General features: G+C 44.6%; 58 protein-coding genes and 2 pseudogenes (1 of these 60 running past the window's edge). 15 read left to right on the forward strand and 45 right to left on the reverse strand.

The annotated features are described in order from the left end of the window. Positions 1–198 precede the first annotated feature (198 nt). A complete protein-coding gene (gene lacD, locus ACERC5_RS01800) occupies positions 199–1179 on the reverse strand; it encodes a tagatose-bisphosphate aldolase (protein ID WP_373659433.1) in 981 nt (326 codons plus the stop codon). Between the two features lies 1 nt (position 1180). Beyond that, the gene (locus ACERC5_RS01805) at positions 1181–2113 is read right to left on the reverse strand and encodes a tagatose-6-phosphate kinase (protein WP_373659432.1); all 933 of its coding nucleotides are present in this window, start codon (positions 2111–2113) and stop codon (positions 1181–1183) included. A 172-nt stretch (positions 2114–2285) separates the two neighbouring features. Between ACERC5_RS01805 and ACERC5_RS01810 the strand changes: the two genes are divergently transcribed. Continuing rightward, on the forward strand, positions 2286–3062 hold the full coding sequence (locus ACERC5_RS01810; protein WP_018368478.1) for a DeoR/GlpR family DNA-binding transcription regulator: 777 nt from the start codon (positions 2286–2288) through the stop codon (positions 3060–3062). Between the two features lie 35 nt (positions 3063–3097). Here the strand turns inward: ACERC5_RS01810 and miaA are convergent, their stop codons facing one another. Together miaA and ACERC5_RS01820 are read right to left on the reverse strand one after the other, a co-directional pair. Further along, positions 3098–3997, reverse strand: coding sequence for a tRNA (adenosine(37)-N6)-dimethylallyltransferase MiaA (miaA, locus tag ACERC5_RS01815; protein WP_373659430.1), 900 nt, complete (start codon positions 3995–3997; stop codon positions 3098–3100). Further along, positions 3987–4250 (reverse strand): hypothetical protein, encoded by a 264-nt coding sequence (locus ACERC5_RS01820; protein WP_373659429.1) that lies wholly within the window; start codon positions 4248–4250, stop codon positions 3987–3989. Before ACERC5_RS01820 ends, miaA begins: the two co-directional genes overlap by 11 nt. 83 nt (positions 4251–4333) lie before the next feature. On the opposite strand from ACERC5_RS01820, the gene ACERC5_RS01825 reads away from it, so the two are divergent. Continuing rightward, entirely contained in the window at positions 4334–4510 is a 177-nt protein-coding gene (locus tag ACERC5_RS01825; protein ID WP_018368475.1) for a DUF3042 family protein, read from the forward strand. Between the two features lie 40 nt (positions 4511–4550). Here ACERC5_RS01825 and ACERC5_RS01830 read toward each other — a convergent pair whose 3' ends face one another. The 16 genes and pseudogenes from ACERC5_RS01830 to ACERC5_RS01905 form a co-directional block, all read right to left on the reverse strand. After that, a complete protein-coding gene (locus ACERC5_RS01830) occupies positions 4551–5240 on the reverse strand; it encodes a YjjG family noncanonical pyrimidine nucleotidase (protein ID WP_373659428.1) in 690 nt (229 codons plus the stop codon). Further along, positions 5240–5614, reverse strand: a complete 375-nt coding sequence (locus ACERC5_RS01835; RefSeq protein ID WP_373659427.1) for a CvfD/Ygs/GSP13 family RNA-binding post-transcriptional regulator — start codon at positions 5612–5614, stop codon at positions 5240–5242. The genes ACERC5_RS01830 and ACERC5_RS01835 overlap by 1 nt, the downstream gene beginning before the upstream one ends. Next, a complete protein-coding gene (locus tag ACERC5_RS01840; RefSeq protein WP_373659426.1) occupies positions 5614–7014 on the reverse strand; it encodes a Cof-type HAD-IIB family hydrolase in 1401 nt (466 codons plus the stop codon). Before ACERC5_RS01840 ends, ACERC5_RS01835 begins: the two co-directional genes overlap by 1 nt. Positions 7015–7143: 129 nt before the next feature. Further along, entirely contained in the window at positions 7144–7785 is a 642-nt protein-coding gene (locus ACERC5_RS01845; RefSeq protein WP_373659425.1) for a response regulator, read from the reverse strand. Then, positions 7769–8779, reverse strand: a complete 1011-nt coding sequence (locus ACERC5_RS01850) for a sensor histidine kinase (RefSeq protein ID WP_373659424.1) — start codon at positions 8777–8779, stop codon at positions 7769–7771. The genes ACERC5_RS01845 and ACERC5_RS01850 overlap by 17 nt, the downstream gene beginning before the upstream one ends. Then, complete coding sequence (liaF, locus tag ACERC5_RS01855; protein WP_018368469.1) at positions 8776–9474, reverse strand: cell wall-active antibiotics response protein LiaF; 699 nt, start codon at positions 9472–9474, stop codon at positions 8776–8778. The genes ACERC5_RS01850 and liaF overlap by 4 nt, the downstream gene beginning before the upstream one ends. A gap of 139 nt (positions 9475–9613) precedes the next feature. After that, positions 9614–11521 carry a Stk1 family PASTA domain-containing Ser/Thr kinase gene (gene pknB / locus ACERC5_RS01860; protein ID WP_373659423.1) on the reverse strand — a complete coding sequence of 636 codons (1908 nt, stop codon included), beginning with the start codon at positions 11519–11521 and terminating at the stop codon, positions 9614–9616. Beyond that, the gene (locus ACERC5_RS01865) at positions 11521–12264 is read right to left on the reverse strand and encodes a Stp1/IreP family PP2C-type Ser/Thr phosphatase (protein ID WP_018368467.1); all 744 of its coding nucleotides are present in this window, start codon (positions 12262–12264) and stop codon (positions 11521–11523) included. Before ACERC5_RS01865 ends, pknB begins: the two co-directional genes overlap by 1 nt. A gap of 52 nt (positions 12265–12316) precedes the next feature. Next, a complete protein-coding gene (gene rsmB / locus ACERC5_RS01870; RefSeq protein ID WP_373659434.1) occupies positions 12317–13624 on the reverse strand; it encodes a 16S rRNA (cytosine(967)-C(5))-methyltransferase RsmB in 1308 nt (435 codons plus the stop codon). Between the two features lie 4 nt (positions 13625–13628). Beyond that, entirely contained in the window at positions 13629–14561 is a 933-nt protein-coding gene (gene fmt, locus ACERC5_RS01875) for a methionyl-tRNA formyltransferase (RefSeq protein ID WP_373659421.1), read from the reverse strand. A 270-nt stretch (positions 14562–14831) separates the two neighbouring features. Continuing rightward, on the reverse strand, positions 14832–17216 hold the full coding sequence (locus ACERC5_RS01880) for a primosomal protein N' (RefSeq protein WP_373659419.1): 2385 nt from the start codon (positions 17214–17216) through the stop codon (positions 14832–14834). A gap of 36 nt (positions 17217–17252) precedes the next feature. After that, a complete protein-coding gene (gene rpoZ / locus ACERC5_RS01885) occupies positions 17253–17570 on the reverse strand; it encodes a DNA-directed RNA polymerase subunit omega (RefSeq protein ID WP_373659418.1) in 318 nt (105 codons plus the stop codon). A gap of 191 nt (positions 17571–17761) precedes the next feature. Beyond that, entirely contained in the window at positions 17762–18376 is a 615-nt protein-coding gene (gene gmk / locus ACERC5_RS01890) for a guanylate kinase (RefSeq protein WP_373659417.1), read from the reverse strand. A gap of 131 nt (positions 18377–18507) precedes the next feature. Beyond that, positions 18508–19623 (reverse strand): annotated as a pseudogene (locus ACERC5_RS01895) (ISAs1 family transposase). Positions 19624–19844: 221 nt separating this feature from the next. Further along, entirely contained in the window at positions 19845–20525 is a 681-nt protein-coding gene (locus tag ACERC5_RS01900; RefSeq protein ID WP_373660030.1) for a type I 3-dehydroquinate dehydratase, read from the reverse strand. Continuing rightward, on the reverse strand, positions 20522–21685 hold the full coding sequence (locus ACERC5_RS01905) for a class I SAM-dependent rRNA methyltransferase (RefSeq protein WP_373660031.1): 1164 nt from the start codon (positions 21683–21685) through the stop codon (positions 20522–20524). Before ACERC5_RS01905 ends, ACERC5_RS01900 begins: the two co-directional genes overlap by 4 nt. A 181-nt stretch (positions 21686–21866) precedes the next feature. On the opposite strand from ACERC5_RS01905, the gene ACERC5_RS01910 reads away from it, so the two are divergent. Together ACERC5_RS01910 and tkt are read left to right on the forward strand one after the other, a co-directional pair. Beyond that, complete coding sequence (locus tag ACERC5_RS01910; RefSeq protein ID WP_373660033.1) at positions 21867–24047, forward strand: LTA synthase family protein; 2181 nt, start codon at positions 21867–21869, stop codon at positions 24045–24047. Positions 24048–24172: 125 nt separating this feature from the next. Continuing rightward, the gene (gene tkt / locus ACERC5_RS01915; RefSeq protein ID WP_373658661.1) at positions 24173–26149 is read left to right on the forward strand and encodes a transketolase; all 1977 of its coding nucleotides are present in this window, start codon (positions 24173–24175) and stop codon (positions 26147–26149) included. A 2-nt stretch (positions 26150–26151) separates the two neighbouring features. Here tkt and comGG read toward each other — a convergent pair whose 3' ends face one another. The 11 genes from comGG to ACERC5_RS01970 all read right to left on the reverse strand — a co-directional run bounded on the left by comGG (position 26152) and on the right by ACERC5_RS01970 (position 33300). Then, positions 26152–26601: a competence type IV pilus minor pilin ComGG gene (gene comGG, locus ACERC5_RS01920; RefSeq protein WP_373658660.1), complete on the reverse strand. Its 450-nt coding sequence runs from the start codon at positions 26599–26601 to the stop codon at positions 26152–26154. Then, positions 26579–27013, reverse strand: coding sequence for a competence type IV pilus minor pilin ComGF (gene comGF / locus ACERC5_RS01925; protein WP_373658659.1), 435 nt, complete (start codon positions 27011–27013; stop codon positions 26579–26581). The genes comGG and comGF overlap by 23 nt, the downstream gene beginning before the upstream one ends. After that, entirely contained in the window at positions 27000–27290 is a 291-nt protein-coding gene (comGE, locus tag ACERC5_RS01930; protein ID WP_373658658.1) for a competence type IV pilus minor pilin ComGE, read from the reverse strand. Before comGE ends, comGF begins: the two co-directional genes overlap by 14 nt. After that, entirely contained in the window at positions 27247–27612 is a 366-nt protein-coding gene (comGD, locus tag ACERC5_RS01935; RefSeq protein ID WP_373658657.1) for a competence type IV pilus minor pilin ComGD, read from the reverse strand. The genes comGE and comGD overlap by 44 nt, the downstream gene beginning before the upstream one ends. Before the next feature lie 37 nt (positions 27613–27649). Then, entirely contained in the window at positions 27650–27961 is a 312-nt protein-coding gene (gene comGC, locus ACERC5_RS01940; RefSeq protein ID WP_373658670.1) for a competence type IV pilus major pilin ComGC, read from the reverse strand. Positions 27962–27985: 24 nt separating this feature from the next. Next, positions 27986–29014: a competence type IV pilus assembly protein ComGB gene (comGB, locus tag ACERC5_RS01945; protein ID WP_373658669.1), complete on the reverse strand. Its 1029-nt coding sequence runs from the start codon at positions 29012–29014 to the stop codon at positions 27986–27988. After that, on the reverse strand, positions 28950–29891 hold the full coding sequence (gene comGA / locus ACERC5_RS01950) for a competence type IV pilus ATPase ComGA (protein ID WP_373658656.1): 942 nt from the start codon (positions 29889–29891) through the stop codon (positions 28950–28952). Before comGA ends, comGB begins: the two co-directional genes overlap by 65 nt. Positions 29892–29938: 47 nt before the next feature. Continuing rightward, on the reverse strand, positions 29939–30310 hold the full coding sequence (locus ACERC5_RS01955; protein WP_373658655.1) for a DUF1033 family protein: 372 nt from the start codon (positions 30308–30310) through the stop codon (positions 29939–29941). A gap of 101 nt (positions 30311–30411) precedes the next feature. Next, positions 30412–31653: a tetratricopeptide repeat protein gene (locus ACERC5_RS01960; RefSeq protein WP_373660034.1), complete on the reverse strand. Its 1242-nt coding sequence runs from the start codon at positions 31651–31653 to the stop codon at positions 30412–30414. Continuing rightward, positions 31643–32800 carry an AI-2E family transporter gene (locus ACERC5_RS01965; protein WP_373658653.1) on the reverse strand — a complete coding sequence of 386 codons (1158 nt, stop codon included), beginning with the start codon at positions 32798–32800 and terminating at the stop codon, positions 31643–31645. The genes ACERC5_RS01960 and ACERC5_RS01965 overlap by 11 nt, the downstream gene beginning before the upstream one ends. Positions 32801–32814: 14 nt before the next feature. Then, positions 32815–33300, reverse strand: a complete 486-nt coding sequence (locus tag ACERC5_RS01970) for an NUDIX domain-containing protein (protein ID WP_373658652.1) — start codon at positions 33298–33300, stop codon at positions 32815–32817. A 223-nt stretch (positions 33301–33523) separates the two neighbouring features. Here ACERC5_RS01970 and ACERC5_RS01975 point away from each other — a divergent pair, with 223 nt between their 5' ends. From ACERC5_RS01975 to yidA, 6 genes are all read left to right on the forward strand, one after another. After that, positions 33524–34387 (forward strand): beta-propeller fold lactonase family protein, encoded by an 864-nt coding sequence (locus tag ACERC5_RS01975; protein ID WP_373660035.1) that lies wholly within the window; start codon positions 33524–33526, stop codon positions 34385–34387. Positions 34388–34416: 29 nt separating this feature from the next. Continuing rightward, the gene (locus ACERC5_RS01980) at positions 34417–34668 is read left to right on the forward strand and encodes a hypothetical protein (RefSeq protein ID WP_373658650.1); all 252 of its coding nucleotides are present in this window, start codon (positions 34417–34419) and stop codon (positions 34666–34668) included. A gap of 198 nt (positions 34669–34866) precedes the next feature. Continuing rightward, positions 34867–37122 (forward strand): AAA family ATPase, encoded by a 2256-nt coding sequence (locus tag ACERC5_RS01985; RefSeq protein ID WP_373658649.1) that lies wholly within the window; start codon positions 34867–34869, stop codon positions 37120–37122. A 102-nt stretch (positions 37123–37224) separates the two neighbouring features. Continuing rightward, a complete protein-coding gene (locus ACERC5_RS01990) occupies positions 37225–37671 on the forward strand; it encodes an NUDIX domain-containing protein (protein ID WP_373658648.1) in 447 nt (148 codons plus the stop codon). Between the two features lie 79 nt (positions 37672–37750). Further along, positions 37751–38056: a DUF1827 family protein gene (locus ACERC5_RS01995; RefSeq protein ID WP_018367997.1), complete on the forward strand. Its 306-nt coding sequence runs from the start codon at positions 37751–37753 to the stop codon at positions 38054–38056. 41 nt (positions 38057–38097) lie between these two features. Continuing rightward, positions 38098–38910: a sugar-phosphatase gene (gene yidA / locus ACERC5_RS02000; RefSeq protein ID WP_373658647.1), complete on the forward strand. Its 813-nt coding sequence runs from the start codon at positions 38098–38100 to the stop codon at positions 38908–38910. A 55-nt stretch (positions 38911–38965) separates the two neighbouring features. Here yidA and tpiA read toward each other — a convergent pair whose 3' ends face one another. The 9 genes from tpiA to ACERC5_RS02045 all read right to left on the reverse strand — a co-directional run bounded on the left by tpiA (position 38966) and on the right by ACERC5_RS02045 (position 47267). Beyond that, positions 38966–39730 (reverse strand): triose-phosphate isomerase, encoded by a 765-nt coding sequence (tpiA, locus tag ACERC5_RS02005; protein WP_373660036.1) that lies wholly within the window; start codon positions 39728–39730, stop codon positions 38966–38968. Positions 39731–39912: 182 nt separating this feature from the next. Next, entirely contained in the window at positions 39913–41109 is a 1197-nt protein-coding gene (gene tuf, locus ACERC5_RS02010; protein WP_018367994.1) for an elongation factor Tu, read from the reverse strand. Positions 41110–41233: 124 nt separating this feature from the next. Continuing rightward, complete coding sequence (locus tag ACERC5_RS02015; protein ID WP_373660037.1) at positions 41234–42022, reverse strand: anti sigma factor C-terminal domain-containing protein; 789 nt, start codon at positions 42020–42022, stop codon at positions 41234–41236. Beyond that, entirely contained in the window at positions 41946–42308 is a 363-nt protein-coding gene (locus ACERC5_RS02020) for a sigma factor regulator N-terminal domain-containing protein (RefSeq protein WP_373660038.1), read from the reverse strand. Before ACERC5_RS02020 ends, ACERC5_RS02015 begins: the two co-directional genes overlap by 77 nt. Before the next feature lie 14 nt (positions 42309–42322). Further along, positions 42323–42832: an RNA polymerase sigma factor gene (locus ACERC5_RS02025; RefSeq protein WP_373658668.1), complete on the reverse strand. Its 510-nt coding sequence runs from the start codon at positions 42830–42832 to the stop codon at positions 42323–42325. Between the two features lie 193 nt (positions 42833–43025). Further along, the gene (gene ftsW / locus ACERC5_RS02030) at positions 43026–44234 is read right to left on the reverse strand and encodes a cell division peptidoglycan polymerase FtsW (RefSeq protein WP_373658644.1); all 1209 of its coding nucleotides are present in this window, start codon (positions 44232–44234) and stop codon (positions 43026–43028) included. Between the two features lie 449 nt (positions 44235–44683). Further along, the gene (gene hpf, locus ACERC5_RS02035) at positions 44684–45232 is read right to left on the reverse strand and encodes a ribosome hibernation-promoting factor, HPF/YfiA family (protein WP_373658643.1); all 549 of its coding nucleotides are present in this window, start codon (positions 45230–45232) and stop codon (positions 44684–44686) included. A gap of 80 nt (positions 45233–45312) precedes the next feature. Next, positions 45313–45975, reverse strand: coding sequence for a ComF family protein (locus tag ACERC5_RS02040; RefSeq protein ID WP_373658642.1), 663 nt, complete (start codon positions 45973–45975; stop codon positions 45313–45315). Further along, on the reverse strand, positions 45972–47267 hold the full coding sequence (locus ACERC5_RS02045) for a DEAD/DEAH box helicase (protein ID WP_373658641.1): 1296 nt from the start codon (positions 47265–47267) through the stop codon (positions 45972–45974). The genes ACERC5_RS02040 and ACERC5_RS02045 overlap by 4 nt, the downstream gene beginning before the upstream one ends. Positions 47268–47323: 56 nt before the next feature. Here ACERC5_RS02045 and ACERC5_RS02050 point away from each other — a divergent pair, with 56 nt between their 5' ends. Then, positions 47324–47953, forward strand: coding sequence for a YigZ family protein (locus ACERC5_RS02050; protein ID WP_373658640.1), 630 nt, complete (start codon positions 47324–47326; stop codon positions 47951–47953). Positions 47954–48040: 87 nt separating this feature from the next. Here the strand turns inward: ACERC5_RS02050 and ACERC5_RS02055 are convergent, their stop codons facing one another. Then, positions 48041–48655, reverse strand: coding sequence for a hypothetical protein (locus ACERC5_RS02055; protein ID WP_373658639.1), 615 nt, complete (start codon positions 48653–48655; stop codon positions 48041–48043). Between the two features lie 560 nt (positions 48656–49215). Here ACERC5_RS02055 and cysK point away from each other — a divergent pair. Next, the gene (gene cysK / locus ACERC5_RS02060) at positions 49216–50145 is read left to right on the forward strand and encodes a cysteine synthase A (protein WP_373658638.1); all 930 of its coding nucleotides are present in this window, start codon (positions 49216–49218) and stop codon (positions 50143–50145) included. Positions 50146–50216: 71 nt separating this feature from the next. Then, positions 50217–50734, forward strand: a pseudogene (locus tag ACERC5_RS02065) (ECF transporter S component). Positions 50735–50791: 57 nt separating this feature from the next. Here ACERC5_RS02065 and ACERC5_RS02070 read toward each other — a convergent pair. Both ACERC5_RS02070 and ACERC5_RS02075 read right to left on the reverse strand, forming a co-directional pair. Then, positions 50792–51643 carry an undecaprenyl-diphosphate phosphatase gene (locus ACERC5_RS02070; protein ID WP_373658667.1) on the reverse strand — a complete coding sequence of 284 codons (852 nt, stop codon included), beginning with the start codon at positions 51641–51643 and terminating at the stop codon, positions 50792–50794. 34 nt (positions 51644–51677) lie between these two features. Then, positions 51678–53582 carry a DUF2207 domain-containing protein gene (locus ACERC5_RS02075; RefSeq protein ID WP_373660039.1) on the reverse strand — a complete coding sequence of 635 codons (1905 nt, stop codon included), beginning with the start codon at positions 53580–53582 and terminating at the stop codon, positions 51678–51680. Positions 53583–53741: 159 nt separating this feature from the next. Between ACERC5_RS02075 and ACERC5_RS02080 the strand changes: the two genes are divergently transcribed. Next, complete coding sequence (locus tag ACERC5_RS02080; RefSeq protein WP_373658635.1) at positions 53742–55490, forward strand: glycerophosphoryl diester phosphodiesterase membrane domain-containing protein; 1749 nt, start codon at positions 53742–53744, stop codon at positions 55488–55490. A 267-nt stretch (positions 55491–55757) separates the two neighbouring features. Here the strand turns inward: ACERC5_RS02080 and ACERC5_RS02085 are convergent, their stop codons facing one another. Continuing rightward, positions 55758–56240, reverse strand: a complete 483-nt coding sequence (locus ACERC5_RS02085; protein ID WP_373658634.1) for a hypothetical protein — start codon at positions 56238–56240, stop codon at positions 55758–55760. A gap of 10 nt (positions 56241–56250) precedes the next feature. Further along, entirely contained in the window at positions 56251–56382 is a 132-nt protein-coding gene (locus ACERC5_RS02090; protein WP_373658633.1) for a hypothetical protein, read from the reverse strand. A gap of 275 nt (positions 56383–56657) precedes the next feature. On the opposite strand from ACERC5_RS02090, the gene ACERC5_RS02095 reads away from it, so the two are divergent. Beyond that, a protein-coding gene (locus ACERC5_RS02095) for a pyridoxal phosphate-dependent aminotransferase (RefSeq protein ID WP_373658632.1) crosses the window boundary here: on the forward strand, positions 56658–57431 show its 5' portion. It continues 441 nt past the right edge of the window; 774 of the gene's 1215 nt are visible here — the first part of the coding sequence; its start codon is at positions 56658–56660; its stop codon lies off the right edge, out of view.

The raw sequence follows: 57431 nt of genomic DNA on the forward strand, positions 1-57431 counted from the left end.
GTTAAGTAGTTTTCTTCCTTAAATCCTCTTTTCAATAGCCCATTCCTGGCGATATTGAGTAAATCAAGACTGAATTTGCGAATTTTATTTTTTTCTTCAGCTGATAATGTTTTTTGGGAAAATTGTGTAAGATATGATTATTGTACTGAAAAAAAAACTAAAAACAAGGCATGTCCCTTGTTTTTAGTCTTTATTGATTTAGGCTTTTTCTGTCCAAGGTGTTGCAGTTGTTTCCAATACCTTGTTGAGGTCATCAATGTTTTTGAAGCCTTCTGTGCGCAACCACTCGCGAGCTGCTTCTTTACCTTCTTTAATGTAAACTTCAACTGAACCAGCCCAAGTCGCACGTCCGCAAAGCACGCCGTTGAATTTAGCACCTGCTTCAGCGGCAAAAACCAAAGTATCTTGGAAGAGTTTGCTGGAAACACCTGCTGACAGGTAGATATATGGCAGATCGGTTGCTGCTTCTTGTTGACGGAAGAACTCGGCTGCTTCTTCTTTAGTGTAAACTACTTCGCCAGTTGCAAAACCTTCAACATAATTCATGTTAACAGGAACTTCAACCTTCAAGACATCCACGCCAAAACGCTCATCTGAGAAGACTTTCATAGCTTCAATCACTTTACGAGGCTTGACTTTAGCAAATTCTGGGCTAGCGTTGTCTTCGATAGTTTCATCGTAGCTGAGGATTTCTAGATAGAATGGGATATCCTCTGCCCTACACTCAGAACCGATACGCTCCATGTAGGCTTGTTTTTGTAAGTTGATGTACTCATCACCATCCACATCATAGTATAGGAGGAATTTTACAGCATCAGCCCCTTGCTCTTTGAGGCGTTTTGCAGACCATTCTACCAAACAGTCAGGCAAACGACCTGGCGTGCTGGCATCGTAGCCAGTCTTTTCATAGGCTAACAGAAGACCTGCATTTTCATCTTTGACTTGCACCGCTGGCAAGCCGTACTCAGGATCAAGCAAGATAGATGAAGCATACTTGGTCAATTCTTCTGATACTAAGCTTTTGAGTTCTTCAATTTGCGCCACAGTTGGCTCTTCTGTTTGATGCTTAGCCATCATTTTTTTAAGAGCTCCGCGTTGGTCAAAAGCAAGCGCCGAAATGACGCCCTTGCTATCTGACAGTTTTTCCATAAATGCACGTTTGTTTGCTGTTAATGTCATGTTACACCTCTTCTACTTTTAATTGTTGATACAGTTTATCATAGTTGGCCATATTGACATGACCGGTCATTTCTTCTTGGGCATTGAGCATGCCCAGGACATTGGCTTTTTTAAGTAAGTCTTGGTCACTTTCCTGATGGAAAATAGCTGACGCAATACCCGCAACAGTGGAGTCGCCTGAACCGACAGGATTGACCACATCGATTTTGGGGATAGTTACTCGGTAGAACTTGTCACCATGCTTAGCAAAGGCACCACCTGCTCCCAGAGACACCACAATCCACTCAATCCCTGCAAAGAGGTCATCCTGCAAAACAGTCTTGAGTTGGTCAATGTCTTTAGTCACTTCGATGCCCAGCAAATCAGATAACTCATCGTTATTCGGCTTAATGACTGTCGGTTTATGTTCTGACCATAAGACAGCCTCTAGGCTTGCCCCTGAACAGTCTAGGACAACTGGTTTACCCGCCTGTTGTGCCAAGTTCACTAAGCGAACATAATAGTCTGTTGGCAAACCTGCTGGAAGACTACCTGAGAGCACCACTACTGCGGTCTTATCCAGAAGTTGTTCAAAGTAACGGAGAAAGTCCTGAGTCTCTTGCTCAGATAAGGTCGGTCCTGCTTCCAATATCTCGGTTTGTTGACCGTCATCATGTAAGATGGCAACACAGTTCCGTGTCTCGCCAGCAATTCTAAAGAAAGCTGACTCAACATTTTCTGGTAAGTTATCTTCTATATAATCGCCCAGTCGTCCGCCCAAGCAACCACTAGCCAAAACCTGGTCGCCAACTTCTGCGAGTACTCGTGTGACATTCAACCCCTTGCCTCCTGCCGTTTTACGGGCATTAGGGACTCGATTGACCTTGTCAAGAACCAGTCTCTCTAAGAGATAAGCAACATCTACCGAAGGGTTCATGGTAATGGTTAAAATCATCTCGTTCTCCTTTCTATAAAAATTTTACACTATTATTTTACAATAGTTTTCAGAAAATGTCAATAGTTTTTGTTTGTTTTTGTTTGTTTTTAGAGGGTTGCGTTCTGGTTTGATTTTTTCGTCTGTCTGTGTTATGCTAAGAGTAAAAAAACAAGAGAGAAAGAGGTGCTACATGTTAAAAAACGAGCGTCTGCAACGTATTTTGGAATGGGTTAATAAACGAGGCTTGATTACCGTTCATGAAATTGTTGCTGAGTTGGATGTTTCTGATATGACTGTTCGCCGTGATTTGGATGAATTAGAAAAAGCCGGCAAATTAATTCGCGTTCATGGTGGGGCTCAGAGCATCGAAAACAATCAGAACTACGAAAAGTCTAACACTGAAAAGCTCACTCAACAAATGGCTGAAAAGGAAGAAATTGCCGATTTAGCTCTGCCATTGATCCAAGACAATGAAACCATCTTTTTCGGCCCAGGGACGACACTAGAGTGTTTGGCGAGAAAGGTACTTGACCGTAATCTTCGGATTATTACAAACAGTTTGCCGGTGTTTAATATCTTGATGACTAGTCCTACCATTGATGTTATTTTAATTGGTGGCAAATACCGCGATATTACGGGTTCCTTTATCGGTAGTTTGGCCGATCAGAGCATTAAGAGCATCAAATGCTCTAAGGTCTTTGTCAGTGCTAATGCTATTTATAAGGACTTGATTTCTACCTATAGCGAGACAGAAGGAAAGACCCAACAGCTCTCCATCGATAGTGCTATTGACAAATACCTGTTGGCGGATCACACAAAGTTTGGTAAATATGACTTTTATCCATTCTATAGCACCAGCCGTTTTGACAAGATTTTATCAGATTCTGGGCTCCCTGATGACGTCAAGGAAATGTACAGCAACTACACTGAAATTGTGACACCTCAAACTCCAACAGATGACGACTAGTTGTTATCTTTATAAAAACCAAGATTAGGCGATGCCTAATCTTGGTTTTTTGCTGTATCTGTCAAAAATTGAGTGACATCTGCTAGGATATCATCTGATTTAACCTGGCTAATGTTATAAAAATGGACAGACATGCGGTTACGAAACCAGGTTAGCTGTCGTTTTGCAAAACGGCGTGTCTGCTGTTTTAGCTTGTCAATGGCGGTATCTAGGTGACATTCTCCTGCAAAATAGGGGAATAGCTCTTTGTAGCCAATTCCACGGCTTGCTTGGGCATCACGGTGATGATCATACAACCATCTAGCTTCTTCTAAAAGACCTTGCGTTACCATCTTATCAACGCGTTGGTTGATGCGGTCATAGAGAATGACGCGGTCATCGGTCAAACCGATGATGTAAGCATCGTAATCAGTTGGTTGGTTGGTTAGTTCTTGCCCAAATTTGGCTAACTCGAGTGCTCTGATCGCTCGACGTCTGTTGGGCTGTGAGAGGGTGAGCTTCTGCTCGGCTATTTTTTCAAAGAGAGCTTCATCAGATAGTTGCTCGAGTGATTGGCGATAAGTAAGAACTGCCGCCTGATCCAGGTCACCGCCTAAGTGATAGCCCTCTAGCAAGCTCTGAATATAGAGGCCTGTCCCTCCTACAATAATCGGCAATTTGCCACGGCTAAGAATATCATCTATAGCAGCCCTTGCTTCTGTCACAAAATCATAAGCCGAATAGGTCTGTGTCACCTCTCGGACATCAATCAAGTGGTGGACTGCTGCCGCTTGCTCTAATGGACTGGCCTTAGCGGTCCCAATATCCAAACCACGATAGACCTGCTGGCTATCCCCTGAGATAATCTCTCCATCAAGGGCCTGAGCGAGCTGAATGCCTAGAGCTGTTTTACCAACAGCTGTTGGACCGACGATAACAAGTAATTTAGTTGGCATCATTCACCTGCCTTTCAAACGAATGGAGTGCTTTCTTTGGGGGCATTTTACCATGAACAACCACTGCCCAAAAATCGAGAAAAGGACGAGCTAATTCAAGGTAATCGTCAAAGACTGGTATCAGACCTTGTTTTATGTGAGAGTCATCCATCCGCCTCATCATCTGACTAAAACTGTTACTAGATTTGGGACCACTTTTAATGATAGCTTTCTTAGTCTTCTGAACTAGGTCTTCAGACTGAAATTGTCGCATCTGCCCTTCCTTTCACACTTTTTTCTTGAATTTTAACAGTTTTTTCGTTACACTTATTATAACACAAGAAAAGGAGAATACCTATGGCTAAAAAAGGTTCATTTACAAAAGGTTTACTAACAGGCATCGTCAGCACAGCAGCTGCTGTGGCAGGAGCTGTTTTTGCGGTTAAAAAAACCATTATTGATCCTGAAGAGGAAAAAGCAGCATTCATCGAAGAAAACCGTAAAAAAGCAGCTCGTCGTCGGACAGCTCGCTAAGGCTTATCCAGCCTGTAAAAAAGAGCGTCACGCTCTTTTTTTAGCGCTCTAAAAGTTTTAACAACTCTTCATAATCGGCTACGGTATAAGTCGGATAACTATCGTCATCAAGTTCACGGTGATGTGGGTTATAAAACACCGTATCCATCCCAAATTCACGTGCTCCCTTGATATCTGCCAGTTGGTTGTCCCCTATCATCAAGCTCGTTGACAGGGAAAAACCATCTACTTGCTCTGCTATTTTCTCAAAAAAGCGCCTATCTGGTTTCGGAAAACCGATTTGCTCGGAGATAAAAACCGCCTCAAAGTAGCCAACTAACCCAGAGCAATTGAGTCGCCCCTCTTGGATAGTAGCGACGCCATTGGTCGCGGCATAGAGTTTGTAGCCTTTGGCTTTTAGGGTCAATAGCAGAGCTTCTGCACCAGGATAGGTTTGACCTTGCTGGCTAAGATAAGTTTCGTAGATGTTGGCCAGTTGTCGCCCATCTACAGCCTGCCCAAAATGGGCAAACAAGCGAGCAAATCGACTGTCGATTAACTCCTGCTTGCTGACTTTACCAGCTTCCAAGTCTCTCCAAAGTTGACGATTAATGGTCTGATAGGCAGTGTGATAGGCAGGTAAGTCAACAACATTAAAATCTCTCAGCAACCGGTGCAATGCCACCCCTTCTGCTGCATCAAAATCCAGTAACGTATGGTCCAGGTCGAAGAATAAATTTGTATAAGGCATCAGCTTTCTTGCCCCTTTTGTTGTTCAGATAGCCGCTTTATCCCTTCCGCAATCCATTTAGGAAGCTGGTCGCGTAGAGGTGCGAAGCCTGTACGATAGCGGTGACGGGAAAACCGATGAAAGTTTGCCAGCGGTTGACCTTTTGAAGCAAGGCTGCGCATGGAAAAACTCACTTTTTTACTGTACTCATCAATGTCGATAATCTGTACGATCACTTCTTGACCTATCGCGACTTGCTGATAAATGTTATCAACATATCCTGACTTTAGTTCCGAAATATGAACCAGACCAACCAGATTATTTGGAAGTTCAACAAAAATACCGTAAGGCTTGATGCCAATTACCGTGCCTGTTAAGGTATCGCCAACTTTCATCAGTCAATCACCTCAACATGCTCAATGACAACGTCTTCCAAAGGTCGGTCAGCATAATCCGTTTCAAGAGCAGCAATCTTGTCTAGCACCTCAAAGGAAGTAGCGTCAGCAATTTGCCCGAAAACGGTATGGCGACGATCCAAATGCGGGGTGCCGCCCTCCTTTGCATAAACCTCTGTAATGGCTTCTGGCCACCCACCGCGGGTCAACTCCTTTTTGCTAAAGGCTAACTTGCTATTTTGCACAATGAAGAACTGGCTACCATTGGTATTTGGACCGGCGTTAGCCATAGACAGAGCTCCTCGAATGTGGTAGAGCTCCGCAGAGAACTCGTCCTCAAAGCGATCACCGTAGATAGACTCGCCACCCATACCGGTGCCTGTTGGGTCACCGCCTTGAATCATAAATTCCTTGATAATACGGTGGAAAATCACACCGTCATAGTAACCTGACTTAGCAAGGGCAATGAGGTTGGCCACCGTTTTTGGCGCTTGCTCTGAGAAAAGTTTGAGGGTCATGTCCCCTTGGTTGGTATGGAAGGTGACGATTGGTCCTTGATGTTGGTCCAAATGTAGCTGAGGCAGGGTTAATTTTTCATCAATCAGACCCAGTTTTACTAATGCCTTGTAAATGCCATCTTCTTCAACAGAATCAGTCACCAAATCGGCTTTTTCTTTAATGGCTTCAATCGCACCACCCATAGCGACTGACAGACCTGCGTAATCAAAAACTTCCAAGTCATTTCTCTCATCGCCAAAGACTAAAATATTTTCAGGTTTGAGGTCAAGGGCTTTGGCAACTTGTTCTACCCCGAGGGCCTTGCTAACATGGGTCAAAACGACATCAGATGAGTTCTTATGCCAACGCACCAAACGAAGGTCTTTGGCTAGAGCTTCTGGTAGTTGCAGGTCATCACCGATTTCCTCAATCGTCCACATCTGGTAAACCGCATGGTCTTTGTGAAAGTCTGGCTCAACGGCTAGTTCCCCATAGACTGGATCGAGGGCAAGTTCAACAATAGCGGTGCGTTTAGAGACGACAGCCTTTTGGCTACCTACAAAACCGTAGTCAATCCCAACTTCATCACACCAAGCAACAAACTGCTCAACCAGCTCCTGTGGAATTGGCTCTGAAAACAATTCCTTACCTTTTTTGTCCTCAACATATGACCCATTGATGGTAACAAAATAGTCCGGATTGAGTGCTCGAATTTCTGGCACAACACCGTAAATCGCTCGACCAGAAGCAATGCCTGTCACAATCCCTTTCGCTCGTAGTTGGTCGAAGACATAGCTGATGGTTTCTGGCATGTAGCTGGTCGCCTTGACACGTAAGGTATCATCGATATCAAAGAAAACAGCCTTGATTTTTTTTGCTTTATAACGTAATTTTACCTGCATATCATTTCCTCACTTTTAACAATTTCTCTCTATTATACCATAAAGCTAAAAACCAGTCGTTCCAAAAGAACGACCAGTTGATTTGTTTTATTTTTTTCATCAGCAACTAGCTTGGTGGTACGCACTAAGCTAGTTATCTTTTTCCACCAAATTATGCTGAAATGCATAGACAACTGCTTGTGTACGGTCTGATACGCCTAACTTAGCTAAAATGTTAGACACATGGGTTTTCACTGTTTTGAGCGAGATGAAGGACACATCAGCGATGGTCTGATTATCATAACCTTTGGCTAGCAATCCCAGAACTTCACGCTCACGGGCAGTCAACTCATCATGAGGCGCAGGCGTGTTTTTGTGGTATCGGAATTTACGATCAACTTCAGTTTGGATAGCTAGCTCCCCTTTGGCCACTTTTCGAATCGCATGGAGAATTTCTGCAGCGCTGGAGGTTTTTAGCATGTAGCCTTTTGCGCCTGCTTGAATAACAGGGTAAATTTTTTCATTATCTAGGTAAGATGTCAACACCAAAATGTTGACATCAGACCAGCTCTTGAGAAGTGTCAACGTGGCTTCAACGCCATCTATCTCAGGCATAACCAAATCCATCACCACGACATCAGGTCGCAACTCTAACGCCATCTCAACACCAGCTCTGCCATTATCAGCTTCCCCAATAACATCAATATCAGCCTGCATGTTTAAAAAACTGCTAAGCCCCAGGCGCACCATCTCGTGGTCATCCACTAAGATCACATTAATCTTGTTCATCATCGTTTTCCTCCAAAATAGGGACGCGAATATCCATAGATACTCCCTTACCTTTAGCGCTTATGAGTTGTACACTGCCAGCCAAATCCTCAATACGGTCTTCGATATTTTTCAAACCGTAGCTCAAACTCCTCACTTCATCAACATCAAAACCAACACCGTTGTCAATCATTTTTAACTGGACTTCGTTAACTGTCTGCTTGAGATAAACATCTAGCTGACTGGCCTTAGCATGTTTGAGGGTGTTGCTGATAAATTCTTGAGCAATACGGAAAAGCTGTTCTTCAATCACTTTAGGCAGGCCTTGGATATCCTCATGATAGCTAATCGCCATATCGCTTTTGTCCCTTAACTCTGTCAAAATCATGGCAAAGCCTTCTGACAAGGTTTTGCCTTCCAACTCCGTCGGACGCAGATGCAAAAGTAAAATCCTTAAATCTTTTTGAGCATTTTGCAAAATATCTTCCACCGTAACCAGCTGGTGTTTGATTTGCTCTATATCTAAATCTCCCACTACCTGAGATAACCCAGATACAATCATCGTTGCTGCAAACAGCTCCTGACTGACCGTATCGTGCAGGTCACGCGCGATACGCTTTCGCTCACGCTGGACAATCTCTTGACCATTGTGAATGTAGGCATTTTCTGTTTTTTGCAGACTAGCTGTCAACTGCTGGATTTTGTTAGACAATCGTGTGATATTTGTTCCCAGCTCTGTATTTGGCTGTTTGGAGATGGTTTGATTAGTCAACATTCGCTTGAGGTTTTTATTGAGGTGGCGTTTTGCCACTTCATCTGACCAATACCAGACCATCAAAAATAGCAAGGTTAAGGAGAGACTCAAAGAGACAATCGCAAACAAGAGACGCCATACCCCAAAAGGATTGGCAGTCAAGTCCGGAAAACCTAAGCCAAAGCTGGTCATAATGATATAGGCAACTGCTGAGATGATGACGACCGCATACAAAAACATGACTAAAATGGTTTGTTTTTTCATCGTCGAACCACCTCAACTTGACCCGCAATAAGATTAACCATTATCTTGACTGACCGATGAGCCGAGGCATAAGATTCCTCCTCAAGTTTCAGTGACTCGTTACGTAAATCATACTCAGGAAAATCAAAAAACGTCACTGTCCCATACACTGCACTAACATTGAGGCTAACAGCCACATCAACCGGTACACGAATGACTGTCGGACCATACACCTTACGGATGATGATGACATTATCACACCCTGCCAGAATGACCTTTGACAAGTCCAGTGTATCTGAACCGCTCACACGAATAATATTCACATCATCAAAAGCGTAACTTTCCGTTAACACAGGTTCGCTAGAGCCAACCCAGTCATTTGGTCTGGGCGTTACCGACAGGTCTTGAGACTTAAATTCAATCAAAGCGAGCTGATTTTTTTCTTTGACCTGTGAAAAAGAGTTGATAATGGTATAAACAACCCCGAGTACCACAGCTGCAATCACGAAAGGATTCAGCATAAAGATCAAGAATAGTAATAATAAGCCCGCGGTCAAAAGAAAATTACTTTGATTGCCTTGGTTATAAAAGCGAAGTGCCAACAAGACAACGACTAAAATTAACAAAAAACTGTAGAGGCTCTCGGATAAAATCGTCATCAGCGCCAAGGCTAGGAGAACCGCTTCGACCAGTAAAAAGAATTGAAATTTTTTCATGTCTCCCTCCTTTCTTGCATTTTACCAGAAATTAGGCATTTTTGCAGAAATAAAACAACTTATCCGCAAAAAAAAAAGAGGGAAATCATAAACCGTTCAGGTTTGATAACTCCCTCTTCTATTCAAACTAACGTTAGCATTAACTGCCTTCCGTTTGAGTTGATGTTGTCGTTCCAGTTTCAGAAGTTGACGATGTGCTTGTGTCGCTAGTTGTCGATGAGGGCACATAAGCTTCACTTGATGACGAGCTTGATGAACTGCTAGCTTCTGCTGGGTCATCTTCCAAATAAAGCTCGATATAGCCTGCTTCTGATAAATTAAACAGTTCCCCTGAGTAAGGTGTCTGACCAGCAACTAATCGTCCTGCCGCTGGAGTTTTAACTTCTAAGCCAGCCAGCGTGTAGTATTTAATCTTAGAGGAGTTGACACCTAGGTTCTTCAGTAGAGCCGTCGCCTGCTCCTGCGTTGTGCCGATGAGATTAGGCATAGTGATATAGCTACTTACAGCCACTTCAAAGGTTATCTTACCTGACTTACCAATGGTGTAGGTTGAACCTGCTTTTGGACTCTGACTGAGAATCGTCCCTGCTTCTTCCTCTGTCGTCTTCACATTCTTCACAACAATTTGTTCAGATGTTATCCCATAATCTGACAACAAACGAGAAGCAACACTCTCGTACGTCTCCCCAACATAATCTGGCATTTCAAAGCTCAGCCGGCCTGCGGAAACATAGAGATTGACCTTGGCACCTTTTTTGCGGTTGGTGCCTGCGACAGGATCGGTTTTAACCACATGACCTTTTTCAACCGTTTCGCTTTCAACCTCGACCACCTGACCTAGAGCAAGCCCTTCATCAGTCAACCTCTGGATGGCTTGTTCTTGGGGCACACCGATGAGTTCTGGGACTTTAATTGTTGCAGGGCTGCTCAATACTAAATAAGCAAAACCTGTCATCACAAGAAACATCAGTGCAACTAGAATTTTAGCAAGCGTTGAAAAGAGCGATGGTTTAGATCGTTTAGTGGTGTGCGCTGCCTTTTCCTCAACGGGTTTATAACTACTGGTCTGCTCCACGCGTGGCGACCGACCTGGAATGGTTTGTGTCATCTGGCTGACACGGGTTTGCTGACGAGGCGGTGGCACTGGCGTTGGTTCAACCTTCGGCAGAGGTTTTGTTACCGTTGTCTCTTCAAAGCTCAGTCGCCGTTCGTTGCGACGACTAGGATAAAGGGCTGTAGCAAGGTCACGACTCATTTGGAAGGTTGAAATATAGCGGTCAGTCAGTTTTTTGGCTGTCGCTCGAATCACGATATTTTCCAAGGATTGAGGAACCTGAGGATTTTCAGCTAAAATAGACGGTAGTGGCTTTTGAAAATGCTGAAGCGCAATGGTCACCGCACTATCTCCGTCAAATGGAATGTGACCTGTCAGCATCTCATAAAGCATGATCCCCATAGCGTAAATGTCACTCTGTACAGTCGCTTTTGACCCACGCGCCTGCTCAGGTGACAGGTAATGAACCGACCCCAGCATCGAATTGGTCTGTGTCAGGCTGGTTTCTGCAAAAGCAACAGCTATCCCAAAATCCGTTACCTTAGCACGACCTGATTTGGTCAGTATGACATTTTGTGGTTTTAAATCTCGGTGAACAATGCCTTGTTGATGCGCTAGGGTCATCGCAGACAAGACTTCTGTCATGATGCGACTAGCTTCCTCGCTAGTGAGAGGACCTTTTTCTTGGATATATTTTTTCAAGTCCCAACCATCAATGTATTCCATGACAATGAATTGCTGTCCTTCGTCTTCACCAATGTCACGGATACCAACAATATTGGGATGATTGAGTTCAGCCATGGCTCTAGCCTCACGTTGAAAACGTGCAACAGCGACTTGGTCCGTCTGGTAGTTGGTTCGGAGGATTTTGATAGCGACTTCTTCATCATCTAAAATCAGGTCACGTCCGAGATAAACATCCGCCATGCCACCTCGTCCGATTGATTTAACAATGCGGTAACGACCTGCAAATAGTTTTCCTGTAGCAAGCATCAGGCCACCTCCCCTCCGACTTGAACCAAGGCAACCGTGATATTATCCAAGCCTCCTGCAAAATTAGCTTCATTAACCAGCAATTCCGCTTTGCCTTCAAGGCTCAACTCATCTGTGATAATACGGGTAATGACTTCGTTAGAAACAAGGTTTGTCAGCCCATCACTATTGACCAAAAGATAATCGCCTGGGAACAGTTCTTGAATGGCTAAATCAATGTCTAATGGCTGCGATTGACCAACAGATTGCGTAATGATATTGCGTTGAGGGTGAGTCTGTGCTTCCTCAGCAGTGAGCTGACCTGCCTTAACGAGCGCATTAACCAAGGAATGGTCACTCGTCAGCTGATGGTAAATACCTTCTCGGACTAAGCCAACACGAGAGTCACCAACATGGGCAAAAATGGCATAATTGCCGACCAGAGCTAACGCTTCGATGGTTGTCCCCATGCCTTGGTAGTCTTCCGTTTGCCCCATCTCAAAAATCTTTTGATTTTCAACTTGGATGGTCTCTAAAAGCCAAGAACGAATAGGCTCCCAGTCGCCCTCTGTAAACTCTGTACTAACCCAGGCACGCCCCAAATCTGTCACAGTCACCTGACTAGCAATGTGACCAGCCTTGTGACCACCCATACCATCAGCTAAAACAATTAAAGTCTGCCCACCTTTGTTTACAAACTTGTTGACATAGTCTTGGTTGTTCGACCGTTTTTGACCAATGTCCGTTTTTAAAGCTATTTTCATTTGTCATCTTTCCTTTCATTCAGATACGAGAAGTACCAGCACTATATGGCCCTTAATAACGGCGACACAACTGGGCAATAAAGAAACCATCTGTCCCAAACTGCTCAGGGGTAATGACTAAACAGCCCTCTGAGACGATGCTCTCCTGCTCGTGGCTAAGAGGCACCTGTTCAAAATTGGGATGGCTGGCCAAAAAGGCTGCGATCACCTGCTGATTTTCCTCCGCCACAATCGTGCAAGTACTATAGGTCATTATACCACCAACCCGTAGGGTTTGACAAACACTAGCTAGAATCTCTAGCTGAATGGTCTGCAAGGCCATGAAATCCCCTGCTTCCTTGCGGTATTTGAGGTCTGGCTTGCGGCGCATGAGCCCAATCCCTGAACAAGGCGCATCCACCAAGATTTTATCAAAGTGATCTTTGGGAAAATAGCGGTGCACCTGACTGGCATCCAGTTTGAGTAGCTTGACACGGTCAGTCACTCCGAGACGCTCAGCATTCTCCGTAATCAAGTCCAGTTTGTGGTCATAGAGGTCCAGAGCTGTCACCTGACCTGTGGTCAAATAGCTGGCGATGTGAACTGTCTTGCCACCTGGAGCTGCACAAGCATCCAGCACCTGCTCCTGCCCTTGCAGGTTTAAGGTCGGTGCAACCAGCTGGCTAGTCTCGTCCTGAATAGTCACTAAGCCTTTAGCAAAATCAGCCGTCCCAGCAAAATGCCCGCTATGCTTGGTCAAGCCGACAGGTGACAGGAGCGACTGGTCAGCCCCTGTTTCAGCCTTAATCCGCTCCAACTGATTAGGATCTGTCACTCGGATACTGGCCTTGTTACGGACGTAGAGGCTTGCCATGATGGCTACGGCGCGCTCCTCCCCAAACTGGTCTATCAGCTTTTTGACCAGCCAGACTGGCAGACTGTATTGCACAGCATAGCGCTTATTGACCCGCTTGATCTGAGCAGGGTTTGGGCGCTCTTCACGCAAGAAACGGCGCAGAACCGCATTGACTAGCTTGTCCGCCCCTGAGTTTTTGTGCCGTGCTTTCGCAAGGTCAACTGCGGCATTAACCACCGCATGGTCTGGAATTTTATCCAAATAGAAGATTTGGTAAAGGCTGGTCATGAGCAGGTAGTAGACCCAGCTGTCTAGCTTGTCTCGGTCGGCGATGTAGTGCGCCAAGTACCACTCCAGTGTGATTTTCCGAGCGACGGTGCCATAAACCAGCTCGGTGACCAAACCCTTATCAGCTGGTGAGAGCGAGGTCTTAGTCAGGTGCTGGTTGAGGACGATGTTGCTGTAAGCCTCTTGGTCAAAGATTTCCTCGAGAATCTGCAGGGCAAGTCCCCTTGCGGTATCCATCTGCCTAGCCAAAGTAGTCACCTACCTGCAAGTCACGCCCAGCCCCATTGAGAAAGTCTGCAATCGGCATTTTTGGCTTGCCAGCAGGCTGAACACTCAGGAGGCGAACAGCGCCAGTTCCTGCCGCCACAATCAGGTCTTTCTTGGTTTTTGCGATGATTTGACCAGGTTGGCCTTGACCGTCTACTGCGGCAACCTCGTAGAGTTTGAACCGTTCCCCAGCTAGGAAGGTATGGGCAACTGGTAAGGGATTAAGCCCTCTGACCTTGTTGAAAACCTGACGGTTGGTCAGCTGCCAGTCGATAACTTCCTCCTCTGGTCGAATGTTGGGAGAAAAGGTGACTTGGCTAGGGTCTTGGGGTTCAGGGGTAATCTCACCTGCCAGATACTTGGGCAGGCAATCCAGTAGTAAATCACGTCCCAGCTCTGCCATTTTTCCAAAAAGCGTGCCGACGTTGTCACTCTCCAAAATCGGGGTTACGCGCTTGGCGACCATATCCCCAGCATCCATCTCCTTGACCATCTCCATAATGGTCACGCCGACCTCCTCGTCACCGTTGATGAGGGCGTAGTGGATAGGCGCCCCGCCACGGTATTTGGGCAAAAGGGAGGCATGAACGTTGAGGGCAAAACTCATTGACTTGAGCAGGCGTTCAGGCAAAAACTGCCCAAAGGCTGCCGTGATGATGCCGTCTGCGCCCAGGGCAATCAGGTCTTCTAGCTCCTGACTGCCAGAGAGTTTCTCAGGCTGGTAGACAGGGAGCTTGTTGGCAAGAGCCAGCTCCTTAACCGGTGTCATGGTTAAGGTTTTCTTACGCCCGACAGCACGGTCAGGCTGGGTCACTACAGCCATAATCTCGTAGCGGTCGTCGTTGAGCAAGCCTTGGAGAACAGTCGCGGAAAAGGCAGGTGTCCCCATAAAAATCAGTTTAGTCATCTCTTCTCTTTTCTATTTCTAATGGTAATCTTACCGGCCCTTGCAAGGCCGTCTTGTCTCTACTATTATATCATATTTGACAAGGAAACCCTCACCAGTTGGTTTGCTGACAGGACAAGCACTTCAAGAAAAGCACTCTGACGACTTAATTGTAGTACCACAAGTGCTTTACTGAAATTTTTCAAAACATCTATAACGATTGATAGACTACTTAGCAACATCATCTCATCAGCAAGAGAGCTGCTGGTGGAGGACTATAACAAGAGATACTCACATGATATTCTGCGGTTCATAGTCAATGCTCACCCTCAAATCCTTATTGGTCTTGTCTTGAGTCAGGTCAAGGAGTTGATTAAGAGCGTCTTGGAGCTTGGGTTCTTGTTTGAAGGTCAGTAGCAACTGGTAATGGTAAAGGTTGTGGGTTCTGGAGACAGCTTTTGGGACAGGACCCAGATACCTGACTTGATCAGACAGGTGAGTTTTGAGCAGGTCCAGAAAAGCATAGCTGGCCTTAATGACTGCCTGCTCGTCCTTGTGGGAAATGGTCAGGGCAACGGTGTAAAAATAAGGTGGGTAGCCCAGCGCCCGTCGTATACCCATCTCGTAACGGTAAAATCCCTCGTAATCGTGATGTTTGGCAAAGGTAATGGCATAGTGATCGGGGTTGTAGGTCTGGATGATGACCTCCCCAGCCTTGTCCGCCCGACCAGCCCGACCAGCCACCTGGGTCAAGAGTTGGAAGGTCCGCTCGGATGCCCTGAAATCAGGCAGGTTGAGCGAGGTATCTGCATTTAAGACCCCGACCAAGGTCACATTCGGGAAATCCAGTCCCTTAGCAATCATCTGGGTCCCCAATAAAATGTCTGCTTTCCCATTGCCAAAAGCTTCTAACAGTTTCTGGTGACTACCTTTTTTCTTGGTTGTGTCCACATCCATCCTGAGAACTTTGGTTTCTGGAAAGAGCTGTTCCAGCTCATCAGCAGCCTTTTGCGTGCCTGTCCCGTAGTAGGAGATGGAGGCACTCTGACAGTTCGGACAGGTTCTGGGAATACCCTTGGTAAAGCCACAGTAGTGGCAGTTCATGGTGCGAGTGGTCATGTGTAGGGTCAGGGAGATGTCACAGTTGACACAATTATCCACATAAGAACAATCCCGACACATGACAAAGCTGGAGTATCCCCTGCGGTTGAGGAGAAGCACCACCTGCTCACCCTTGTTCAAGCGGTCACGGATCTTTTCGACCAAAGGCGGCGTAAAATTGCCCATCTCCTGCTGACCGATATAATCCCTAAAATCAACGACCTCCACCGTCGGAATGACCGCTAAGGGGTTAGCACGTTCGGTCAAGGTCAAGAGCTGATAAACCCCTTTGCTAGCACGAGCTCGTGATTCGATGGCGGGTGTCGCTGATCCGAGCACCAGAGCAGCCTTATGGTATTTGGCACGTAGCACCGCCACGTCTCTAGCGTGGTAGCGAGGGTTGGATTCTTGCTTATAGGTCGCCTCATGCTCCTCATCGATGATGATGGCTCCAATATTCTCTAAGGGAGCAAAAATAGCAGATCGGGCACCGACGACGACCTTAGCCTGTCCACGGCGGATTTTCAGCCATTCGTCGTACTTTTCCCCATCCGATAGCCCGGAGTGCATGATGGCCACCTGTCGACCAAAACGCGAGATAAAGCGACTGGTCATCTGTGGGGTCAGGACAATTTCAGGCACAAGGACAATAGCAGTTTTGCCCATCTTCAAGGTCTGGTCGATGATGTGGAGATAGACCTCGGTCTTACCAGACCCAGTCACCCCCTCTAGCAAAAAGGGTGAGCTCTCTTGACCGATGGCAGCAGTTACTGCGGTAACTGTCTCTTGTTGCTGGCTGTTGAGCTGGATAAACTCGGTCTGTTTGACCCCTTCAAAATAGACCCGACTACGACTCTCCTCGCGCTCAGTCACTAGCAGCACCCCTTGCTCTATAAACCAGTTAACCACAGCAGGCGAGAAGGTCTTATTGAGGTCACTGACCTTACCGTCATCTGGGTGTTTAGTTAGAAACTCAGCCAGCTCCAACCGTTTTGTTGCTCTTGAGGAAATAGCTGAGCGGTCGAGCTGGTCAAGATTGACCTGATAGTAGCGGACCGTTTTGATCTGCTTTTTATCTGTTGCCAGATAGACAACTTCAGCTTGACCAGTCTTAACCAGGTCTTTGACCTGAACCTGCTGGTCAGCAGTCAACTCTGCCAGCCTCATCTCTTTTTTCCCAGTTGGGAAAAGGTCTGAAACAAGATCAATCGAGGTAAGCTTGACCACCTTGTTATAAGCTGAATTGAGAAGGCTGGGCAGCATGGCTTTAAGCAGACTGATTTTATAAGAAAAGACTGTCCGACGCAAAGCGTCAGCCAAATCCAACTGTTCCTGATTGAGGACAGGCTCTAAATCCAAGACTGCTAGAACAGGCTTTAACGTCATGTCCTGATTAGCTATTTCTTCAAAACCAACCACAAAGCCTTGCAAGGGACGGTTTGTCGCTCCAAAGGGAACATGAACCCGTGAGCCAACTGCAATCAGAGCCACCAGCTCGTCAGGAACCAAGTAAGAGTAAGGCTGGTCGGTCTGTTTAAGTGGCAAATCGATGATAATCTGGGCAATTTTTGGCATGATGTGATACGGAAAAATCTAAGATTGGGGACAACCTTAGATTTTTTCTCCTTCTTCTTTTTCTTTTGCGATTTGTTCCTTGATTTTACGCTCTTCCTCTTCACGTTTGAGGCGTTCTGCTTCGATACGCGCCAGCACAGCTGCCCGTTTAGCATCTGGCTCTGGGTGAATGGTCACGAGACCCGCTTCAATTTCTTCCAAAGCACGCAGGGTTGATTTGACAGAGCTGAAACTTTTAGTCGTTGGCCTGGCACCCGCTTCAAGTTCGTGCGCTCGCTTGGCTTGGAGAACGCAAAGGGAGTATTTTGATGGCACCTTGTCCAGCAAGGTATCGATAGAAGGTTTTAACATCATATATCATAATCTCTTTTCTGTAAATATCGGAAAAATAGCAGAGCTAAACAAGTCTGAATCGACGATTAGCACTTATTCAGTATCTTTGCTGTTGTCTCACTTTGACCAAGGGCCTACTAGAGACAGCAGTTAGTTAGGCGAGGAGAGGTGGCGTATTCCTTTGACCAATTCCAGCAATGAGCAAAAACAACTTAAATGTCATTGATCATGTCATTGTAGTGACCGATGCAACGCTCTACGCGGAAATGCTCAACTTCAATAATTTTCTTAACCCGTTCAGCAGCCAGATGAACTTCATCGTTAACCACTGCGTAATCGTATTCTCGCATGAGGGCAATTTCCTCTTTGGCTCGTGCGATACGTTGGGCGATGACGTCTTCTGAGTCAGTCCCTCGACCGACCAGACGGTCTTGTAATTCTTCTAAATCAGGCGGTGTCAAAAAGATAAAGACCCCATCTGGCACCTTTTTCTGAACTTGAAGCGCCCCTTGGACCTCGATTTCGAGAAAAACGTCTATGCCCTTGTCCAAGGTTTCATTGACGTAGGTCAAGGGTGTGCCGTAGTAATTACCGACGTACTCTGCATACTCCAACATTTGACCGTTACGAATGAGCTCCTCAAACTCTTCGCGCGTGCGGAAGAAATAATCAACACCGTCAACCTCCCCAGGTCGTTGGGGACGAGTCGTCATCGAAACAGAGTAGGCAAATTTATTATCTGGGCTTGAAAAAATGGCTTCCCTTACTGTGCCTTTCCCGACACCGGATGGACCAGAAAAGACAATCAGCAATCCACGTTCAGACATGATAGGCTCCTTTTATGTTCTTCCCTCTAGTTTAACAGATAGAGGCTAAATTGGCAAGTAGGTTACTCTTTTCACACGACAAACGCATGAACCTCTGTTTGGTGTTTTATCCTTCCTCCTCCCTTTTTTGACTAGATGAGTTTTCTCAAATATTGATCAAAAGCCAAACTAAGGTGAAATTTCTTACGTCTGAGGCTCATCTTTTTGCCCACATCCAGTTGTTTTAAGACGGCTAGGCAGAACTTATCCATGACATTTCGGTTAAAAGCGAGTTGTTTGTTTAAGGTTTTATTGGCATCTTCTCTAAAAACGACATCTAATTGCCAATGAAGACTTTTAATAGCCCAATGCCCACGAACACAAGCAGCCAATTCTCGACCACTCACTTGAGTGCTCAAGATAAAATAACGTGTTTCAACTGTTTCCTTACTGCCCTTCTGGTAACGACAAGTCACCCGTCCCAAACTCTGAATGTGAGCCCAATCCGAGTGTTCCCTTCTCAACCAAGCAGCATCTGTAACAACCTCATAGAGGCGTTGTTCAACCTGTCCGTGTGCCTTTTCAATGGTTTCATAGGTATCCGAAATGGCCTCCTTATCCTCAAAGAAGGGGATAATATCTTCTAGCAGGTTCTTTTGATTTTCCTTGACCGCTAGGCAATAGTTGCCCTGCTTTTGGATAATCTTATTAGCGATGGCCTTTTGGGTTCCCATAGCATCTATACTAATCAGACAACCTTTAACAGAAATGTTGTCTAATAGGGCTGGAATAGCTGTGATTTCATTACTTTTTTCATCGGTTGCGACTTGACCGTAACAGATGCCCTGATCTGTCGCATAGGCAGACACCATGTGAAAGGCTTTTTGAGCGGCACTACCATTGCCCCTGATTGTTTTCCCATCAATAGCCAGAAGATTTTTGGCAAAGGTCGGAAAAGTGGTCGCAGACAGTCTAGCCTCTTCAAGTAGGTTTGACCACATCAACGTGACGGTTACCAAGACTTGAGGATCCAAGGTTGCGAAAACACGCTGCATGGTGTCATGAGAGGGAATCCCATTATCCAGTTTAAGAAGGGCACGCAAGGAAGACTCATAGGCCTTACCGAAATCTTCGATTTCCTCCTAGTATTCTGCTCCAGCTAGACGGGCAAAGAAAATGAGCAGGATAATATCAGACAACAGGTGATGGACTTTGCGATGGTCACGCAGGTCGTGAACAGACATTAAGAACTTGACAATCTCTGGCATAAAAACTCCTCCTCTAACTATTATAGCTAAAAAGAGGGAAAGTAGTCTGTGAAAGATGTTGAAAACGATGGTTTCTTCATGCGTTTGTCCTGCTCTTTTCACCAGAGAGACCCGCCAAATTGGTTTAAGTAAGGTGGACGCGGTACCTACACCCGGTGCGACATCCTCAAGTTTTCATGACTTTTCAGAAAATTATCAGGCGAGATATTTCACCTGCCTAGCTATCCACTGGTTTTTTCTAAAAGACTCAATATTTGCTTCATATCAGACAAGATGAGTTGACTTGATGATTCTTCACCAACAGTGGCGATTGTCCAGTCACTGCCAAATAAGTCACCAAAAAAACGCGTGACCTGACCCAGCTTTCCTGAGGCAATGGTCATGTAAGTCTGGTCTGGGTGAAGAGATTTAAAGCCTCGAGTGTAATTCATCATGTCAAGCACATCTTGCTCTGTCTGTGGGGTTAATACCAGTTTAACCACGCGAGGTGATAGGGCAGTTAGTTCTGAATAAATTTCCATGATATTGTCAGGAACTTTTTCAGTATCGTAATGAGAGAGAATAAGATTTGAAAAGGTCAGCAACTGATCAAAAATAGCTTGTCGCTCCTTGTAAGGCACTTCAATATAGTCAGGCTGATAGAGCTCTTGGACTTGCTTAATCAAATCCACATACACCTCATCAGGTAACCATTGCTGGCTATCTTTTTTCTGATGGCCTAAACTGAAGATTATTTCATAGCCTGAAAATCGTTCAAATATAACTGGAGCAACTGTTAAAATCTCTTCTGGAGGCAACATGTCTGCTCGCCACTCAATAAGCGTTGTTCCCTCATAATGACTGAGCTCAAGCGCCATTGCTTCTTCAAAGGATTTGGGCATAATCGGCACAAGAATATTCACTTAATGACCTCCATGATGATAACTTTTAGGTAGTTGCTACGAGCATCTACTGGATTAACCGTAAAATCACTTGGCAGTTGATAACGACTGATTTCACGATAAGCCAGTCTCCCCATACCTTGGTGAATCTGCTGGCGGAACTGGCGGAGACTTAGGTTGCTGGCATTTGTCGAAGCAATAATAAGACCGCCATCTGCTAAAAGCTCAACCGCCTGAGCCATCAATTTATGATAATCTTTAGCTACTGAAAAGGTTTGTTTTTTATTTCGAGCAAAACTCGGCGGGTCAAGAATGATCATATCATAGCTCAGCCCTTTTTTCTTAGCATAACGACAGTAGTCAAAAACATCCATCACAATAAAGCGGTGTGGACTGAGTGCTAAGCCATTCGCCGTAAAATGAGCCGCCGATAGCTCGCGACTACGTTTGGCTAAATCAACAGACGTCGTTTCACTAGCCCCGCCAATCGCTGCCGCAACAGAAAAAGCAGCCGTATAGGAAAACATATTGATCACTGATTTGCCCGCTGCCAAGCCATCTACAAGAGCTCCTTGAACCTCATGCTGGTCGAGAAAAATCCCCGTCATCAAACCATCGTTTAAAAACACGTTATAGCTGACACCATTTTCCAGTATCGTAAATTGTTCTGGTGCTTCCTGACCGTAGATATGTGCTGAAATGTGGCTTGCCCCTTGGAAGCGACATTTTTCGTAGCCTCCAATCATGTCTGGAAAGACCTCAAGAAAAGCCGACACAATCACATTTTTTAAGCTATAAACAAAGGAATTGTACCAAGAAAAAAGAGCATAGTCACCGTAACGATCAATCGTTAGACCCCCAAAGCAATCTCCATCTTGGTTAAACAAACGATAGGCTGTTGTCAAGTTAGAATGCTCAAGGACTTGTCGTTTAACCTTTGCTGCCTCAAACAGGGACACAAAATAAGCTTTATCAAGCTGAACAGGCGCTTGTGGCAATACCCAGCCAATCCCCCGCTGTTGTGGTGACAGATAAGCGCTTGCTAACTTTTTCTCGCGATTACTGTAGAGAGTCACTAGACCCTCTGGCAAATCTGCGGTCAACAAATCTTGTCCCTCTAAGACTTGTACACCTGACAATATTTTCTTTTCAGCACTAGGGCTGACAAACAGTTTAAACATAAAACCATTGTACCAGAAAAGCGACATTTTTACCAATGGCATTGACCACGACAAGCAGACAAGGTTTTTTTATGGTATAATTGGGTAAGATTGAAAAACTTTAGTAAGGACAGACCAAATGTGCTCATTTGCAGTCCTTGTGGTTCTGACTCATGATTATGTTAAGTAAGGGGGCTCTTATTTGAAAACATTACGTCAAAAGTTCTATCATACCTTGAGCTTTCGTCTGGGATTTCTGGCGGTACTGATTGGGTTTTATTGGCTAAAAAGCATGTGGGCTTATCATATTGACTTTCATTTGGGTTTAGAAAATCCCTATCAGCTTTTTTTAACCCTCATCAACCCTATTCCTTTGTCATTGCTAATTCTTGGAATAGCACTCTATGTTAAACAGACCAAGGCATTCTACGGAACCCTGTTAGGGCTTTATGGTTTGCTCAATCTGTTACTGGTCGCAAACGCTATTTATTTCAGGGAATTCTCAGACTTTATCACGATTACAACGATGCTAGCAACCAGCAAGGTATCTGCAGGGCTGGGCGATGCCGCACTTAATCTATTTAGGCCTTGGGACATTATCTATTTGCTTGATGTATTTTTCCTCGTTTACGCTTGGCGCAAGAAAATATTTCCACTAGATTCTAGACCCTTGACCAATCGTCTGGCCATAGCAGTGACCTCTTTTTCTGCTCTGCTATTTTCCATCAATCTCTTTTTAGCGGAAATCGACCGACCAGAACTGCTCAGTCGTGGCTTTTCCAACACCTATGTGGTTAGGGCCTTAGGACTGCCTGCCTTCCTCGGTTACGATGGGAATCAAACCTACAAGACGCAAAAAATCCGCTCAGAAGCTGATTCAGCAGACATGGCTATAGTGGCTGACTATGTGGCACAGCATCAGGTAAAACCAAACCCTGACTACTTTGGGCTGGCTAAAGGCAAAAATGTCATCGTCCTTCATCTGGAGAGTTTCCAGCAGTTTTTGATTGATTACAAACTACCTATTGACGGTGTTGAACACGAAGTTGCTCCCTTTCTCAACAGCCTCTATCATGACCAGCAAACCTTCTCCTTTGCTAATTTTTTCCATCAGGTTAAGGCTGGTAAAACCTCTGATTCTGAGACCCTAATGGAGTTATCTCTGTTCGGGCTAAATCAGGGTTCTTACTTTGTCCAATACGGTGGCGACAATACCCAGCAGGCTGCCCCTCATATTTTAGGGGAACTGGGCAATTATACCAGCGCCGTGTTTCATGGTAATATCGGTACATTTTGGAACCGCAACAGTGTGTATAAACAGTGGGGTTACGATTATTGGTTTGACCAATCCTACATGTCCAAGGCAACCCAGGAAAATTCCTTCCAATACGGTCTCAATGACAAGGTCATGTTTGCGGATTCCATTAAATACTTAGAACGGCTTCAACAACCGTTCTACACCAAATTTATTACTGTATCCAATCATTACCCTTATCAAAACCTCTCAGGAGATGAGCTTGGATTTCCTTTAGCCAAAACAAAAGACGACACCATCAATGGTTATTTTGCGACAGCTAACTACCTCGATGCGTCAATCAAGGCCTTCTTTGATTACCTCAAGGCTTCAGGGCTCTATGACAACTCGATTATCGTGATGTACGGGGATCACTACGGTATTTCAAATTCACGCAACACAGAACTAGCTAGCCTCATTGGTAAGAACCCTGAGACCTGGACAGATTATGATAACGCCATGCTGCAACGTGTCCCATTCATGATTCACATTCCTGGCATGGATAAGGGCTTTATTAGCCAGACTTTCGGTGGGGAAGTTGACGCATTGCCGACCTTGATGCACCTGATGGGCATTGATAACCAAGCCTTTATCCAGCTTGGACAAGACCTGCTCTCTAAAGACAACCAGCAGATTGTTGCCTTCAGGACATCTAACCATGTGATTGCACCTGATTACACGAGCTACGCTGGGAAAATTTATAAAACAGAGACCGGTGAAGAAATCACCAATCCTGACGACACTACTTCCGTGCGCGTTCAGGAGATTCGCGATGCGGCTAAGCAACAATTAAGCATGAGTGATAAGGTACAGACAGGTGATTTGTTGCGTTTTTATACGGGAAACGACTTACCAAAAGTGGATATTTCCGCTATTTCTTACATCGACAGTTTTGAGCGCTTGATTGCTATCGAGCAAGAGCTGGGGAAACAATCGAAGAGCCTCTACAGCCAGTTAGGCCAGAAATCAACGCAAAGCCTCTTCCAAGCTCCAACTTATTTGGAATTAAATCCACCACCTCCGTCAGAACCAACCACTAAAGCCAGTGACGCCGAAATGTCAGAAAGCAGTTCAACACCTTCTGATTAGATGACTTGCAGACGAATAGTTTCTACCCGCCCATGTCGCACCATGTGCGGGTATTTTCCCTAAAATCCACTTTTGTGGTATAATGAAGAGAAACTGTTTTCAATTAAGAAAAAATGGAGGAATCTATGTCAATTCAATCAGTCAATGCGATTCGTTTTTTAGGTATTGATGCCATTAACAAGGCCAACTCTGGTCACCCTGGAGTAGTGATGGGGGCAGCACCGATGGCTTACAGCCTCTTTACCCAGCACTTGCGCATCACACCAAACCAGCCAAACTGGATCAACCGTGACCGCTTTGTTTTATCAGCTGGTCATGGCTCTATGCTGTTGTATGCGCTCTTGCATTTGTCAGGCTATGCAGACTTGTCTATCGAAGAGCTGCAAAACTTCCGTCAGTGGGGTTCAAAGACCCCTGGTCACCCAGAAGTCACTCATACCGCAGGTGTGGATGCCACCTCTGGACCTCTTGGTCAAGGAATTTCGACAGCGGTTGGTTTTGCTCAAGCGGAGCGTTTCCTTGCTGCTAAGTACAACAAAGACGGCTTCCCACTCTTTGACCACTATACCTATGTCATCGCAGGTGATGGCGACTTCATGGAAGGGGTGTCGGCTGAGGCAGCGTCTTATGCTGGTCACCAAGGCTTGGACAAGCTGATTGTCCTCTATGATTCAAACGACATCTGCTTGGACGGTGAGACCAAGGATGCCTTCTCTGAAAATATCCGTGCCCGCTATGAGGCTTATGGCTGGCATACAACTCTCGTCGAAGACGGTACAGACCTCAAAGCGATTAGCTCTGCTATTGACCAAGCAAAAACAGCAGGCAAGCCATCTTTGATCGAGGTGAAGACCATTATCGGTCATGGTGCGCCAACCAAGGGTGGCTCCAATGCTGTCCATGGCGCACCTCTAGGGGCAGATGAAACGGCTGCGACCCGTGCCAACCTCGGCTGGGACTATGCACCATTTGAAGTGCCAGCAGATGTCTATGCGGACTTCAAGACCAATGTCGCTGAGCGTGGTCAAGCGGCTTATGACGCTTGGGAAAAATTGGTCGCAGACTACAAGGCAGCCTACCCAGAAGTAGCAGCAGAGATTGATGCGATGGTCGCAGGTCAAGCGCCTGTGACCATCACAGAAAAAGACTTCCCTGTCTATGAGAACGGCTTCTCTCAAGCCACTCGTAACTCATCACAAGATGCTCTCAACGCCGCAGCTGCGGTCTTGCCAACCTTCCTCGGTGGTTCAGCTGACTTGGCACATTCCAACATGACCTATATCAAAGCAGATGGCTTGCAGGATAAGAACCATCCGCTCAACCGCAACATTCAGTTTGGGGTGCGTGAGTTTGCTATGGGGACAATCTTGAACGGTATGGCGCTTCATGGCGGTCTGCGGGTCTACGGTGGCACCTTCTTTGTCTTCTCTGACTATGTCAAGGCTGCTATCCGCCTGTCTGCTATCCAAGAATTGCCAGTGACCTATGTCTTTACGCACGATTCGATTGCTGTCGGCGAAGATGGTCCAACCCATGAGCCGATTGAGCACTTGGCAGGTCTGCGTGCCATTCCAAACCTGACTGTGCTTCGCCCAGCAGATGCCCGTGAGACGCAGGCAGCTTGGCACCATGCCCTGACCAGCACCAAGACACCGACTGCCCTTGTCTTGACCCGTCAAAACTTGACTGTGGAAGAGGGCACAGACTTTGGCAAAGTGTCTAAAGGAGCGTATGTGGTTTATGAGACAGGCAGTGACTTTGATACGATCTTGATAGCTTCTGGTTCAGAGGTCAATCTGGCGGTCAAAGCGGCCAAGGTCTTGGCAGAAGAAGGTGGCAAGGTGCGTGTGGTATCCGTACCATCGACTGAACTCTTTGACGCTCAAGATGCCGCCTATAAAGAATCTGTTCTGCCAAACGCCATTCGCCGCCGTGTGGCGATCGAGATGGCAGCTACCCAAGGCTGGTACAAGTATGTCGGCTTAGATGGCGCAGTCATCGGTATCGACAAATTTGGTGCCTCAGCGCCAGCTCAAACAGTTATCGACAACTACGGCTTTACCGTCGAGCATGTCCTTAAAACCATTGCAGAGCTAAAATAGACTTAAACAGAAGTTGACGCGTCAACTTCTGTTTCTTTTATTGATTCTACTTTGTCAATACTTTGGTCTGAGTCGTTGAGAACAGCTGTTATTTCTTTATCATTTTCTTTAGGGGTTTCTTTGCTATCTTTTTTGTCTGGCAACTCTAGTTTGAAAAATCGGTAATGATAGGTATTCCCTTGAGATAAATTGACACTAACAACGAGGTAATTACTCTGATGAGTGTAGCTGGTACTCCCTTGAGCAAACTGATAAGAGCCCGAGGCTCTATCTGCCAATTCCTTAGTCAGCTCTGCCATTAAGCTGGCTTGTGCTTGCTGGTATTGCTGGGACTGCAGTTGAGCAGTGACCTGCACACGGTTGATGTAAAACTGTAACAACAAGGCAAAGACAGCAGCCATAAAGAGAGCGTAAAGCAAAATGCCAGCTTTAAGGCGTTTTGTCAAAAGCATAAACAAAGATCCTTTCTAAGCCCTTATCAAAAGTCACCTGCAAAGTGACGACTTCTCCTGACTGGCTGAAGTCTGCCGAGCTGACACCAAAAAGCATAGGCTGATAACCCCGACCGTCGGCGTTGCTTTTCCGAAAGTCGTCTGAGCGAAATTTTCCAAAACTAAGCGCTTGCCCCTCCTTAGTCAGATAAAGTCGGTTGCCTTCCAGCTTATCAAAAGTTGCACCTTGCCATTCTACACGCAAGTGCTGGCAAAAGAGAAGCCAATTGTCCTGATGATTGACGGTTAAGTAGCTGGTGTGACTGCTTAGCAATTTGGTCAATCCCTGATAAACGGATAAACTCCCTGCAATCACTAATAAAGCGATTAAACACTCTAAAAGCGTAAACCCTTTAACCCTAGTTTTTAGCAAGACTCATCACCTCCTTGCCCTCACTATAAACGGTAATACTACTGCTCGTTCGTGACACCTGTACACTGATGCCATTCAAGCTTAAACTGGATTGTCCTGTCTGGACAGCCATAGTAGCGACATTTAGTACCTCTTGTTGGTGTAGACGTTGGGCAACCGCAGCCTGATGCTGCCCCAGCTGACCGACAATAAGACTAGCGATTGTAACCAACACCCCGAGTGCTATTAAGCTCTCAAGGAGAATGTAAGCTTGTAATTGTTTTTTTATATTTACCACTCCCTATATACAGTTGATAGGTCACCTGCTGCTGTTTTGTTTGAAAAACTATTTTCGCTAGAGACGAGTTTCCACCCGCTGTCGAAAATTCAATTTGCCGCTCCGTGACCAAGGTCACTTCCTCAGGTAACGATAAGGTTTGATAGCCATTGGTGATTTGTCGACCACTTAAGTTTAACTGAACCGTAGCTTGCTGACTCAGGCTCAGCTGTTGGCTATCCTGATAAAGATGCTCAAAATGCATAAAAAATAATTTTGTCTGCACTGCTTGAAAGGTCTGATTGACCGCGCCTGATAGGCTAAGCACCAATAAACTAATCATAAACAGGACCAGTAAACTTTCAAGAAGAGTAAATCCTTTAGTTCGGCACGTTTTGAGCCACTTGATGTTCTGACACATATTTAACATAGTTGTCCGCCTGATCCTGAGTGATAAATTCTTCTGCGACTAAAGCTGATAAGCTAGCCTTATTAGCAGAGCCCATTTCATACATTTCAGCCTGACTTTCAACAACCTTAACGAGCGCACGTCCCCCAGATGCTTCGATTTTTTCTTTTTGCTTGCTGAGGTTAGGCACAAAAAGAAGCAGTAATACGCTCACAATAAGCAAAACAATAAGCATTTCAACTAATGTAAATCCTTTAACGGATTTTTTATGAATGGTTTTCAATAATTTTTTCATGGTATATTCTCCTTAAAAATTTGGCATATTTTGATAAATCGGTAAGAGCATGGCCGCATAAATCATGACAATCATTAGGGCAACAAATAGAAAGACCAGAGGTTGAATCAGCTGACTAGCTTGATTGAGTTTGTGAAAAAAAGTCTTCCAAGTTTCCTTAGCATAAAGTTCAAGTTCTTGACCCAAGCGCGATTTTACCTCACCGTAGGCTATCATCAAGCTCAATTCTCGCTTAAAAAAGGGATAGCTTAAAACCTTGTCATGAAAGGCTTGTCCAGCTAATAAAGCCCGCTGCATATCCAGACCAATCTCTTGAAAAAGCTGAGATTTTTGATCTTGCATGATCTGAACCACCTGCGCCAAATCCAATCCTTGTCCGATAAGGTTCCCCCATTCCCTGGCGTAGTAGGCGGTCAGGTAAAGGCTGATAAACTGCCCCAGATAGGGTATCTTACATAACTTGCTGTAGAGACTTATTTTGTCTATTTTTTTGGCAAAATAGCTGAGCAGTAGCCCGCTAAACGCCAGCCCTGCCATTATCCCTAGAAAAATAAGAGGAAAATGGTTGATCAGTGTTGTCGCTAGGTTTTCTCCCTCCAGCTGTGGCAAGAGGTAGTTCTTTAAGCCCAACATGATAAGGACGAGAAAAGCCAGGAGCATGAGTGGGTAAGTCGCTACTTCGATGAGTTTTTTACGAACGATGAGCACTTGCTCCAGATAATCTTCCAATCCTGCTAGACTCTTTTGTGTGTTGCCGTGGACATCGGCTAAGGCCAGCTGGGTCACCAGACCATCTGAAAATCCCAAATCAGCCAGCAACTGGGCCATTGATTTTCCTTCCAGTAGCGATTGCCGCATCTGGTCAGTATACACCGACGTTAGTAACCTGCTCCGTTCTAAAAAATTAACCATCTCGGTCAAGGTAAACCCGCTAGATAAGAGGTTGTGAAAGAGCTGAATCAACTTTTTTTGCTGTCTAAGTGATAATTTTTTCGACCCGTCCTTGTTGCTCAGTGAGATATCCTTGGTTAACCAAGTCATCAATTTTCTGGTTCCAACGACTTGGGTCGTGGTTGGCAATGTTTTCTGTTGCAATGTCAATTAAACCTCCTTTCCCGATTAGGCGTTGGTAGCAAACCCCAGCCAAGCAATTGTTCATTTCCTGGGGACTAACCCCCAGCTCCAACAGGCGTTCATAGACACCTGAGAGACTCTTAGCGTGAACAGTTGATAAAACAACAGCGCCTGTTAGACTAGCCCTCACCACTGCTCGAGCGGTCTCTGTGTCCCTGATTTCACCGATAATGAGCACATCTGGACGGTGGCGTAGTGACAATTTTATCAAATTATCATAGGTCATCCCAATGCTCTCATTAAGTTGCAGCTGTAAAAAACGGTCTTCCTTAATTTCGACAGGGTCTTCAATAGAAATAACCTGTTGCCCTGCGAACTTTTCACTGACGAGCTGATGCATGAGCGTTGTTTTTCCAGAACCAACCGGTCCTGCAAAGAGGTAGAGCCCTCGACGACCGACAACAGACTTAACCTGTTCCAGACCATCAAACCAATAAGCTAACTCTTGTTTACCATCAAAGAGCAGGCGGATAACTAGGCTTTCTAGACCTCTATAATCACCAACACTTGACAATCGTAGAGAAACTACTTTGCCCTCTCCAATATCATAATCACAAGAACCAAGTTGACTTCGACGTTTCTCTCCGACATTCATCCCAGCGACGAATTTAAAGTGGCTAATGACACTCGCCATCAGAGCTGCTTTTTCTTGTCCAAAAAACTGTCGCTCATCTCCGATCCTCATAAAAATATCGTAATCATCTTGTCTCGGAATCAGGTAAATATCCTGTGCTTGCCGTTCTCTCCCCTCTTCAATGAGGCGTTTTGCTATATCCTGTACCATAAGGCCTCCTGACTAGTTATTCGTAAGCAAGCAAAAAAAGATTGGCCTTAACCAATCTTTTTTAATTGACATGCTGATAGAGGGCGTACGGGATCGTTTCGGCGTTCAAATTGCTGTTGATGCTCGTCTTCTGGTAGCTCTTCCCAGTTTTTTAAGAGGGCTAGGGAGTGATATTCTTGTAATGATTCTTCACAATCATCACACCACGTTTGATGCTTGGTATCCCAAAAAGCCGCCAAAAGACTTGCTCGACTCTTATAAAATGGGTGACTGACCCGCAGATGGGTCCATTGCTTTTTAAAAGCACTCATGGCCTCATCAAAGGTATCATAATGCTGAACCTTGATAATATCATCTTTCCAATCATCTAAAAACCACCAGGGTTCAAATGCCCCATAAAGCTCTACAACTTGATACATACTCTTCCTCTTTTCGATTCTATTATAGCGAAATATGGCCAATAAGAAAAAGAATATGCTCATTTGTGAAATATTTTTAGTCCAGTCACCAGCAAATTTTCCTAGTCTCCGTAGGACAAATCGCTCAACAACTCCTCAACTGCCAAATCATCAGGAATCAACCTAAGGTAAGTTTGCAAGATTGTTTTAGCTTTTTCCAAGTCTCCTAGACGACGTAAAAGATAAGCATAAGCCAAGAGAAAATCTGGATTATCAGAAAGATCAGCAAAAGTCTGGTCATAAAGCACCAAAGCCTCATCTTCTCGATCTAAAGCCACATAGGCTTGTGCTAACTGCCATAAGGTCAATGGGTGGTCACTTATCTCTAAGCCTAAGCCAATAACCTCTTCATGCCTTTCCTGCTCCAAATAAAGATTTGATAAGCGGAGTTTTGCCTCCTCATTGTCCTCATCAAGAGCCAGCACCTCTTTGAGGTAAGTTTCAGACTGCACCGCGTCTGCTAACTCATAAGACAATTGCGATGCTAAAAGTAAAAGCTGTGTGTCAAAAGTGTTTTTACGCAGGGCTTGTTGCACCAGTCTAAGCGCCTCAGAAAATTGATCTTCTGCTTCTAAAGAGAGTGCATAGGGGTATTCGTAGCCTTCTATCTCTGGGCTAAGGGTTTCTAATTGCTTGAATAAAAGACAGGCTCTTTGCGTGTGATTAGTCTCGTAATAAAGCGTTGCCAGCTCAAGATTGGTCTGCCCATCGTATTCAATCTCCAAAGCCTTTTCCAAAAACTCAATCGCCGCCTCAAACTGTCCCAAACTGGCATAGGAACGACCGATTCGTTCATAAGTCGAAATCCCTGTCTGTTCTAACAAGAGGCGATTATCAAGTTTAGCGTAATGGGAAATCGCAGAGCTGTAATCTTCAAGTGCAAATTCTAGCTCTGCCAAGCCAAAAATCACCAAGGGCTCATCAGTTAATTGACTAGCCAAGACAAGCTTGTCCCTTGCCACATCCGTTAGCCCTTCGCTGTCATAGAGGTCTGCCAGAACTAGCAAAGCACTGATATAGTCGTCACTATCTTCCTCTATACGAGTGAGGTAGTCAAAGGCCAGAACTTTATCCCCATCTTCGTAGGCAATCTGGGCTAGGCTCAAGTTAACATGTGGGTATTGTTCTGATAACTGCTCATAAACCTGTCTGGCCTGTGGATAAAACCCTATCGCTTCTAGATACTCACCCAACTCTAGCAGCACATCGTCACTGTCATCTGCCAAGGCACGTTGAAAATACTTATCTGCTTTACGCAAGTCCTGCTGATCTAGACAGGCAATCATTTTTTCACTATTGGTCATCTGTTACCTCTTCCTGATAAAGCCCACTAACAATCTTGTACCAGTTGAACACCTCAGTGAGTATTACCTTAACGGAAGCATAGAGCGGAATCCCAAGCAACACACCCCAAAGACCAAACATAGACCCTGCTGTTAACAACACGAAAAGAATGGTGATCGGATGGATGCTCAGCTTATTCCCCAAGACCAAAGGTGTCACAAAGCGCCCCTCAATGGTTTGCTCAATCACAAAAACCAGAAGCACTTTTATCAGCATAAAGGGGCCTTCAACCAAACCAAGAATCACAACAGGAACCATGGCTAGGAAACTCCCTAGATAAGGAATCATATTAAGTATGCCAGCTAGAATCCCAAAGGTGATGGCATAAGGTAACCCGATAAGGCTAAACATGACTGAAAACATCAGACCAACAACGATGGCAACCGTTACTTGCCCTTGTACATAACCCGCCAACTGTTTGTTAATATCCGACAGAACACGGCGAGCTGGTTGCCGCATCTTTGTCGGTAAAAAAGCGGCAATCTTGTCTTTTAGTTGCTTGCCATCACGCAAGAGGTAAAAAATGATAAATGGTGCAATGAGGACAGCAACCGTTACTTTAGCAATTGCAGAAGCAAAATTGCTGGCCCAGTCGACAGCATTCTTTGAGAAGGTCTGGACATACTCAATAGCTTTTTGACCGACGGTGTCAACGATATCTGCTAGTTGAGGTCGTAAGGCTTCAAAACGATTGTCTTGTAACAGACTGGTCACCTGACTCTCAACGGTTTCAATATAGCTCGGTAAATTACTGAAAAAAGCGCCCAACTGTGTCTGGATCATCGGAATGATACTAGCAATACCTAAAATCATTAAGATAATCACACCGATAAAGGTGATGGTAATTGCCCAAACTTTCGATAGTCCCTGCTTTTCTAACCACAAGACAATCGGATCCAGCAAATAGTAAATCAGAGCAGAAATCACCAGCGGCAACATGACAATGGTCAAAAAGCCAATAACCGGCTCAAATAAAAAACTAATTTTGGTGAAAACCAATAAATTCAGAAAAAACAAGAGGCTGACTAAAAGAATGGTCACACTCTTACGGTTCAAAAACCACTTGAAAAACCAACTGAGGGTAAACGATTGTTTATCAGACTTCATCATAACTCCTTTCTCTATCTTGGCTCATTATCACCATAAAAAGTGACTTCTTTGCCAACTAACTGTTCGTTGTCATAAGTCAACTTGGCTGAAAAGAAGGGGCGATTGTCGATAATCCATTGGAACATCTCATAGTCTCCTTCCCAAGTTGGTTTGGTTAGCACCTGGTCGTAGGGGACCCATTCTAAGGTGCCTTCAACACAGTCCTCAACCAATTCGCCATCAACAGCTGTAACCCTAAATACATAAGTATACCAGTCGTGACCTGGTGTGAACTCTGGAAATGTGATTAGACCAGCCAGCTTCATCTCTTTGACAACCAAACCAGTTTCTTCATAGATTTCACGAATGGCACAATCTTCTGGACTTTCCCCTTTTTCTAACTTACCTCCAACACTAATCCATTTGCCCTCGTGAACATCATTGGGCTTTTTATTGCGGTGCATGAGTAAGAGTTCTTTGCCGTTGTCAATATAACAAATAGTTGCTAATTTTACCATAACAGCTCTCTTTCATCTTAGTTTCTCTTTATTATAGCATGTTCTGATGGAATTAGCTGAATTTTACCGTTCTGTTGTTCTCGACTGATAGATATGATATAATTTTACTATGAGAAAACACTTACAAACTATTTGGTCCAATCAATCATATCAGGAAGAAGAGCAATTCGTTTACTATTGTTCCTTTGATGAACAAAACGGTCGATTTGGAGAGTTAAAACCTTTGATTAGAACGCAACTGAAGGCAGTTATCCCTGAAGGAGATGGAAAATTTCTAGCCCTGACCCACCTTGACGGGCAAGACCAGCTTGTTTTTTTACCAAAAGATGAGCAGCTCCTCTCAGAACTTCAACCTACTAATCAAGCTGATCAGCTCTGCTATGATGCCGATAGGCATATTGCCTACACTCTAACTGACAAAGGCAAACTTTTATCAGCTTATGCCATCACGACTGAAAAAGAGCTGAAACCCTTGGGTAGCTTACCTCTAGATGATGTTGACCCAACCTTTATCACCCTCACACCAGATAAACTTCTGGCCATTGGTGACAAACATCGCCAGAGATTACTCATCTATGAGGTAGCAAACGATAGACTGAGTTTCGTTAATCAATTCAGCAGTCCTGACGAGCGCATCCCTTATCAACTGATTTTTCACCAAGCGACCAAAGTCTGCTATTTGATCAGTGAACACCAGATCATCCATACATTATTTTATGATGGTTACGGTGCTTTTGAGTACCACACTAGCCAAACTGATTCATCAATCCATTCGACTTCTCTCCTCGCCCCATCTGTCGGAGCAACTGCTGCCCATCTCTATCACACTCGTCCAACTTGTCCTTACTTGAGTGTTTTCGAGATTCTAGGTGACGGGTCCTTACAAAAACTCGCTCCCATCTCTATTAACCAAGAAGCGCTGAGTTTAACGGTGACACCAGCTTGTTCATTCCTTATTTTGATTGATCAAAACGGTACTCAAGCAACTAGCTTTGCGATTAACTCAGAAACAGGACAGCTCAGACATTGCGATCAGATTCATATTCCCAAACAAGCGACTTGCTTTATGCTAGAATTTATGGTGTAATAAAAACAACAAAAAGAAAGAGGACAACAATGAACACAACTGAATTGCTCGAAAAAATCAAAGAGCTCATCGCTAAAGGCGACATCAATGCTGCAAAAGAATTTATCAATGAAAACAAAGATAGCCTCGGTGACTATCTCGAGCAAGCAAAAGGTTTGCTTGACGGTCTGGATTTGAGTAAAGGTCTTGATGGTGTACTTGATAAGGCCAAAGACCTGGGACTTGATACAGATAAAGGTGCGGGTCTCATTGATAAAGCCAAAGGTTTGTTTAGCAAATAAACAGGTTAATACCAAAGCTCCTCTTCTTAAGTAAGGGGAGCTTTTGTCTATAAACAGTCCTAATGCACCCATATTAGTAAAATTTGTAAGAAAGACGTGCTTTATTTTTGCTTTTTTATAAAATCGTGCTATAATAGACTTATAAACTTTGACCAATACTGACCTTTATCGAATTGGTCAATTGATTAGGAGGTTTTTATGTTGTGTCACAATTGTAAATTAAACGACGCGACCATTCATCTCTATACCAACATGAATGGCAAGCAGGGGCAGATTGATCTCTGCCAAAACTGCTATAAAATTATCAAGTCTGAACCTAAACAAGGTGATGATCGCCCTCGGAACTTAGCGCAGGGTCTTGATCCCTTCTTTGATGACTTCTTCTCTGATTTGAACAACTTCCGCGCCTTTAGTGGCAATCTTCCCAATACGCCACCAACCCAATCTGGAGGGCGTGGCGGCAATAACGGTAACAATCGCCGACCAAATCACCCTGGTCAGTCTCCACAACAGGAGCAAGCCAAAGGTTTATTGGAAGAATTTGGCACCAATATCACTGATATTGCTCGACGAGGTGGGATTGACCCTGTGATTGGGCGTGACGAGGAAATCATCCGTGTGATTGAGATTCTCAATCGTCGTACCAAGAACAATCCTGTTCTCATCGGTGAGCCTGGGGTCGGAAAAACCGCTGTGGTTGAAGGACTAGCTCAGAAAATCATCGATGGTTCTGTTCCCCAAAAACTTCAAGGCAAACAAGTCATCCGACTTGATGTCGTCAGCTTGGTGCAAGGGACAGGTATCCGTGGGCAATTTGAAGAACGCATGCAAAAACTCATGGACGAACTCCGCAACCGTGATGATGTGATTCTCTTCATCGACGAAATCCATGAAATTGTTGGTGCTGGTGCTGCTGGCGATGGCAACATGGATGCTGGTAATATTTTGAAACCAGCTCTGGCACGCGGTGAGCTCCAGCTGGTCGGTGCAACAACGCTCAATGAATACCGCGTGATTGAAAAAGATGCTGCCCTAGAGCGCCGGATGCAGCCGGTTAAGGTCGATGAGCCAAGCGTTGAGGAAACCTTAATTATCCTCAAGGGCATTCAGAAAAAATACGAAGACTATCACCATGTCCGCTACACAGATGAGGCCATTGAAGCAGCGGCTGTCCTGTCTAATCGTTACATTCAAGACCGCTTCTTACCTGACAAGGCTATTGACCTTTTAGATGAGGCAGGTTCTAAGCTCAACTTGACCCTCAAATTTATCGATCCTAAAGACATTGATAAGCGCCTGATTGAGGCTGAAAACCTCAAGGCTCAGGCGACGAGGGATGAGGACTATGAACGTGCGGCTTACTTCCGTGACCAGATTGCCAAGTATAAAGAACTTCAGCAACAAAAACTGGATGAACAAGACACGCCAATCATTACTGAAAAAGTCATCGAAAGCATCATCGAGCAAAAAACCAATATTCCTGTTGGTGACCTCAAGGAAAAAGAGCAAACCCAACTGGTTAATCTCGCTAGCGACCTCAAAAGTGTGGTCATCGGTCAGGACGATGCTGTGGATAAGATTGCCAAGGCTATCCGTCGGAATCGCGTTGGTCTGGGCTCCCCAAACCGTCCCATCGGCTCCTTCCTCTTTGTCGGACCTACCGGTGTCGGCAAGACCGAGCTGTCCAAACAACTAGCTATCGAACTCTTTGGCTCAGCTGATAGCATGATTCGCTTTGACATGAGTGAGTATATGGAAAAACACGCAGTCGCCAAGCTCGTCGGAGCCCCTCCAGGCTATGTCGGCTATGAGGAGGCTGGGCAACTGACGGAAAAAGTCCGTCGCAACCCCTACTCTCTCATTCTCCTTGATGAGGTCGAAAAGGCTCATCCAGACGTCATGCACATGTTCTTACAGGTATTAGACGATGGACGTTTAACCGATGGGCAAGGACGGACCGTTAGTTTCAAGGATACCATCATCATCATGACCTCAAACGCTGGCACAGGTAAAGTTGAGGCTTCTGTTGGTTTTGGTGCTGCGCGCGAAGGGCGGAGCCAATCTGTCCTTGGTCAGTTGGGGAACTTTTTCAGTCCAGAATTCATGAACCGATTTGACGGTATCATCGAATTCCAGTCCCTTAGCAAGGACAATCTCCTCAGAATCGTTGACCTGATGTTGGCAACCGTTAAGGAATGCTTAGCACGGAATGACATTCAGCTAGATATCACTGACAAGGTCAAGGAAAAACTAGTCGATTTAGGCTACGATCCAAAGATGGGCGCTCGGCCATTACGCCGAACCATCCAAGACCATATCGAGGATGCCATCACTGACTTTTATCTAGAGCACCCAACTGAGAAACACCTCAAGGCAGTGCTCAACAGTAAAGGGGATATCACTATAAAAGCGGTGAAGGCCGTTGCTGAACCGACAACAGAAACTGCTGAATAAGATAAGAACCGCCAAACGTTAAAGTCTGGTGGTTTTTGAACTTGAGTAAAGCAATTCTGCTTAAATCGTGTTATAATGGCTATAAAAACAGGAGAACATCAGATGACAAACATCCCAACTTTTGGCGATAAGGTGGCTAGTGCCACATACCAAAATCGCTACGGTGTCTATGCGATTATCCCAAATGAGGAAAAGACCCATCTCATCCTCGTTCAGGCACCTAACGGGGCTTGGTTTCTGCCTGGTGGCGAGATTGAAGCGGGAGAAAACCATCAGATGGCTCTAGAGCGTGAATTGCTTGAAGAACTTGGGTTCTCAGCTCGTCTAGGGCAAGACCTTGGTCAGGCAGATGAGTACTTCTACTCTCGACACAGAGACACTCACTACTATCATCCCGCCTATCTCTATGCAGTAGAGTCTTTTTCAGAGGTCAGCAAACCCTTGGAAGACTTTAATACGCTAGCTTGGTTTCCAATTGAGGAGGCCAAAACCAAGCTCAAGCGAGGTAGCCATCGCTGGGGTATTGAGCAGTGGCAAAAAAATAATTAAATTTAAGGCATTTTTGTCCTTTTTAAGACCTTTCGTGATATAATAAAAAAGGAATCCTAAATGAAAAGAGGATATGCCCATGCGGCTGATTAATGTGACCGGTAGCCATCCTGAATTGGTCAAGAATCAACTCAAATATACCGATGCCTTTTTGGTAGAGGTTTATTCGGCAGGCAACACCGATGTGGTTTTCTCAGAAGCACCAACACACTACGAGCTTCTCATCACCAACAAATATCGTGCCATCAAGTCAGCCGAGTTAGATAAAATTCGAGAATTTTTCTTTAAGCGTAAAATCCACCCTAACAAAGCGATGATGGAGTTAGTCAAAACTGTTCACATGGATAAACTCATTGAAATTTCTATTCCTATTCGCCAAGTCTGAGGTTCTTCCTCAGCCTTCTTACTATTTATGAAGGAGAAATTATGACCATCAAACTCGTTGCAGTCGACATTGACGGCACCTTACTGACCAGCAACCGCACCGTTACCCCTCAAGTCTACCAGGCAGTGCAAGAAGCCAAAGCGGCCGGTGTCAAGATTGTGATTACAACTGGGCGCCCAATTGCTGGGGTGACAGAACTGCTGTCCGATCTCAACCTACAAGACGAGGGGGACTATGTTATTACCTTTAACGGCGGTCTAGTACAAGACACCTCTTCTGGTCAGGAATTGGTCAAGGAGACCGTCAGCTACGACGATTACTTGGATATTGAATTGCTGGCGCGTAAACTAGGTGTTCACATGCATGCCATCACTAAGGATGGTATCTATACTGCCAATCGTAACATCGGCAAATACACTGTCCACGAGGCTCAGCTAGTTTCCATGCCTGTTTTTTATCGCACACCAGAAGAAATGGCAGACAAAGAAATCGTTAAAATCATGTTCATCGATGAGCCAGAAATCTTAGATGAGGCCATTGCGAGAATCCCAGCTGACTATCATGACCGTTTCGGCCTTGTCAAATCTCAACCCTTTTACCTAGAAATTGTCAATAAAGCAGGCAGCAAGGGCAATGCCATCAAGCATCTAGCAAACAAGCTAGGCATTGACATGAGCCAGACGATGGCTATCGGTGACGAAGAAAATGACCGATCCATGCTGGAAGTGGTTGCTGTCCCTGTTGTCATGGCAAACGGTAATCCTGAACTCAAAAAAATTGCTAAGCACATCACCCTCTCCAACGATGAGAGTGGCGTCGCTCATGCGATCAAAACTTGGGTGTTAGGGTGTTAGGTAAAGAATAACTGATATCAGAAAACTCTGGACGACATGCCCAGAGTTTTTCAGATTATTTCACTGCTTCAAGAAGCGCCAAGAAGCTAGCTGGTTCAAGCGATGCACCACCAACAAGGGCACCGTCGACATCTGGACAAGCCATGTACTCTGCGATGTTAGCTGGGTTAACAGAACCACCGTATTGCACACGAACTTTGTCAGCAACTTCTTGACCGAAGTCACGAGCAACCACATCACGAACGGCTTTACACATGTTTTGCGCATCATCTTTGGTTGCTGATTTACCTGTACCGATTGCCCAGATTGGCTCGTAGGCAATAACGAGTGAAGCTACTTGTTCAGCTGACAAGCCTTTGAGCGCTGCTGATACTTGAGCACCGACAAAGTCAACTGCCTGACCTGATTCATAAGTCTCAAGGCTCTCACCACAGCAGATGATTGGGGTCATACCATTACGGAAAATAGCATGCGCTTTTTTGTTGATGTCCTCATCTGTCTCATGGAAGTAATCACGACGCTCAGAGTGACCAATAATGACATACTCAACACCGAGAGCAGCGATAGTTTTCGGGCTATTTTCACCAGTAAAGGCACCAGCATCCTCAAAATGACAGTTTTGCGCAGCAACTTGCAACTGAGAGTTAGCTTTGCTTAAGCCTTTTTTCATCCCTTCAAGGAAAATAGCTGGCGCACCGATAACAGCATCAACCAGGTTGTTTGATGGGATAGCCAACTCAACTTGTGAGATAAATTCGCGCGCTTCTGCAGGCACCTTGTTCATCTTCCAGTTTCCGGCGATAATGGGTTTACGTGACATGTCACATACCTCTTTCTTATTTTTCTTTATTCCATGAGATGTTCTAATCATTTTTCACAGAATATTACCCTTCTATTTTACCATATTTCTCTCAAGCAAGAAAGTTTTTTGTGAGGTAATAGACAAGAAAAAGACCCATTTGGGTCTTTTTCAAGGTCTGACTTAATTTATTCGCAAATCGATTAGGCTTCGATTGAAGAAACGATACCTGAACCAACAGTACGGCCACCCTCACGGATAGAGAATGTAGTACCTTGCTCAACGGCGATTGGGTGGATCAACTCAACGTCGATTGTCACGTTATCACCAGGCATTACCATTTCAGTACCAGCAGGCAATTCGATTGAACCTGTCACGTCAGTTGTACGGAAGTAGAACTGTGGACGGTAGTTGTTGAAGAATGGTGTATGACGACCACCTTCTTCTTTAGTAAGGATATAAACCTCACCTTTGAATTTAGTGTGTGGCTTGATTGATCCTGGTTTAGCGATAACTTGTCCACGCTCGATTTCATCACGTTGTACACCACGAAGAAGGATACCAACGTTATCACCAGCAAGACCTTCGTCAAGTTGCTTACGGAACATTTCAACACCTGTTACGATAGCTTTACGAGTTTCTTCAGTGATACCAACGATTTCGATTTCGTCGTTGACACGAACAGTACCACGGTCGATACGACCTGAAGCTACTGTACCACGACCAGTGATTGAGAACACGTCCTCAACTGGCAACAAGAGTGGCTTGTCAGTGTCACGCTCTGGTTCTGGAATGTAGCTGTCAACTGTAGCCATCAATTCCATAACGATGTCTTCGTACTTCTCATCACCTTCAAGGGCTTTAAGAGCTGAACCTTGGATAACTGGAAGATCATCACCTGGGAAGTCGTATTCTGAAAGAAGGTCACGGATTTCCATTTCAACCAACTCAAGAAGCTCTTCGTCATCAACAAGGTCAATCTTGTTCATGAAAACGATAAGGTGTTTAACACCTACCTGACGAGAAAGCAAGATGTGCTCACGAGTTTGTGGCATAGGACCATCAGTAGAAGCTACTACGAGGATCGCACCATCCATCTGAGCAGCACCAGTGATCATGTTTTTAACGTAGTCCGCGTGTCCTGGAGCGTCGATGTGAGCGTAGTGGCGTGATTCAGTTTCGTACTCAACGTGTGCAGTGTTGATAGTGATACCGCGCTCGCGCTCTTCTGGAGCAGCATCGATAGACGCATAGTCTTTTGGTTGGTTAACTGATGACGGCAAGCGACGTGCCAATACAGTTGTGATAGCTGCAGTCAAAGTAGTTTTACCGTGGTCAACGTGTCCGATAGTACCGACGTTAACGTGGGGTTTGCTACGATCGTATTTTTCTTTTGCCATTGTAGGAAAAGCCTCCATATAAAATATATTTTATAGATAGACCGTAGGCAATACAGTCTAACCTTACTTTACTATTCTACCAGATTAGCTAGAAATTGCAAGTGTTTTGTGTTCTTTTCCGAAATTATTCTACATCAAGCGTATGGTAAGGTTGAATTTGAACATGGTGACCGATGTTTGAGCCAAAAATCCAGTCAGCTTTCTCAAGGGAGGAAAAGTTTTCTGCTCGACCAGTTAGGATGACACCTGCAAATTTAGCTGTTTGAGCATCTGGATTTGCCTTGAGGTAAGTCTCTACGTCTTTCGATGTACTCATCTGCTCACCGTCAGGTCCGCCATAGGTTGACCCTAGCCAACCTTTATTGAGAACTTGGTTAAGATAGGCGACAAAGAAACTATAACTGTTGGCAAAGCCTTCTCGAGCTGAAGTGGTTTTTTGACCGACACGGTCCTTGTAGTAGGTCTCAATCTCTTCTGCCGTCATGCCTTTAGTATTCTTCTCATCCTCTTGTTGCTGTTGATAAGAGCTAGGCGTATCGGGGTCGCCTTCAAACCCAAACAAATCACGGTTTAGTCCTGCGGTATTATTATTAGACTGGGTGCCGATCCAATACCAGTTGATTTTGAGGTTATTAGGAACCAGCTCTGCTATTTCCTCAAAAGTATAAGGCTTATCAAAGGTGACCGCCATCTCAACAGCCTGACCGCTCATCTGAGGAAGCAAACTGATGTCCTGAGTCAGTTGGTGATAGCTTTCTCCCTTATACTGGTAAGCAGTGTTAAAGAAATGAGGCATCTTGTAACCTCCGCCATAAGTGTAGGTGGCAGTGCCTTTTTTATCTGAATAGCCACCAGACGATTGCCCCCCCCCCGAACAAGGGTCTAAGGCTGTAAGGAAGTTCCAAGGTCTCATAGGGCACTTCTATCCCTGCAATATCCTTAGTCTGGTCGACATGAAAGGTCCCTGTGTACTGGGAGGTTGGGTTAAAATAAGCGGTTTTATAGTCAATGTTAGGCTGGCTGACTTCTGCCATGAACTGATAGTAGTCACGAACGTGCTGACCATTTCGAGCAGTTAATTCGCTAAGTCCAAAGTTAAGTGCTAGAAGGGCAGCGCTACTGCCTAGTGTCGCTAAAACTGCCGTTTTTAGCAGGTGTTTGCGTTTATTTTTCTTAGTATTAATTTCAAATGTTTTCATGATATTTCCTTTCGTTAATGGGGTAAGTTAAGGAGGCTACCATCAAGTCCTTGAGCTTCTAAGTGAACCCTTAGGGCCTTTCTGGCACGGTAAAGGGAAACCTTGACCTGTGCTTGACTGATACCCAGTAGATGAGCCGTTTCCTTGACGGACAAATCCTGAAAATAATAAGCATCAAGCACCAGTCCAAACTTCTCTGGTAGGCTAGATATGGCCTGATAAAGGTAATCATAGTCTTCTCCATCATAGACGGTCAGCTGGTCGGGCTTAAAAAACTCGGTCTGCAAGATCTCATGATAACGCTTATCTCTACGGTATTTATCGATATAGGTGCGAATAGCTGAGCGGTACAACCAAGCCCGTAGCTTGTCATAAGGCAGAACAATGTCCGTCTCAAGGATTTTAACCAAAACGTCTTGGGCAATGTCCTGACTGTCTGCCTGGCTGGCACCTGATTTTTGGAGATAAAAGCTAATTTCTTGTGCAATCACAAGAATAGCTTCTTCATAATCATCTAAGCGGATAGGCTCACCTCCTTCCTGATGGTTGAAAGTAGCTACATGATTTACCAGATTTATCTCTACTGATGCGAGCTCTAACATCAAGTAGCGCTAGGTTTTAATTTCTGGCAATCCTTCGATCCTTCGCTAGCTCCTCTTCACTAAGATAACAAATAAGAAGTTCTGTTGGTTACAAAAAAATTCGCCGTAGCGAATTTTACTGCTGATTTAACTCTCTTAGGATACTGGCTCGTTTTTCATTGGCATCGATATTGAGCACAATACCAATGGCAACAGAAATCGTTAACAAACTATTGCCTCCTTGCGAGAGAAAAGGGAAGGTCACTCCTGTTGATGGAATTAAGCCAGAGATACCGCCGACATTGACAAAGACCTGCACCAGCAACATCGCCCCGATACCCAAAGCCAGCATACTGTTAAAGTCATCTTTTGCTTTTAGACCAACATTGAGTATTCGTAAAATTAGGAAAAACACTAAAGCTAAAATCAGACCAGCACCGATTAAGCCAAATTCCTCAATGACGATGGAAAAGACAAAGTCGGTGTGCGCTTCAGGTAAGTAGCCATTTTTTTCAATAGAATTTCCTAAGCCACGACCAAACCAGCCACCATTAGACATGGCGTAGTAGGAATGCGCCATCTGCAAGCCTGAGTCTGTCAAATCTTTGAAAGGGTTGAAAAAGGCTGCAAATCGCTTGGCCACGTGACCAAATAGCGGGATTTTTGCGACCAGCTCCACCCCTATCAGCCCGATTAATCCTAAAAAGACCGTCGAGGCTGTTGCAATCAAGCCCAATAAACCTGTAAACCAGCGGTGAGCTATCCCACTGAGGACATACATGATAACTGACGTCAACACAATAATGGTCGCATTTCCAAGGTCTGGTTGGACAACAACCAAGGCAATCAATATCAACAGATAAGTCCGCCAGTCAAAAAAGTGCCTCGGTAAAATCGTATCACGAGTAAGAGCCCTGTAATCATAATTAGTAATTGATTTTTGTCGCTTGGCAAAAGCGAACGCCAGCAACCAGACCACGATAAGTTTGAGATATTCAGCAGCCTGAATACTTTTACCAGCAAATTGCAACCAGCCATTAGCACCATTAGTTTCTTCCCCTGAAAACAAAGTCAATACTAAAAGTACCAGTTCGACTAAAACAGCAAGAAAGAGAAGATGAGAATTTCTCAAAAATTTTAAGCGCAAGTGGTAAATAAACCAAATCGCAGCGAGACTAACCAGCCAAAAAATGGTCTGGTTCCGAACGAGTGCAAAGGGAGATGCCTCCCAATAGACCAAATCCGCACTGGTTGACGAGTAAACCACAATCAAACCAAGCACTGACAAAATCAGGTAAGGGACAAAAATAGAATAATTTAGTAAAAGTCTTTTTTTTATCTTCATTGCTTCATATCATTTCTTAGCATTGAGCCTGGGACAAGATGTCTAGGCTCTTTATTTTCTGTCATTAAGTAAAGTGAAGTGGAAAACTCTTGACTAATTTTGTAAGCTCTAGAGTTTTCCCTATCCATTCACGAGCACTTTAGCTTCCATAAACTTGGGTTGAGTAATTGACCCTGAAGGAGAGAAATCATGAGTTGCAAAACGACTTTCCCCACAACAGGCTAAAACTATCAGCTGAAAAATCCTGACAGCTGTAGCCAGCTTTGCTTGCTCAACCAGTTAGCTTAAGACTGTTTAAGCCGACAGAGTTAAATTAACACCTCATCGAAATCAGGTGACTTAGCGGTGTTTTTCTAGTCCTACCACCATTATAACAGCTTTTGTCTAAAAATGCCAAAAACAAAAAAACTAGGCGCAATCCACGCGCCTAGAAAAATGAAAGGAGCTTATTAGTTAATCCGTAGGAGACCTACACCACCTTCTTCACGACGGTAGAGAATATTGGTTCTCTTGTCTTCGGTATCAGTAAAGACAAAGAAGTCATGACCGAGCAAGTCCATTTGAAGGAGGGCTTCATCAATATCCATCTCATACGGTGTGAGGTTTTTGGTCCGAACCACGTTAATTGGCAACAAGTCATCATCGGCAGTCTCTTCGAATTCAGGTGCAAAGACTTGGGCTGTTGGTAATTTTTCACGGTGTTTGCGGGCAATTTTTGTCTTGTTTTTACGAATCTGACGTTCAATTTTATCCACAACAAGGTCAATAGAGCCGTACATATCCTGAGAGACATCTTCAGCACGAAGGGTCAGATTGCCGAGAGGAATGGTCACTTCCACTTTTGCTGTTTTTTCGCGGTAGACTTTGAGGTTAACACGAGCATCCAAGTCTTGATCTTCATGGAAATATTTCTCTATCTTGGCAACCTTGGTTTCAACATAATCACGCAAGGCTTCGGTGACTTCGATGTTTTCACCACGAATACTAAATTTAATCATATAGATTCCTCTTTTCTAAACGCTAGGCGTCTTTCTTTATTTTTATTATAGCACACGTCAAAAGAAAATGCAACCGTTTTCTACCTTGCTAGTGAAAAAGTTTTCACTTCTTCCACCCCATTTTCAAGTAAAAGCCTTGTAATGACTGCGATTGTAGCCCCAGTTGTGTAAATATCATCGACCAAAATAATTTTTTTAGACAGATTGCATCCAACCAACAACTCATATTTTGGCTGACTCTCCAAACGTTCCTTGCGGCTCTTGCTTGATTGTTTAAGACCTTCACCCTTTGCCAAGATGTTGTGATAACTTACCCCAGCCGCCTCAAGGAGACCCTCGACTTGATTGAAGCCCCGCTCTTCTCGCGTTTGGGGACTGACTGGAACAGGCACGACCTGATAATCACGGTAAGGTTTCAAGGCTTCTTTGACGTCTTTGGCAAATAGCTGAGCTAACACATAGTCACCAAAAAACTTATAGAGAGAAAAGTAACTCTTCATCGCCTCGTTGTAACGGTAAAGCGCAAAATGATTGATGTTAACCCCACGCTCTTGCCAATAAAGACAATCCGCACAGCTTCCGTTGGTCAGCTCCTTGTAACAAGTCGGACAATGGGATGCCCCGATACGGACAAACTGCTCCCTGCAAGACTGGCAAATCATCTGCCTGTCTTGGTAGAGGCACAGGATGGCCCAGAAAGTCGTTGACTGGTCTAGGTCTTGACGGCATAGCAAGCAAGTCATGCTAGTCCCCCTTTTTTATTCATCTCTTTTATTTCTGTTATCACGCGGTTGATGTGTACTGTTACCCCATCGTGGAAAAAGATTAACTCTCCAGTTGGACGCTCTTTACTGCGACCCACTCGACCTGAAATCTGAATTAAACTCGATGCCGTGTAAAGTTTATGATTACTCCAGAGGACAAAAACATCAACACACGGAAAGGTGACCCCCCTTTCTAAGATCGTTGTGGTAACCAAAATACGTAAGCGCCCTTGCCTAAAATCCTCCACCTGGTCGGCTCTTTCTTGTGTCTGACTGGAAACAAATCCAATCGTCTCTTCTGGGAAATACAATGACAGAAGCCGGTGAAATTCTTGCCCCAAGGCAATATGAGGAAAGAAAATCAAGAGCGGGTAGCCTATTTTTGCTTGTCTTGTTAAATAGTTAAGCAGTTTTTTAGGCAACCTGCCTTTGGTCATACTGTCCAGTAAACCTGCCAGCCAGACAGGCGTCGGAATAACCAAAGGATTCCCATGAAAACGCCTTGCTAAATGAACTTTTTTGAGCTGTTTAGCACGCACCTGCCTGTCTAACTGTTCAGTTGATGTTGCCGTCAGGTAAATTTTGCTGCCTGATGGTTTCAAGGCACGCTCGACCGCATGATAGAGGCTGGCATTATCCACAAAAGGGAAAGCATCAACCTCATCAATGATAACCAACTCAAAAGCTTGATAGAACTTGTACAGCTGATGGACTGTGGCAATGACTAAAGGCGCCCTAGTGTACGGATCACTATCCCCATGCAAGAGCACCGTGGAACAGGTAACATCTCTCTTCAATCGACTATATAATTCCTTACAGACATCAATCCTCGGACTGACAACCGCCACTGCCTGCCCTTGGGATAGGACTTGTTCCAAGACAGGATAAATCATTTCGGTCTTGCCAGCGCCTGTGACAGCATGGACGAGGATATTTTCTTTGGCTGCTTGAGCCTTTATCAACTGGTTAGACACTTCCTCCTGATAAGGAGTCAACGTCCCTGTCCAGTTTAGAACAGACCCTGTTGAAAAGTCTTGTTGTTTAAAGGTATAGAGGGGCTGAACACTGGTCACCCGACCCATGGTAATACAGTCCCTGCAGTAACGAGCTCCTGATGGGAGTTGATAGGCCATACTACCTAGACACCGAGCACATGATAATTGTTTCTTGTGCTCTTGTGTTGATGGCAAGTATGTCGCCAATTCACGTTCTTGTGGACTGAGTTGATGAAAGGTGAAGCACCGCCCTAGATAATCTTCTGGTATCGTCATATCTAGCTATTCGTAAAACCTTTGCCAAAACCATTAAAAATCGGTAAAATAAACCTATGAACTATAAGACCATCAAAACCGACGGTATCGTCGAGCAAGACATCAAAAAGTCTCGCTTCATCTGCCACCTCAAGCGAGTAGAAACAGAGGACGACGCCAGAGACTACATTGCTAGTATCAAAAAACAACACCACAAGGCCAACCATTCCTGCTCTGCTATGATTATTGGCAAAAAAAGTGAGATTAAACGTTCGAGTGATGACGGCGAACCCTCAGGAACGGCTGGTGTTCCCATGTTGACGGTGCTTGAGAAACAGGAGCTGACCAACGTGGTGGCAGTCGTGACCCGCTATTTTGGCGGGATTAAGCTGGGCGCTGGCGGACTTATTCGAGCTTACGCGGGAAGTGTGGCTGGCACCATAGCAGAGCTGGGTCGCGTTGAGGTCAAACGCTTGGAGGGACTAGCGATTACTCTGACTTATCCCCAGTACCAGACTTACGCCAATTTCTTAGCTAGTGAAGGTTTAGAGGAGATGGAGACTGATTTTCAAGCCGACATCACAACCAGGGTTTATCTGGATAAGGAAGCCATTCCTGATTTTGTTAACCGTCTGACAGACTATTATCAGGGCAAGGTGGTCGCGACGCCTTCTGGCAGTCAGATTATTGAAGTGAATCTGCATTAAGTTTAATATAGAAAATTCCACCTAAAAATTAGATGGAATTAACTTAATCTTTTTCTATGATACGTTTAAAATAAGTATTGACTCTTATTATTGATAGGCAACAACATTATAGGTTTCAATAACAATAGGACGATAGGTAGTAATGCTTCTAACAACTTGATTTCCTCTAGAAGTATCAACATAATCAATTCGGTATTCTCTCAATTGGACGTCCACCTCAATGGCCAATCGTGAGTTACGATTGGGGTTAGCTGGCGTATCAATACTTACCCCTCTTCCTAAAGAGCCTGATATGCCGTATGTGACGCCATTGTAATTGAACGAACTATTCACCGTAATTGTATTAGTCAATGTTAGGTTATAAGAACTAGCTTTACTCCAGTAAGGTGTCAATGGATTATAGCCAACAAATTTTCTTCCAATGGAAATATTCCGAACAAACCTCTCTCGTGGCTGAATTGGATTATAATATCTCAGTTCTCGTTGATATTGCAGTTGTTCAAAAGCTAGCTTATCTTGAGCAGAAACAAAAAAGTAAGTATCACCATTTCGGTCAGTTACTGAGAACGGACTGGTTAGCTGAATCACGGCAGGCGTTGCTTGCTCCTCTAGATTGCTGGCAAAAACAGTAGTTGTTCCCAATGTAAATGAAGCTAAGGCAATAGTGAATACTATGCTGAAAAATTTTTGAATAGTTGTCATCGTTTGTTCCTCCTTAGATACATTTGGTAAATAATTAAGAAAAAGATTAAGCTGACAAGTAAAGTATAGGCCGTACAAACAGCATAGGTTGCCCAAGGCTCATAGAGAATAAAACGACCGTCGACAAATAAGAAAGCAGCAAGTAATGACAGCAGTAATGTTAATAAACTAATAAAACTCTCTGTTCTCATAGATAAACACCTCCAAATCGAAACCGTTTCCCTTATTTTTATTGTAATCGTTTTCTTTGTTTGTGTCAACTATTGTCAACTATTGTCAACTATTGTCAACTATTGTCAACTATTGTCAACTATTGTCAACTATTGTCAACTATTTTGTCTGTTAAATTTTATTACCCATGTCTACATCTAATAATGTAAATCAATTATTCGATCAGTTAATAATATTAGATAAACTTCGCCAATTATCACAATTTTTGAACCTAGCCCATTGTTAAGGACAAGGACTATAATGAAAGCCTATCACCCTGATAAAAAACTGGTATTTTACTTCTGCTCTGCTATTTCTTATAATAAAGAAAAAAGTAATAGAGGTGTCTTATGGCAAAGATTTTCAACAACATCCGTGAGCTAGTTGGGCAAACCCCAATCGTGAAACTCAATCGTTTAGTCCCTGAAGGTGCAGCTGATGTCTATGTCAAGCTGGAGTACTTTAACCCTGGGTCATCTGTCAAAGACCGTATCGCCCTCAACATGATTGAGACTGCGGAGCGTGATGGATTGATTAAACCGGGTGACACCATCATTGAACCGACATCTGGAAACACAGGCATCGGTCTGGCTTGGGTTGGTGCTTCTAAGGGGTATAAGGTCGTGATTGTCATGCCTGAGACCATGAGCTTGGAGCGTCGGAAACTGATTCAGGCTTATGGGGCAGAGCTGGTCTTAATCCCAGGGGCAGAAGGCATGAGAGGAGCCATCGCTAAAGCTGAAGAACTGGCTAAAGAACGTCAAGGCTTTATCCCCATGCAGTTCCAAAATGCTGCTAATCCAGCTGTTCACGAAGCAACAACTGGTTCTGAAATCTTAGAAGCCTTTGGTGAAACCGGTCTTGACGCCTTTGTCTCTGGTGTCGGAACAGGAGGGACAGTGACCGGCGTTTCTAGGGTGCTCAAGGCTGCTAATCCTGACATCAAGATTTATGCCGTAGAGGCTGATGAATCAGCTATCTTATCAGGAGAAAAACCTGGTCCGCACAAAATTCAGGGCATCTCAGCTGGCTTTATTCCTGAGACGCTTGACACGACCAGCTACGATGGTATTGTCCGTGTGACTTCCGATGATGCCATTGCGACAACGCGTACTGTAGGTGGGTCAGAAGGCTTCCTGGTCGGTATCTCATCAGGCGCAGCCATTCACGCTGCCATCGAGGTCGCTAAAGAGCTGGGTGCTGGCAAAAAAGTTCTCGCCATCCTAGCAGATAACGGAGAACGCTACCTGTCCTTACCGGCATTTGATTTTGAAAATTAAATCGTGTATCATTTGGAGAAAGTCTGAATAAAGGCTTTCTCTCATTTTATATCTTTAGAAAGGACTGTCTCATGACGGCAAAACGCCTGACCTTAGCATCACTCTTTATGGGGCTAACCATCTTGCTCAGTGCTAGTTTCCTATCAATTCCTGTGCCTGGAGGACACTTTTATTTTAACGGCATCATTATTTTTTTAACAGCTTTACTTTTTAAGCCAAAAGAAGCAGTAATCATTGCTGGTTTTGGGTCTTTTTGGGTGATTTCTTTTTCTATCCAGGACCCATGTTTGTGACCCTGATCACCCACAGCCTGCGGGTATTGGCGATTGCCTTATTCGTTAAGGGGAGAGGACTTCCAGCCCCCAAACAGCTGGTTATCCCAGCCCTCTTGGCTAGGGCAATTATCGATAATATCGGCTATTTTCTCGGACGAGCCTTTGTCTACCGTACCATGGCATACGCCATCATCAAAATCCCTTTTGACCTGGTAGCAACAATCATGGCCATCAGTATTGTTTACTACGTCTATTATCACACTAGCTTTTTAAGGCTATTCAAACAGTTTCTTGGTATCAGAACCAAGAGTTAATCAAAAAGAGGCAAAGACATCATCTATCGTCTTGCCTCTTTTTGATGAACCGTTAAACTAAGCGATGAAAAAGCTACCAACCCAATACATTAAAAGTAAGATGCCAAGAGCGATACGGTAGTAGCCGAATACCTTGAAATCATGTGTTCTGACGTAAGCGGTCAAAAATCGAATGGCGACCATACTAACCCCAAAAGCCGTCAGCATAGCTGTTAATAAAATCCCTAGTTGTGAGAAAGTCAAGCCATTGCCTTCAAGGAAGAATTTTAGAATTTTTAAACCACTGTAACCAAACATGACAGGAATGCCGAGAAAGAAGGTAAACTCTGTGGCAACTGAGCGACTCGCCCCCACAAGCATCCCACCGATAATGGTGGCACCAGAGCGACTTGTTCCCGGAATCAAACTCAATACCTGAAAGCAGCCGATAAGAAAGGCTGTTTTATAAGACATCTTTGCCAAACTCGTTACTTGTGGCTGGGTGTTTAATGTTGCCTGACGATTTTCCAACCAAGTAAAGATGACACCATAAAGGATCAACATTAGTGCCACAGGTACAAAGTGGTAGAGGTGTTTTTCCAAAAAATCATCAAACGGTAAACCTAAGACCAAGGCAGGCAAGATAGCAATGACGACCTTGAGCCATAGTTGCCAAGTTAGGCGAATATCTTGGGCTGACTTCCCTTTTTGAAAGGGGTTGAGCCGTTCAAAATAGATAACCATGACCGCTAAGATGGCCCCTAGCTGAATCACGATATTAAACATGTTCATAAAGGCTTCGTTCTGTCCTTTGAATTGGACAAATTCCTGCACTAAAATCAGGTGACCTGTCGACGATACAGGCAGCCATTCGGTTACTCCTTCAACAAAACCAAATAAAATGGCTTTCAATAATTCAATAAACACAATCTGCTCCTTTTTATTTTTTCTTGGTTAGCTTGGCTTAGAAAGAGCCTCCGCCACCACCGCCACCGCCGCCTGAAAATCCACCGCTAATGCCGGAACTGCCTGAAGAGACACTGAAATGACTAGCAGTGGTCGCCAATTGGCTAGAGGTAACCATGTTTTGCTGGAGGCTATGATGGAGAAAGCCATAATGACCATGTGTCAAGGTCAAGCCAGTATCCTCCGGTAACTCAATTTGATGCAATCGTAAGTATTGTTCAACGCGCTTGGCTTCACCAAATAAAGTGGCATAAACCAGCAGGCGATTCCAAACCACAAGGCCTTCTAATTCAACGCGGTCAAAGGATTTAATATCCTTGAGCATTTGCCAGAAACCAAGCCAAGGCTCTACCTTGGTCTTTCCATCGGTTGTCAATACCCCTTTTTGTGCAAATGGCTGATGCATCTTCGTTCCCCAAATCAAGAGACCAATCGCCAGCCCAGCAATCAGCAAATAGCTAAGAACTGCAGGTCTGAACGCGTGCACAAGAAGTGCAAGAATGCTATAAATGGACAACAACAAGCTAACTGTCACTAGGCCCATTCCAGCACGATAAGTCCCTTTCTCTCTAGCATTCAAAGGACGATAGTTGTTCCCCGTGCCCAGCTCTTTCTCTAGTGCTGAAACACGTGAGCTGATAAGTTTCAGTCCACTGCGATAGCGACTCAAATGGCTCTGTGCCAAACCCTGTATTCGTTTCTCCAGTTGAGTGCCACGATAGTGTTTTTTTAGGGCTTCTTCTTCCTCATCATCGTAGGCATAGGCACTAAATAATGCTGTCACAGGGCAGGAGGTTTTCGTCCCAAAAGCCATATCAAGTAAGGCAAGTTCAAAATCTGCTAGACCCTCTAGGTGTACAATCGACAAACTAGCTTGCTCACCTGTTCCGTCAACACGAAGGTATCGGCGGTCAATCAAGTCCAGCAAACTGGCCTGAAGCATGTTTTCAAACCCTAATTCCCCTTTGTAACCTGGAGTAGTAGGGGCAGTATCCCTAAGTGACTGGTTAAAGATAGACTGCGCTACCAAGAGAGGGGGGAGGTCATCTGGCAGCTCGTAAACCCGATGTGGCAGGCGACCTTGCTGCCGAACCAGTCGGCGAAAGAAGACCAAGGTCACTAGCCCAAGAATCAAACCACCTCCCGCCAAAGCAACAAATAAAATCTCTAAGCGAAATGATAGGGATTTTTGCTTCCTTGCAATCTGAGTTTCAACCTCCTGATAAAGTGGCAGTCCTGCTTGCGTTAACTGAGCGGGTGCGTCTATAATTCCTTTGTCCCAGTAGGCATGCAGATGAAGCTCACCAGAAACATCTGTCGCTGTTATGTCATAAGCCTGATCAACTTGACGAATCTCGGCTCTCGGTCGAAAATAGCCTCGGTGGACAGCTAATTGACTCATCTGGCTACTTTTGGCAGTTTTGATGGTAAAACGAACCTGCTCTAACGGTACCTCCCAATCGCTAATTGGTACCCAGTTTAGACGCGCAATGTCAGGGTATAGGGTGAGAAAATTTTCTAGTCGCCAGTGAACAACCAACCGCACCTTATCACCACTCTCTCCGGCGTTATAAATTTTGAGTTTACGACCGTCCGACCAGTTTTCTTCTTCAATGGTCACGGGAACTAGGGTGTCATTTTTATAGGCCAGCACTTCTGGTGTTCCGACAATAGTTGCACCTTCAGGGAGTGCACCAGCTGTTCCAAGAGTAATGTATTGACCTCTGAAGGACGACTGGTAGTCAAAGGTGATGGTTTGAACCAAGTCAGCTGTATTATCTGCAAAAAAGGTGACTTCAGCCTCATAGGAGGGGATACGGTAGTCCACATCATCTGCCTCTACCCTAAACAGTATCAGCCAACCGAACAAGAGCATCAGACCTAACCATAACTGTTTCTTCATCATCATTCTCTCAATTCCTTATATTCTGTATTAAATCAGTGTTACGTTTATTATAACATATCTTCAGCTAATTTTTGCCAAAAAATCTATTGCTAAGCGAATTTTCACTTGAAATTTTGTGTTATAATAAAAGGACGATAACGCACGGAGGTTATATAGATGACAGACATTAAAAAAGTATTCAAAGATTTGTATCGCTACCAATGGGTCTATCTGCTGCGAGGACTTATCCTACAGATTTTAGTCGGTACAGTTGGAGGCTACCTCCTGTCGGAAGTCTTTTATCTCGTTCTACTTTTGGCAAGGGAAGACCAACTCACCCAGACGAATCTTCTCAGTTTGCTGAAAAGTCCTTGGGCTGTGCTTGGCTGTATCGGATACCTCTTGCTCTTATCTGCTCTTATTTATATTGAATATTCTCTTCTTGTGGACATCATCCGGCGGAAAGATCGTGCTATCAGCTGGTCTTTCAGGCGATTTATGAGACGTTGCCGCGATTTTTTGAAAACCATCTCTGGTTTCCAAATACTCTTTTTTCTAGGTTATATCATCTTAACTATGCCACTTGTCCAGTGGTTGCTTTCATCAACCTTACTAGATGGTGTCCGTATTCCTTACTTTATCACTGACGAATTGCTCAAACAGCCCAAAACCGCCCTGCCCCTCATCATCGGCGGAATTGGTCTTTATTACATCAATTTGAGACTAATTTACACCTTGCCGCTGACTATCGTCCGTTTCCAGACACGTTTCTGGGATAATCTGACGGCCAGTTGGCAGTTAACTAAGGGCAAAAGCTGGCAATTGCTTATAACACTCAGCCTCCTAGCCCTTCCATTAGCTTTTCTAGCCGCTCTTATTTTAACCTTGTTCTTTTTCTTTATCGAACTCACAGGAACAGGACTGCTATCTAAAAGCCTGCAATGGCTACTTGTCACCTTTATCTGGGGAGCTAGCTTGGCTTTGACCATGATGTCAAAACTCACCATTTTATCTTATTTACTCACCCAACTTGAAAAGCATCATCTGCATACATCTTACGAAGACCTGCCAAAAATCCCACGTCGCAGACGCTGGGTAGCCCTAACGCTAATTTTTCTCATCGGCCTCAGTCAATTTGTTGTTAACTATGACCGCCTGTCTTATAATCCCTACAACAAAGCGATAGAAACTATTGCTCACCGGGGCGATGTCAATAAAGGCGTTGAAAATTCTATTGAAGCCCTGGTCGGTGCGGCTGAAGCTCAAGTGGACTATGTGGAAATGGATATTATCCTAAGCAAGGATAAACAATTTATCGTCAGTCACGACAATGATTTACGCCGTCTAACCGGTCAGTCAATCAGTATTAGCGATAGCACAGCTAAAGAGTTGGTTGGTTTGCCAATTTCACAAGACGACTTTAAGAGCCAGTTAGTTGATTTTGACACCTATGTTGCTAAAGCCAAGGAGCTAAACACCAAACTGATGGTCGAGCTCAAACCCCATGGCAAAGAGCAAGCAGACTATGCCCAGCTCGTCGTTGAAACGTTTAAACGCCTCGGCATCACCAAAGACTATAAACTCATGTCTTTGGATTGGGACTTGATTCGCTCCATTGAAATCCTGGCGCCTGAGATTGAAACAGGCTACATCATTCCCTTGCAATTTGGTTACTTAGCTGGAGAGGGAGTTGATTTCCTCTTAATTGAAGATTTTTCCTACCGAGATAAACTAGTTTGGGAAGCCCGATGGCGACAGCAAGAACTCTACGTTTGGACCATCAATCGCGAAGCCCAGATGCAGCATTACCTCCAGACACCGATTGCTGGAATGATTACAGACCATCCTGAATTGGTCAATGATACCAAGAAAGATCTGGAAAAAAATAACCAATTTGTTGATCGCTTATTGCGACTCTTAAACTAAAGGCTTAACACGAGGAGAAGACTCAGTCAAGAACCTGCAGGTGCTTGATTGGTCTTCTTTTCTCATTGTTACCGTTCGGTGCAAGCAGAAGTCGTTGCTCTGTTGATGATATGAGGAGGCTAACACCTCCTAACACCAGCAAATCTCATGAATACCGCCTGAGACAAGTTCAAAATTGACAGACCATTTTGTTTCTCTAGTTACTGAAACCACCGTGTCTTGAAGACCAATGCAAAAGGCCAGGAACAGTTGTCCTAGCCTCATTTTCTACGGATAAACAGCGTTACTGCCTCGTTCATCTAGTCGTCTAAAGTAATAAACGACACTACCGCTCGCCTTATAACGCTCAAAACCTGCTTGTGCCAACTCTTCTTTTAGCGCTGCTTCTCTTTTCTTATCAATCTTGACCAACAGCTTACCCGTGAAATGGTAAGAGACTGCTGTTTTTGGCCAATAATCATCAGCTAAGACCTCGATTTTGACGTCTTTTAACTGGGTGTTTGACTGACCAAACGTGGTGACAAGGAGTAAGTTGGGCTCAAAGGCTCGGTTTATCTGACGAAAAGAACCATGTTGATAAACCTCGGCAGGTACAACCACCATCAACTGTGCCGAACCAAAGTCATGATGACTCGTCAAGCTCATCGGACTGACCTTACCTGGTTTGTCGATTTGGTGAGCAAAACTGACTGATGGCAGTAGAAACAAAAGTAGCATAAAAAGGAGTTTTAGGGGGAATCGTTTCTTCATCGCGACCTCCTTACCAGTTGCTATTAAGTATAAAAATGGCATCTGTAATCATCTCACCAGCCACATGAATGGCTTGAGCGATAATGATAGCACCTATAAGAATCGCTACTGAAATAATGAGTGCATCAATATGTTTCTTCATACGAATCCCTCCTGTTTGCTGAACATCTCGACGGTCGCAAGGCGTTTGCTCTGCTCTATTGCTCTATTGCTCTATTGCTCTATTGCTCTATTGCTCTATTGCTCTATTGCTCTGAAAGTACCTCTTTGTCTTTATTTTTATAGTTAGAAGCATTGCCTTCAAACTGATTTACAAATTTATTATACCATAAAAAGAAACCGCTATCAACAAAATGCGTCATCTTCTCTTTTACATTTTACAAAAATAGGAGTATAATTTTTAAGCGAGGTAAGTTTATGAAACAATACAACAAATCATCTAAATTAGAACATGTCGCTTACGACATTCGTGGTCCTGTCCTTGATGAGGCCAACCGTATGCGGGCTAATGGTGAGCGAATTTTACGGTTGAATACTGGTAATCCAGCCGAATTCGGCTTCACCGCTCCTGATGAGGTCATTCGTGACCTCATTCGCAATGCCCGTCAGTCAGAAGGCTATTCCAATTCCAAGGGGATTTTCTCTGCCCGCAAGGCAATCATGCAGTATTGCCAGCTCAAGCATTTCCCAAATATTGACGTGGATGATATCTATATCGGAAACGGGGTCTCTGAGCTCATCACCATGTCCATGCACGCGCTCTTGGACAATGGGGATGAGGTATTGGTGCCGATGCCAGATTACCCTCTGTGGACAGCTTCTGTCAGTCTGGCAGGAGGACATGCCGTTCACTATATTTGCGACGAACAGGCCGAGTGGAACCCTGACATTGACGACATCAAGAGCAAGATTTCTGACCGCACCAAGGCCATCGTCCTCATCAATCCCAATAACCCAACAGGAGCCTTGTATCCCAAGGAACTTCTTGAAGAGATTGTGGAAATCGCGCGCCAGCACGAGCTGATTATCTTCTCAGACGAGATTTACGATCGTATGGTCTTTGACGGTCTGGAGCACACACCGATTGCCAGTCTGGCACCAGATGTCTTTGTCGTGACCATGAATGGTCTCTCCAAATCCCACCGTATCTGCGGCTTCCGTGTGGGTTGGATGGTTCTATCTGGTCGCAAG

Source organism: Streptococcus sp. E24BD, assembly GCF_041807825.1.
In the GTDB taxonomy this organism is placed as follows: Bacteria; Bacillota; Bacilli; order Lactobacillales; family Streptococcaceae; genus Streptococcus; species Streptococcus entericus.

Coding starts and splice junctions, on each gene's coding strand:
- ACERC5_RS01845 (WP_373659425.1), bottom strand. CDS start 7,785: ATGATGAACAAGATTAATGTGATCTTAGTGGATGACCACGAGATGGTG.
- ACERC5_RS01995 (WP_018367997.1), top strand. CDS start 37,751: ATGCGGCTGATTAATGTGACCGGTAGCCATCCTGAATTGGTCAAGAAT.
- tpiA (WP_373660036.1), bottom strand. CDS start 39,730: ATGTCACGTAAACCCATTATCGCCGGAAACTGGAAGATGAACAAGGTG.
- ACERC5_RS01905 (WP_373660031.1), bottom strand. CDS start 21,685: ATGTTTAAACTGTTTGTCAGCCCTAGTGCTGAAAAGAAAATATTGTCA.
- ftsW (WP_373658644.1), bottom strand. CDS start 44,234: ATGAAGATAAAAAAAAGACTTTTACTAAATTATTCTATTTTTGTCCCT.
- ACERC5_RS01980 (WP_373658650.1), top strand. CDS start 34,417: ATGAACACAACTGAATTGCTCGAAAAAATCAAAGAGCTCATCGCTAAA.
- ACERC5_RS01810 (WP_018368478.1), top strand. CDS start 2,286: ATGTTAAAAAACGAGCGTCTGCAACGTATTTTGGAATGGGTTAATAAA.
- ACERC5_RS01865 (WP_018368467.1), bottom strand. CDS start 12,264: ATGAAAATAGCTTTAAAAACGGACATTGGTCAAAAACGGTCGAACAAC.
- tkt (WP_373658661.1), top strand. CDS start 24,173: ATGTCAATTCAATCAGTCAATGCGATTCGTTTTTTAGGTATTGATGCC.
- rpoZ (WP_373659418.1), bottom strand. CDS start 17,570: ATGATGTTAAAACCTTCTATCGATACCTTGCTGGACAAGGTGCCATCA.
- rsmB (WP_373659434.1), bottom strand. CDS start 13,624: ATGGATACCGCAAGGGGACTTGCCCTGCAGATTCTCGAGGAAATCTTT.
- pknB (WP_373659423.1), bottom strand. CDS start 11,521: ATGCTTGCTACAGGAAAACTATTTGCAGGTCGTTACCGCATTGTTAAA.
- ACERC5_RS02050 (WP_373658640.1), top strand. CDS start 47,324: ATGAACTATAAGACCATCAAAACCGACGGTATCGTCGAGCAAGACATC.
- cysK (WP_373658638.1), top strand. CDS start 49,216: ATGGCAAAGATTTTCAACAACATCCGTGAGCTAGTTGGGCAAACCCCA.
- ACERC5_RS01835 (WP_373659427.1), bottom strand. CDS start 5,614: ATGAAAGTTGGCGATACCTTAACAGGCACGGTAATTGGCATCAAGCCT.
- ACERC5_RS02015 (WP_373660037.1), bottom strand. CDS start 42,022: ATGAGACCTTGGAACTTCCTTACAGCCTTAGACCCTTGTTCGGGGGGG.
- ACERC5_RS01955 (WP_373658655.1), bottom strand. CDS start 30,310: ATGTATCAAGTTGTAGAGCTTTATGGGGCATTTGAACCCTGGTGGTTT.
- comGB (WP_373658669.1), bottom strand. CDS start 29,014: ATGACTTGGTTAACCAAGGATATCTCACTGAGCAACAAGGACGGGTCG.
- ACERC5_RS02075 (WP_373660039.1), bottom strand. CDS start 53,582: ATGAAGAAACAGTTATGGTTAGGTCTGATGCTCTTGTTCGGTTGGCTG.
- ACERC5_RS01960 (WP_373660034.1), bottom strand. CDS start 31,653: ATGACCAATAGTGAAAAAATGATTGCCTGTCTAGATCAGCAGGACTTG.
- ACERC5_RS01985 (WP_373658649.1), top strand. CDS start 34,867: ATGTTGTGTCACAATTGTAAATTAAACGACGCGACCATTCATCTCTAT.
- ACERC5_RS02020 (WP_373660038.1), bottom strand. CDS start 42,308: ATGAAAACATTTGAAATTAATACTAAGAAAAATAAACGCAAACACCTG.
- tuf (WP_018367994.1), bottom strand. CDS start 41,109: ATGGCAAAAGAAAAATACGATCGTAGCAAACCCCACGTTAACGTCGGT.
- ACERC5_RS01825 (WP_018368475.1), top strand. CDS start 4,334: ATGGCTAAAAAAGGTTCATTTACAAAAGGTTTACTAACAGGCATCGTC.
- yidA (WP_373658647.1), top strand. CDS start 38,098: ATGACCATCAAACTCGTTGCAGTCGACATTGACGGCACCTTACTGACC.
- hpf (WP_373658643.1), bottom strand. CDS start 45,232: ATGATTAAATTTAGTATTCGTGGTGAAAACATCGAAGTCACCGAAGCC.
- comGG (WP_373658660.1), bottom strand. CDS start 26,601: ATGCTTTTGACAAAACGCCTTAAAGCTGGCATTTTGCTTTACGCTCTC.
- ACERC5_RS02040 (WP_373658642.1), bottom strand. CDS start 45,975: ATGACTTGCTTGCTATGCCGTCAAGACCTAGACCAGTCAACGACTTTC.
- miaA (WP_373659430.1), bottom strand. CDS start 3,997: ATGCCAACTAAATTACTTGTTATCGTCGGTCCAACAGCTGTTGGTAAA.
- comGD (WP_373658657.1), bottom strand. CDS start 27,612: ATGATTAGTTTATTGGTGCTTAGCCTATCAGGCGCGGTCAATCAGACC.
- ACERC5_RS01965 (WP_373658653.1), bottom strand. CDS start 32,800: ATGAAGTCTGATAAACAATCGTTTACCCTCAGTTGGTTTTTCAAGTGG.
- ACERC5_RS01830 (WP_373659428.1), bottom strand. CDS start 5,240: ATGCCTTATACAAATTTATTCTTCGACCTGGACCATACGTTACTGGAT.
- ACERC5_RS01850 (WP_373659424.1), bottom strand. CDS start 8,779: ATGAAAAAACAAACCATTTTAGTCATGTTTTTGTATGCGGTCGTCATC.
- liaF (WP_018368469.1), bottom strand. CDS start 9,474: ATGAAAAAATTTCAATTCTTTTTACTGGTCGAAGCGGTTCTCCTAGCC.
- ACERC5_RS01820 (WP_373659429.1), bottom strand. CDS start 4,250: ATGCGACAATTTCAGTCTGAAGACCTAGTTCAGAAGACTAAGAAAGCT.
- lacD (WP_373659433.1), bottom strand. CDS start 1,179: ATGACATTAACAGCAAACAAACGTGCATTTATGGAAAAACTGTCAGAT.
- ACERC5_RS02045 (WP_373658641.1), bottom strand. CDS start 47,267: ATGACGATACCAGAAGATTATCTAGGGCGGTGCTTCACCTTTCATCAA.
- ACERC5_RS02080 (WP_373658635.1), top strand. CDS start 53,742: ATGACAGACATTAAAAAAGTATTCAAAGATTTGTATCGCTACCAATGG.
- ACERC5_RS01805 (WP_373659432.1), bottom strand. CDS start 2,113: ATGATTTTAACCATTACCATGAACCCTTCGGTAGATGTTGCTTATCTC.
- ACERC5_RS02090 (WP_373658633.1), bottom strand. CDS start 56,382: ATGAAGAAACATATTGATGCACTCATTATTTCAGTAGCGATTCTTATA.
- fmt (WP_373659421.1), bottom strand. CDS start 14,561: ATGACTAAACTGATTTTTATGGGGACACCTGCCTTTTCCGCGACTGTT.
- ACERC5_RS01990 (WP_373658648.1), top strand. CDS start 37,225: ATGACAAACATCCCAACTTTTGGCGATAAGGTGGCTAGTGCCACATAC.
- ACERC5_RS02085 (WP_373658634.1), bottom strand. CDS start 56,240: ATGAAGAAACGATTCCCCCTAAAACTCCTTTTTATGCTACTTTTGTTT.
- ACERC5_RS01880 (WP_373659419.1), bottom strand. CDS start 17,216: ATGCCAAAAATTGCCCAGATTATCATCGATTTGCCACTTAAACAGACC.
- ACERC5_RS01970 (WP_373658652.1), bottom strand. CDS start 33,300: ATGGTAAAATTAGCAACTATTTGTTATATTGACAACGGCAAAGAACTC.
- ACERC5_RS02055 (WP_373658639.1), bottom strand. CDS start 48,655: ATGACAACTATTCAAAAATTTTTCAGCATAGTATTCACTATTGCCTTA.
- gmk (WP_373659417.1), bottom strand. CDS start 18,376: ATGTCTGAACGTGGATTGCTGATTGTCTTTTCTGGTCCATCCGGTGTC.
- comGA (WP_373658656.1), bottom strand. CDS start 29,891: ATGGTACAGGATATAGCAAAACGCCTCATTGAAGAGGGGAGAGAACGG.
- ACERC5_RS01840 (WP_373659426.1), bottom strand. CDS start 7,014: ATGCAGGTAAAATTACGTTATAAAGCAAAAAAAATCAAGGCTGTTTTC.